Source organism: Pseudomonas sp. MF6747 (genome assembly GCF_963890955.1).
Taxonomy (GTDB): Bacteria; Pseudomonadota; Gammaproteobacteria; order Pseudomonadales; family Pseudomonadaceae; genus Aquipseudomonas.
This window is the reverse complement of the sequence record NZ_CAWPSZ010000034.1, coordinates 226347-282803: the sequence shown is the minus strand read 5'-3', so window position 1 is coordinate 282803 and position 56457 is coordinate 226347. Positions and strand designations below refer to the sequence as shown.

The 56457-nt window shown below is 61.0% G+C and carries 55 protein-coding genes (2 of these 55 running past the window's edge); 27 read left to right on the top strand and 28 right to left on the bottom strand.

Going from position 1 to position 56457, the window contains the following annotated elements:
* Window positions 1–5: the beginning of a LysR family transcriptional regulator gene (locus tag AACW30_RS23480; protein WP_200623548.1), read on the bottom strand. 910 nt of this gene lie to the left of the window's left edge; the window shows 5 of its 915 coding nt (coding positions 1–5); its start codon is at window positions 3–5; its stop codon lies beyond the left edge, outside the window.
* Window positions 6–108: 103 nt separating this feature from the next.
* On the opposite strand from AACW30_RS23480, the gene AACW30_RS23475 reads away from it, so the two are divergent.
* The 3 genes from AACW30_RS23475 (at window position 109) to AACW30_RS23465 (ending at window position 3197) form a co-directional block, all read left to right on the top strand.
* Window positions 109–708: a short chain dehydrogenase gene (locus AACW30_RS23475; RefSeq protein WP_106577111.1), complete on the top strand. Its 600-nt coding sequence runs from the start codon at window positions 109–111 to the stop codon at window positions 706–708.
* A gap of 97 nt (window positions 709–805) precedes the next feature.
* Window positions 806–1477, top strand: a complete 672-nt coding sequence (locus AACW30_RS23470; RefSeq protein WP_106577112.1) for a COG3650 family protein — start codon at window positions 806–808, stop codon at window positions 1475–1477.
* Between the two features lie 106 nt (window positions 1478–1583).
* A complete protein-coding gene (locus tag AACW30_RS23465; protein ID WP_200623546.1) occupies window positions 1584–3197 on the top strand; it encodes an NAD(P)/FAD-dependent oxidoreductase in 1614 nt (537 codons plus the stop codon).
* Window positions 3198–3331: 134 nt separating this feature from the next.
* Here AACW30_RS23465 and AACW30_RS23460 read toward each other — a convergent pair whose 3' ends face one another.
* Entirely contained in the window at window positions 3332–4426 is a 1095-nt protein-coding gene (locus tag AACW30_RS23460; RefSeq protein ID WP_119738816.1) for a PLP-dependent cysteine synthase family protein, read from the bottom strand.
* Window positions 4427–4642: 216 nt separating this feature from the next.
* Here AACW30_RS23460 and nhaA point away from each other — a divergent pair, with 216 nt between their 5' ends.
* Both nhaA and AACW30_RS23450 read left to right on the top strand, forming a co-directional pair.
* Complete coding sequence (nhaA, locus tag AACW30_RS23455; protein WP_119738813.1) at window positions 4643–5818, top strand: Na+/H+ antiporter NhaA; 1176 nt, start codon at window positions 4643–4645, stop codon at window positions 5816–5818.
* Window positions 5819–6014: 196 nt separating this feature from the next.
* Window positions 6015–7637 carry a methyl-accepting chemotaxis protein gene (locus AACW30_RS23450; RefSeq protein ID WP_119738811.1) on the top strand — a complete coding sequence of 541 codons (1623 nt, stop codon included), beginning with the start codon at window positions 6015–6017 and terminating at the stop codon, window positions 7635–7637.
* An 89-nt stretch (window positions 7638–7726) separates the two neighbouring features.
* On the opposite strand, the gene AACW30_RS23445 is transcribed toward AACW30_RS23450, so the two are convergent.
* From AACW30_RS23445 to dinG, 6 genes are all read right to left on the bottom strand, one after another.
* Window positions 7727–8191, bottom strand: a complete 465-nt coding sequence (locus AACW30_RS23445) for an outer membrane lipoprotein (protein WP_003189251.1) — start codon at window positions 8189–8191, stop codon at window positions 7727–7729.
* Window positions 8192–8457: 266 nt separating this feature from the next.
* A complete protein-coding gene (gene pdxH, locus AACW30_RS23440) occupies window positions 8458–9105 on the bottom strand; it encodes a pyridoxamine 5'-phosphate oxidase (protein WP_106577117.1) in 648 nt (215 codons plus the stop codon).
* Between the two features lie 27 nt (window positions 9106–9132).
* Window positions 9133–10293, bottom strand: a complete 1161-nt coding sequence (locus tag AACW30_RS23435) for an OmpA family protein (RefSeq protein ID WP_106577118.1) — start codon at window positions 10291–10293, stop codon at window positions 9133–9135.
* A 143-nt stretch (window positions 10294–10436) separates the two neighbouring features.
* Window positions 10437–11582 (bottom strand): serine hydrolase domain-containing protein, encoded by a 1146-nt coding sequence (locus AACW30_RS23430; RefSeq protein WP_124416630.1) that lies wholly within the window; start codon window positions 11580–11582, stop codon window positions 10437–10439.
* An 82-nt stretch (window positions 11583–11664) separates the two neighbouring features.
* Window positions 11665–13962 (bottom strand): beta-galactosidase, encoded by a 2298-nt coding sequence (locus AACW30_RS23425; RefSeq protein ID WP_169368411.1) that lies wholly within the window; start codon window positions 13960–13962, stop codon window positions 11665–11667.
* Between the two features lie 98 nt (window positions 13963–14060).
* Window positions 14061–16205 (bottom strand): ATP-dependent DNA helicase DinG, encoded by a 2145-nt coding sequence (dinG, locus tag AACW30_RS23420; protein ID WP_119738807.1) that lies wholly within the window; start codon window positions 16203–16205, stop codon window positions 14061–14063.
* A gap of 99 nt (window positions 16206–16304) precedes the next feature.
* Here dinG and AACW30_RS23415 point away from each other — a divergent pair, with 99 nt between their 5' ends.
* A complete protein-coding gene (locus AACW30_RS23415; RefSeq protein ID WP_119738805.1) occupies window positions 16305–16769 on the top strand; it encodes a CopD family protein in 465 nt (154 codons plus the stop codon).
* 102 nt (window positions 16770–16871) lie between these two features.
* Here AACW30_RS23415 and AACW30_RS23410 read toward each other — a convergent pair whose 3' ends face one another.
* The 3 genes from AACW30_RS23410 to AACW30_RS23400 all read right to left on the bottom strand — a co-directional run bounded on the left by AACW30_RS23410 (window position 16872) and on the right by AACW30_RS23400 (window position 18769).
* Window positions 16872–17630, bottom strand: coding sequence for a hypothetical protein (locus AACW30_RS23410; RefSeq protein ID WP_106577123.1), 759 nt, complete (start codon window positions 17628–17630; stop codon window positions 16872–16874).
* Window positions 17623–17913, bottom strand: a complete 291-nt coding sequence (locus tag AACW30_RS23405; RefSeq protein WP_106577124.1) for a DUF1145 domain-containing protein — start codon at window positions 17911–17913, stop codon at window positions 17623–17625. The genes AACW30_RS23410 and AACW30_RS23405 overlap by 8 nt, the downstream gene beginning before the upstream one ends.
* Window positions 17914–18073: 160 nt before the next feature.
* On the bottom strand, window positions 18074–18769 hold the full coding sequence (locus AACW30_RS23400) for an OmpA family protein (RefSeq protein ID WP_119738803.1): 696 nt from the start codon (window positions 18767–18769) through the stop codon (window positions 18074–18076).
* Between the two features lie 190 nt (window positions 18770–18959).
* On the opposite strand from AACW30_RS23400, the gene AACW30_RS23395 reads away from it, so the two are divergent.
* From AACW30_RS23395 to AACW30_RS23380, 4 genes are read left to right on the top strand one after another with little or no spacing between them, the layout of a single operon-like run.
* The gene (locus AACW30_RS23395) at window positions 18960–19457 is read left to right on the top strand and encodes a DUF6231 family protein (protein ID WP_200623545.1); all 498 of its coding nucleotides are present in this window, start codon (window positions 18960–18962) and stop codon (window positions 19455–19457) included.
* Window positions 19458–19459: 2 nt separating this feature from the next.
* Window positions 19460–19930 carry a YchJ family protein gene (locus AACW30_RS23390; RefSeq protein WP_106577127.1) on the top strand — a complete coding sequence of 157 codons (471 nt, stop codon included), beginning with the start codon at window positions 19460–19462 and terminating at the stop codon, window positions 19928–19930.
* A gap of 21 nt (window positions 19931–19951) precedes the next feature.
* Complete coding sequence (locus tag AACW30_RS23385) at window positions 19952–20434, top strand: LEA type 2 family protein (protein ID WP_179678088.1); 483 nt, start codon at window positions 19952–19954, stop codon at window positions 20432–20434.
* Window positions 20431–20640: an SEC-C metal-binding domain-containing protein gene (locus AACW30_RS23380; RefSeq protein WP_065890089.1), complete on the top strand. Its 210-nt coding sequence runs from the start codon at window positions 20431–20433 to the stop codon at window positions 20638–20640. Before AACW30_RS23385 ends, AACW30_RS23380 begins: the two co-directional genes overlap by 4 nt.
* Before the next feature lie 144 nt (window positions 20641–20784).
* Here AACW30_RS23380 and AACW30_RS23375 read toward each other — a convergent pair whose 3' ends face one another.
* Both AACW30_RS23375 and AACW30_RS23370 read right to left on the bottom strand, forming a co-directional pair.
* A complete protein-coding gene (locus AACW30_RS23375; protein ID WP_124416628.1) occupies window positions 20785–22206 on the bottom strand; it encodes an ATP-binding protein in 1422 nt (473 codons plus the stop codon).
* On the bottom strand, window positions 22203–22913 hold the full coding sequence (locus AACW30_RS23370) for a response regulator (RefSeq protein ID WP_124416627.1): 711 nt from the start codon (window positions 22911–22913) through the stop codon (window positions 22203–22205). The genes AACW30_RS23375 and AACW30_RS23370 overlap by 4 nt, the downstream gene beginning before the upstream one ends.
* A gap of 197 nt (window positions 22914–23110) precedes the next feature.
* Here AACW30_RS23370 and AACW30_RS23365 point away from each other — a divergent pair, with 197 nt between their 5' ends.
* From AACW30_RS23365 to pdeM, 15 genes are all read left to right on the top strand, one after another.
* Window positions 23111–25495 carry a TonB-dependent receptor gene (locus AACW30_RS23365; RefSeq protein ID WP_200623543.1) on the top strand — a complete coding sequence of 795 codons (2385 nt, stop codon included), beginning with the start codon at window positions 23111–23113 and terminating at the stop codon, window positions 25493–25495.
* A 25-nt stretch (window positions 25496–25520) separates the two neighbouring features.
* A complete protein-coding gene (locus AACW30_RS23360) occupies window positions 25521–26636 on the top strand; it encodes an ABC transporter substrate-binding protein (protein WP_200623541.1) in 1116 nt (371 codons plus the stop codon).
* 156 nt (window positions 26637–26792) lie between these two features.
* Entirely contained in the window at window positions 26793–27851 is a 1059-nt protein-coding gene (locus AACW30_RS23355; protein WP_200623539.1) for a FecCD family ABC transporter permease, read from the top strand.
* Window positions 27848–28633: an ABC transporter ATP-binding protein gene (locus AACW30_RS23350; RefSeq protein WP_169368403.1), complete on the top strand. Its 786-nt coding sequence runs from the start codon at window positions 27848–27850 to the stop codon at window positions 28631–28633. Before AACW30_RS23355 ends, AACW30_RS23350 begins: the two co-directional genes overlap by 4 nt.
* Window positions 28634–28726: 93 nt before the next feature.
* Window positions 28727–29371, top strand: a complete 645-nt coding sequence (locus tag AACW30_RS23345; protein WP_169368401.1) for a glutathione S-transferase N-terminal domain-containing protein — start codon at window positions 28727–28729, stop codon at window positions 29369–29371.
* A gap of 209 nt (window positions 29372–29580) precedes the next feature.
* Window positions 29581–32022 carry a penicillin acylase family protein gene (locus tag AACW30_RS23340; RefSeq protein WP_124416623.1) on the top strand — a complete coding sequence of 814 codons (2442 nt, stop codon included), beginning with the start codon at window positions 29581–29583 and terminating at the stop codon, window positions 32020–32022.
* A gap of 201 nt (window positions 32023–32223) precedes the next feature.
* Window positions 32224–33228 (top strand): ligase-associated DNA damage response exonuclease, encoded by a 1005-nt coding sequence (locus tag AACW30_RS23335; protein WP_106577137.1) that lies wholly within the window; start codon window positions 32224–32226, stop codon window positions 33226–33228.
* Window positions 33225–34859: an ATP-dependent DNA ligase gene (locus AACW30_RS23330; protein ID WP_200623538.1), complete on the top strand. Its 1635-nt coding sequence runs from the start codon at window positions 33225–33227 to the stop codon at window positions 34857–34859. The genes AACW30_RS23335 and AACW30_RS23330 overlap by 4 nt, the downstream gene beginning before the upstream one ends.
* Before the next feature lie 312 nt (window positions 34860–35171).
* Window positions 35172–35951: a transporter substrate-binding domain-containing protein gene (locus AACW30_RS23325; protein WP_106577139.1), complete on the top strand. Its 780-nt coding sequence runs from the start codon at window positions 35172–35174 to the stop codon at window positions 35949–35951.
* 59 nt (window positions 35952–36010) lie between these two features.
* The gene (locus tag AACW30_RS23320; protein WP_106577140.1) at window positions 36011–36739 is read left to right on the top strand and encodes an ABC transporter permease; all 729 of its coding nucleotides are present in this window, start codon (window positions 36011–36013) and stop codon (window positions 36737–36739) included.
* A complete protein-coding gene (locus tag AACW30_RS23315; protein WP_106577141.1) occupies window positions 36736–37446 on the top strand; it encodes an ABC transporter permease in 711 nt (236 codons plus the stop codon). The genes AACW30_RS23320 and AACW30_RS23315 overlap by 4 nt, the downstream gene beginning before the upstream one ends.
* A gap of 9 nt (window positions 37447–37455) precedes the next feature.
* Window positions 37456–38574 (top strand): succinylglutamate desuccinylase/aspartoacylase family protein, encoded by a 1119-nt coding sequence (locus AACW30_RS23310; protein WP_169368394.1) that lies wholly within the window; start codon window positions 37456–37458, stop codon window positions 38572–38574.
* A 13-nt stretch (window positions 38575–38587) separates the two neighbouring features.
* Window positions 38588–39352 carry an ABC transporter ATP-binding protein gene (locus AACW30_RS23305; protein ID WP_106577143.1) on the top strand — a complete coding sequence of 255 codons (765 nt, stop codon included), beginning with the start codon at window positions 38588–38590 and terminating at the stop codon, window positions 39350–39352.
* Window positions 39353–39409: 57 nt separating this feature from the next.
* Window positions 39410–41890 carry a ligase-associated DNA damage response DEXH box helicase gene (locus tag AACW30_RS23300; RefSeq protein ID WP_200623537.1) on the top strand — a complete coding sequence of 827 codons (2481 nt, stop codon included), beginning with the start codon at window positions 39410–39412 and terminating at the stop codon, window positions 41888–41890.
* Complete coding sequence (pdeM, locus tag AACW30_RS23295; protein WP_119738777.1) at window positions 41890–42540, top strand: ligase-associated DNA damage response endonuclease PdeM; 651 nt, start codon at window positions 41890–41892, stop codon at window positions 42538–42540. The genes AACW30_RS23300 and pdeM overlap by 1 nt, the downstream gene beginning before the upstream one ends.
* Before the next feature lie 30 nt (window positions 42541–42570).
* On the opposite strand, the gene AACW30_RS23290 is transcribed toward pdeM, so the two are convergent.
* Window positions 42571–42771 (bottom strand): hypothetical protein, encoded by a 201-nt coding sequence (locus AACW30_RS23290; RefSeq protein ID WP_106577146.1) that lies wholly within the window; start codon window positions 42769–42771, stop codon window positions 42571–42573.
* Window positions 42772–42878: 107 nt separating this feature from the next.
* Window positions 42879–43445 (bottom strand): dCTP deaminase, encoded by a 567-nt coding sequence (gene dcd, locus AACW30_RS23285; RefSeq protein WP_106577147.1) that lies wholly within the window; start codon window positions 43443–43445, stop codon window positions 42879–42881.
* A 389-nt stretch (window positions 43446–43834) separates the two neighbouring features.
* On the opposite strand from dcd, the gene AACW30_RS23280 reads away from it, so the two are divergent.
* Window positions 43835–44044 carry a cold-shock protein gene (locus tag AACW30_RS23280; protein WP_002554837.1) on the top strand — a complete coding sequence of 70 codons (210 nt, stop codon included), beginning with the start codon at window positions 43835–43837 and terminating at the stop codon, window positions 44042–44044.
* 231 nt (window positions 44045–44275) lie between these two features.
* On the opposite strand, the gene rpoS is transcribed toward AACW30_RS23280, so the two are convergent.
* The 8 genes from rpoS to AACW30_RS23240 form a co-directional block, all read right to left on the bottom strand.
* Entirely contained in the window at window positions 44276–45286 is a 1011-nt protein-coding gene (gene rpoS / locus AACW30_RS23275; RefSeq protein WP_016974430.1) for an RNA polymerase sigma factor RpoS, read from the bottom strand.
* 106 nt (window positions 45287–45392) lie between these two features.
* Window positions 45393–46229: a peptidoglycan DD-metalloendopeptidase family protein gene (locus AACW30_RS23270; protein ID WP_106577148.1), complete on the bottom strand. Its 837-nt coding sequence runs from the start codon at window positions 46227–46229 to the stop codon at window positions 45393–45395.
* A gap of 209 nt (window positions 46230–46438) precedes the next feature.
* A complete protein-coding gene (locus AACW30_RS23265) occupies window positions 46439–47074 on the bottom strand; it encodes a protein-L-isoaspartate(D-aspartate) O-methyltransferase (RefSeq protein WP_169850588.1) in 636 nt (211 codons plus the stop codon).
* Between the two features lie 41 nt (window positions 47075–47115).
* Window positions 47116–47865, bottom strand: coding sequence for a 5'/3'-nucleotidase SurE (gene surE, locus AACW30_RS23260; protein WP_119738771.1), 750 nt, complete (start codon window positions 47863–47865; stop codon window positions 47116–47118).
* Window positions 47853–48911, bottom strand: coding sequence for a tRNA pseudouridine(13) synthase TruD (gene truD, locus AACW30_RS23255; protein WP_106577150.1), 1059 nt, complete (start codon window positions 48909–48911; stop codon window positions 47853–47855). Before truD ends, surE begins: the two co-directional genes overlap by 13 nt.
* Window positions 48908–49381, bottom strand: a complete 474-nt coding sequence (gene ispF, locus AACW30_RS23250; protein ID WP_012722614.1) for a 2-C-methyl-D-erythritol 2,4-cyclodiphosphate synthase — start codon at window positions 49379–49381, stop codon at window positions 48908–48910. The genes truD and ispF overlap by 4 nt, the downstream gene beginning before the upstream one ends.
* A 54-nt stretch (window positions 49382–49435) precedes the next feature.
* Complete coding sequence (fghA, locus tag AACW30_RS23245) at window positions 49436–50281, bottom strand: S-formylglutathione hydrolase (RefSeq protein ID WP_234452497.1); 846 nt, start codon at window positions 50279–50281, stop codon at window positions 49436–49438.
* 89 nt (window positions 50282–50370) lie between these two features.
* Complete coding sequence (locus AACW30_RS23240; RefSeq protein ID WP_106577153.1) at window positions 50371–51483, bottom strand: S-(hydroxymethyl)glutathione dehydrogenase/class III alcohol dehydrogenase; 1113 nt, start codon at window positions 51481–51483, stop codon at window positions 50371–50373.
* Between the two features lie 109 nt (window positions 51484–51592).
* Here AACW30_RS23240 and AACW30_RS23235 point away from each other — a divergent pair, with 109 nt between their 5' ends.
* Window positions 51593–52489: a LysR substrate-binding domain-containing protein gene (locus AACW30_RS23235; protein ID WP_200623536.1), complete on the top strand. Its 897-nt coding sequence runs from the start codon at window positions 51593–51595 to the stop codon at window positions 52487–52489.
* A gap of 111 nt (window positions 52490–52600) precedes the next feature.
* Here AACW30_RS23235 and ispD read toward each other — a convergent pair whose 3' ends face one another.
* The 5 genes from ispD to AACW30_RS23210 all read right to left on the bottom strand — a co-directional run.
* Window positions 52601–53308 (bottom strand): 2-C-methyl-D-erythritol 4-phosphate cytidylyltransferase, encoded by a 708-nt coding sequence (gene ispD / locus AACW30_RS23230; RefSeq protein WP_106577155.1) that lies wholly within the window; start codon window positions 53306–53308, stop codon window positions 52601–52603.
* Window positions 53305–53583: a cell division protein FtsB gene (gene ftsB, locus AACW30_RS23225; RefSeq protein WP_017137157.1), complete on the bottom strand. Its 279-nt coding sequence runs from the start codon at window positions 53581–53583 to the stop codon at window positions 53305–53307. Before ftsB ends, ispD begins: the two co-directional genes overlap by 4 nt.
* 171 nt (window positions 53584–53754) lie before the next feature.
* Window positions 53755–55044: a phosphopyruvate hydratase gene (gene eno / locus AACW30_RS23220; protein ID WP_106577156.1), complete on the bottom strand. Its 1290-nt coding sequence runs from the start codon at window positions 55042–55044 to the stop codon at window positions 53755–53757.
* A gap of 157 nt (window positions 55045–55201) precedes the next feature.
* Entirely contained in the window at window positions 55202–56047 is an 846-nt protein-coding gene (gene kdsA / locus AACW30_RS23215) for a 3-deoxy-8-phosphooctulonate synthase (protein WP_010212442.1), read from the bottom strand.
* 5 nt (window positions 56048–56052) lie between these two features.
* A protein-coding gene (locus tag AACW30_RS23210) for a CTP synthase (RefSeq protein WP_106577157.1) crosses the window boundary here: on the bottom strand, window positions 56053–56457 show its 3' end. It continues 1227 nt past the right edge of the window; only the last 405 of its 1632 coding nucleotides appear in the window; the start codon falls outside the window, past its right edge; its stop codon occupies window positions 56053–56055.

The following is a 56457-nucleotide window of genomic DNA, read 5'->3' as shown; positions in this document are numbered from 1 at the left end:
CTCATGGATTGTTTCCATTTGAAAACCAAAGGTTGCCTATTAGCACGTTTATCCACCCGAAAAGCCACACTAGACTGAACCTTCACTTACCCCTGGAGGAACAGCACGATGAAAATCCTATTGATTGGTGCCAGCGGCACGGTCGGCTCGGCAGTCAAGGCAGAACTGGCTCAGCGTCACGACGTGATCAGCATCGGTCGCACAAGCGGCGACTTTCAGGTGGATATCAGCGACAGCGCGTCGATCCGCAGGCTGTTCGAACAGACCGGCAAGTTCGATGCCCTGATCTGCGCGGCCGGTAGCGTGAATTTCGTAGCACTGGGTGAAATGAGCGAAAGCGATTTCGACCTGGGCCTGCGCGACAAGCTGATGGGCCAGGTCAACCTGCTGTTGATCGGCCGCGAATATGCCAACGACGGCGCCTCGTTCACCTTCACCAGCGGCATCCTCAACCGTGACCCCATCCGTACCGGCGCCTCGGCCGCATTGGTCAATGGCGCCATTGACGCCTTCGTCAAAGCCGCGGCGATCGAATTGCCACGCGGCCTGCGCGTCAACGCCGTGAGCCCGACCGTCCTGCTGGAAGCGATGGGCAGCTACGCCCCGTATTTCCGCGGTTACAAACCGGCTCCGGGTGCCGACGTAGCTCTGGCCTACGCCAAAAGCGTAGAAGGCCTGCAGACCGGCCAGACGTTTATCGTCGGCTGAATCCGGCGTCTGTCAGAATTGCCTGAAGCCGGGCACTGGGGTTGTGGTGCGGCGTCAGCCTGCGTAACGTGGCGGCACTTGTTTGGAGACCCGATAAATGCGCGCCGCCCGTACCCTAGTTCTGTTTGCCCTGCTGCCTCTGTTCACCGCTTGCCAGATGTTCGAGAGCGAGCCGGCAAAGCCGTCTACCGCCGGGTTGACCCGCATGCAGGGTGAATTGACGGCCGTTGACGGCAAGCTGTTGTTCCAGCCTTGCGGTGACAAACGCAACTACGTGGTCAACGACGCCGGCGGCACCAGCATCCTGCAGGAAGCCGCCTCACTGGCTGGGCAACAAGGCGCACTGTTTGCCGACTTGCGCGGCAAGTTCTCCGGGGTTGCCACTGGCACCCAGGGCTCGGTAGAGCTGCAACAGCTTTATCGCATGGAACGTTCGACTTCGGCCTGCAACGACCCGGACTTCAAGCGCATGGTGCTGCGCGCCAATGGCCATAAACCCGCCTGGGCGATGAATGTGACCGCCAAGGGCATGGTGCTGGAGCGCGAAGGCCAGCCACCCTTGGCGGTGCCTTTTGTGGAAGAGCAACTGGGCGACGGCCGTTTCAACCTGATGACCGAAGCCAATAACCAGCACATCGAACTCTGGGTCGCGCCGCAGCGGTGCATCGACAGCGTCAGCGGTAGCCTGCAACACATGACCGCCGAGTTGCGCGTCAACGGCCAAGTGCAGCGTGGTTGCGCGGCATTCGGCGGTTCTCGCGACGACTGATTCGGCCCAACGCTGTTTTAACGTGTCGGAAAACCGCCTTTGGGGCTTATAATCGCCGGTTTGCAAAACAGCCGGCCTTTTTGTCCGCCGCCTACCGGATCCCGTCATGTTACGAATCACCGAACTCAAGCTGCCCATCGACCATCCCGAAGAAGACCTGCGGCCTGCCATCGTGCAGCGCCTGGGCATCGCCAGTGATGACCTGCTCGATTTCACCCTGTTCAAACGCAGCTATGACGCCCGCAAAAAGTCGTCGGAGCTATGCTTCATCTACACCATCGACCTGAACGTGAAAGGCGAAGCCGCCCTGCTGCTCAAGTTCGCCGATGACCGCAACGTCAACCCGGCGCCGGATGTCAGTTACAAGGTGGTGGGTCAGGCGCCGGAAGGCCTGGTCGAACGGCCGATCGTGGTGGGGTTTGGTCCGTGCGGGATCTTCGCCGGGCTGCTGCTCGCGCAAATGGGCTTCAAGCCGATCATCCTCGAGCGCGGCAAAGAAGTGCGCCAGCGCACCAAGGACACCTGGGGCCTGTGGCGCAAAAACGTGCTCAATCCCGAGTCCAACGTGCAGTTTGGTGAAGGCGGCGCCGGGACCTTCTCCGACGGCAAGCTCTACAGCCAGATCAAGGACCCGAAATTCCACGGTCGCAAGGTCCTGCACGAGTTCGTCAAGGCCGGTGCGCCGGAAGAAATCCTCTACGTCAGCAAGCCGCACATCGGCACGTTCCGCCTGACCGGCGTGGTGGAAAACATGCGCCAGCAGATCATCGCCCTGGGCGGTGAAGTGCGTTTCGAACAGCGCGTCACCGATGTGCTGATCGAAGACGGCCAACTGCACGGCGTGGTCATCGACGGTGGCGAGCAACTGCTCTCCAAGCACGTGATCCTGGCCCTGGGCCACAGCGCCCGCGACACCTTCCGCATGCTGCACGGGCGTGGCGTGTACATGGAGGCCAAGCCGTTCTCGGTGGGCTTCAGGATTGAACACCCGCAATCGCTGATCGACGCGGCGCGCCTGGGCAAATACGCCGGGCATCCTAAACTCGGCGCGGCCGACTATAAGCTGGTGCACCACGCCAAAAATGGCCGCTCGGTCTACAGCTTCTGCATGTGCCCGGGCGGCACGGTGGTGGCGGCGACGTCCGAGCCGCACCGCGTGGTAACCAACGGCATGAGCCAGTACTCGCGCAACGAACGCAATGCCAACTCCGGCATCGTCGTCGGCATCACGCCGGAGGTGGACTACCCGGGTGGCCCGCTGGCGGGCATCGAGTTGCAGGAGCGCCTGGAGTCCCACGCCTACATCCTTGGTGGCAGCAACTACGAGGCTCCGGCGCAACTGGTGGGGGATTTCATCGCGGGCAAGCCGTCCACGGCCATTGGCAGCGTGGAACCGTCCTACAAGCCCGGCGTGTCGCTGGGTGACTTGGCCCTGGCCTTGCCGGACTTTGCCATCGAAGCGATTCGTGAAGCGTTGCCGGCGTTCGAGAAGCAGATCAAAGGCTACTCGTTGCACGATGCGGTGCTGACCGGGATCGAGACGCGCACGTCCTCGCCGCTGCGGATTACCCGTAACGAGTCGATGCAGAGCTTGAACGTGAAAGGTTTGTTCCCGGCCGGTGAAGGCGCGGGTTATGCCGGTGGGATTCTGTCGGCGGGCGTTGACGGGATTCGGATTGCCGAGGCGTTGGCGCGGGATATGCTCGGCATAGAGGCCTAAGCACTCTATTACAACCAACCCGATCAAAGGTGGGAGCGGGCTTGCCCGCGATGGCAGAGTCTCAGTCGCCGAACTTATCGACTGAACGCCGGCATCGTAGGCAAGCCCGCCCCCACATTGGTTTTTGCCGGTTTTCAGATGTTTGCGCGCAGGATTGTCTCCGGCAACGGCTCGCCCCGTTCAACACTGGCCGCAACGGCCGCAATCAGCCCGCTCAACTCATACCCTTGCCCGGCGAGCCACGCCTGATCGTAGTAAGTCGTGGCATACCGCTCGCCCCCGTCACACAAAATTGCCACGATCGACCCAGACTCCCCCGCCGCTTGCATCTGCTGCGCCGCCACCAAGGCACCGATCAGGTTGGTCCCGCTGGAACCACCGACCCGCCGCCCAAGACGCTCGGCCAAGTAATGCATGGCCGCCAGTGACAGCGCATCCGGTACCTTGACCATCGCATCAATCACCTTGGGCAAAAACGACGCCTCGACGCGTGGCCGGCCGATCCCTTCGATCCGCGAACCGCAATCCAGGCGCAAGCTGGCGTCGCCCGTCTGGTAATAGTCAAAGAACACCGAGCGTTCGGCGTCGGCACACAGCACGCGGGTGCAATGCTGGCGATAGCGCACGTAACGCCCCAGCGTCGCGGTGGTGCCGCCGGTGCCAGGGCTGGAAATCAACCAGCTCGGCTCGGGGTAATGCTCAAACCGCATCTGTTGGAAGATCGACTCGGCGATATTGTTGTTCGCCCGCCAGTCCGTCGCGCGCTCGGCATAGGTGAATTGGTCCATGAAGTGACCGCCACTTTCCTGCGCCAACCGCTCGGACTCGGCGTAAATCTGCGTCGGATCCTTCACCAGATGGCTCTTGCCGCCGTAGAAGGCGATCTGGGCGATTTTCTCCTGAGACGTGGTGGCTGGCATCACCGCAATGAACGGCAGGCCAAGCAGCCGCGCGAAATACGCTTCCGAAATTGCCGTCGACCCGCTGGAGGCCTCAATTACCGGCGCGCCCGGCTTGAGCCAGCCATTACACAGCGCGTACAGAAACAGTGAACGGGCCAGCCGATGCTTCAGGCTGCCGGTGGGGTGGCTGGACTCGTCCTTGAAGTACAACTCGATACCCGGCAACCCCGGCAACGGCAAAGGGATCAGGTGCGTGTCGGCGCTGCGCTGGAAGTCCGCTTCAATGATGCGAATGGCTTCGCGGGCCCAGGTACGGTGGTCACTCATAAGGTGCGTCTCTAAAGATTTCAGCGCCAATTTTAGGGAGTTTCCTACACTGCACACAGATACAGTGGCGACTCAAATAGACACACAATTGCTAGGCTCTGGCGCAATGCCGACTCTGCCCGCTCCTTATAACAAATAAGAATATAACTTTTGTTTTAACAACTAACGGTACGGGTTAGGGTACCCACCTATTGAACCTGGATTGGAGAGCATCCCTTGCCTCTGCGTAGCACTTTCACCCGTTTCTTCCAGCTGGAAGCCGCCAGCGGTCTGTTGTTGATCGCCGCTGCCGCCTTGGCGCTGATCATCAACAATTCACCCTTGTCACACCTCTACAACGCGTTTCTCGATGTACCGGTGGTGGCACAGATTGGCGCGCTGAAAATCGCCAAGCCTGCCCTGCTGTGGATCAACGATGGCCTGATGGCCTTGTTCTTCCTGCTGATCGGCCTGGAGGTGAAGCGCGAGCTGCTCGACGGCCACCTGTCCAAACCCTCGCAAGTGGTACTGCCGGGGGCCGCAGCCATTGGCGGCATGGTGGTGCCGGCGCTGATCTACTGGGCGATCAACAAGGACTACCCCGCAGCACTCTCCGGCTGGGCGATCCCCATGGCCACCGATATCGCTTTTGCACTGGGCGTGCTGGCCCTGTTGGGCAAGCGCGTACCGGTATCGCTGAAACTGTTCCTGATGACCCTGGCGATCATTGATGACCTCGGCGCAATCATCGTCATCGCCGTGTTCTACTCAGCGGACCTGTCCGGTGCTGCTCTGGCCGGTGCAGGGGCGTGCCTGATTGCCTTGATCGCGATGAACCGGCTGGGCGTGATCAAACTCGGGCCCTACCTGATCATCGGTCTGATCCTGTGGGTGTGTGTGCTCAAGAGTGGCGTGCATGCCACGCTGGCCGGCGTGACCCTGGCCTTCTGCATCCCGCTGCGCACCAAAAATGCCGAGCCCTCGCCCCTGAGGACGTTGGAACACGCCCTGCATCCGTGGGTGGCCTACGCCATCCTGCCGCTGTTTGCCTTCGCCAACGCGGGCGTTTCCCTGGCCGGCGTGAGCCTGGAAAGCTTCACTCACCATGTGCCCATGGGCATCGCCGCCGGCCTGTTGATCGGCAAGACCATCGGCGTGTTCGGCCTCACCTGGCTCGCCATCAAGACCGGCCTTGCCGCGCTGCCCAGCGGCGCGAACTGGGGCCAGGTGTTCGGAGTGGCGATCCTGTGCGGTATCGGCTTTACAATGAGCCTGTTTGTCGGTTCACTGGCGTTTGTGCCGGGTGCCAGCGAATTCGCCGGGGAGGATCGAATGGGTATTCTGACCGGGTCGATCCTGGCCGCGTGTATGGGTTATGCCGTGACCGCGATGGCGAGTCGCAAGAAAGCCTGAGGGTTGCGAAAGCACCCAAAACCCCAATCGGTGAGCCCGATTGGGGTTTTTCTTTTTCTGAAGATGACACTTACCTCAAACGCCTAAAGACTTTGCGCGCGCCGCCGACTAGTGATTGTGGCGCTACCACTGTCCCTGCCAGGGACACCCGCCCGACACAGCTCTCCAACGCGTATTCAGCCCGAGCGAAAATCCCATGTTCCTGAGAAATATAAGAATCGCTGCCAGAGCCTTCATCGGCTTCGCGGCCATTGCGTCGCTGAGTGTGTTTCTCGGTCTGTTCGCCCTCAAACAGATTGGCGAAGTCCAGTCCCAGGCGGCCGACATTCAGAACAACTGGATGCAGCGTGTCAGGATTCTGGCCCTGGCCAACGCCTCGCTCGACCGTTTTCGCTTGGGCGAAATGGCGCACATCCTGTCGTCAAGCGATGCGGACATGCAAACCTATGAAGACAAATCCGCCGGCCGCCTGAAAAGCGTCAAGGAACAGCTGGCCCAATATGCCGCGCTGCTACGCACACCCGAGGAAAAATCGCGCCTGGATGTGTTCAACCAAAGCCTGGATGCCTACGCGAAGAACCATACCGAAATGCTCAAGCGCTCGCGCTCGGGCGACAAAGCCGGCGCCCGCGACTTTCTCAACAGCATTCGAGAAAGCTACGAGCAGATGACCAAGAACTTCGACCAGTTGATCGACCTCGCCAACAAAGGCGCCGAACAGGCCGGCCAAACCTCCGTAGGCGCTTACCAGCATGCCGTGAGCGGCATCACAATCGTCATTTTGCTGGTCAGTGCCGGCACAGTGCTGGTGGCCTGGTTACTGACCCGCAGCATTACCGGCCCCATCATTGAAGCGGTGCAGGTGGCCGAAACCATCGCCAAAGGCGACCTCACCCAGCCCATAAACCCTACGGGCAATGACGAAGCCACGCGCTTGCTCCGGGCACAGGAAACCATGCGTAACAACCTGGTGCAGACCCTGCGGCAAATCACCGGCTCATCCAGCCAACTGGCCGCTGCGGCCGAAGAGTTGAATGCCGTCACCGCCGAGGGCAGCCGCGACCTGCAACAGCAACATGGCGAAATCGAGCAGGCAGCCACGGCCGTCACTCAGATGACCACCGCGATTGAGGAGGTCGCGCGAAACGCGGCATCAACCTCCGACCTGTCCCAGGAATCACGCAGCATTGCGCTGAAGGGCCAACAGCGCATGGTCGAGGCACTGAATTCGATCCAGGCGCTGACCCGTGGGGTCGAGGTCAGCTCAGGGCAAGTGGGCGGCCTCGCCGAGCAGGCCAAAGGCATCGGCAAAGTGCTCGATGTGATCCGCACCATTGCCGAGCAAACCAACCTGCTGGCGCTTAACGCGGCCATCGAAGCCGCGCGTGCCGGTGAGGCCGGACGTGGTTTCGCCGTGGTCGCCGACGAGGTTCGTGCACTGGCCCATCGCACCGCCCAATCGACCCAGGAAATCGAGCAGATGATCGGCAGCATTCAGGCCAACACGGCCAGCACCGTCAACACCATGCTCGACAGCAGCGCCATGACTCAGCAAACTTTGGGGCTGGCCGAGCTGGCGCAACAAGCGCTGGCAGACATTCTGGCCGCCAACGATGAAATCAATGACCGCAACCTGGTGATCACCACGGCGGCGGCGGAACAAGCCGACGTTGCTCGAGCAGTCGATCGCAACTTGCTGAACATTCAGCAGCTGTCGATTCAGTCGGCAGAGGGCTCGACCCAAACGACTGCAGCCTCGCAATCCCTCGCCAGCCTGGCCCACGAGTTGAACACGATGGTCAAGCACTTCCAGGTTTGAAGTCACGCAGCGTGCGCGGCACACCGCGCCTGCAATAAAAAACCCCAACCGATCACTCGGTTGGGGTTTTTTATTGCCAGGACCGGCGTTTAACGAGTAACGCGGCTGGTACCGTCAACGGTCATGATGCGTACACGGTCGCCGATGCGGAAGATTTCATTTTCCTGCACGGCTTGTACGTAGGCACGCATGCTGCCGTCGTCTTCGCGAACGGTGATTTCCACGCCTTGGGTGCGGGTCAGGCCTTCTTCAGTGGCCGAGCCCAGAAGGCCGCCGGCTACGGCGCCGATCACGGCGGTCACAATGCTGCCACGGCCGCCGCCGATGGCGCTGCCGCCAACGCCGCCGATGACTGCGCCAGCAGCGCCGCCGATTGGGGTCTTGGTGCCTTCGATTTTCACTGGACGCAGGGATTCAATGGTGCCCATGCGAACGGTCTGTACACGACGCGCCTCGTCACGAGAGTACGAGTCGCCGGTCAGACTCGAGGCGCAGCCACCCAACAGCAACGACAGGGTGGTAAAGCAGGCAACTAGTAAAACGGACTTACGCATAGCATCAACTCCAAAGGACAGGTATTCATTAGACGCTGCGGCTTGGCGCCTGTCACGGCGAGCACCGCAGAAAATTGCTTTCATTCAGCCTTAGTACAGACTGCCAGCACCAGAAAAATAGACGAACGGTTGCACTCAACTGTTCCGAAGAATGTCATGAACGCGTTCATCATTATTGTAGTCGCGCAGCAGCACACGCCGAAGACATATGGATAAAGACTTCGCCGTGGCGGGCAACATTCGAACGAGGTGACGAAAGGTGAAACTCAGGGCGCCAGGCGCTCACGAGTCCACTCGCCGGCTTGCAGGCGGTAGTTGAGGCGATCATGCAGGCGACTGGCGCGACCCTGCCAGAACTCGATGCGCTCGGGCAGCAGGCGATACCCGCCCCAATGCTCAGGGCAATCGGGTTGGATGTCGCTGAAACGCTGCTCGGTGGCCTTGAGCAAATCTTGCAGCTCTTCGCGATCACGGATGACCCGGCTCTGCGGCGACGCCCAGGCCCCAAGACGGCTTCCCAATGGGCGGACCTGAAAGTAAGCATCCGACTCTTCAGGCGTGACCTTGACCACCCGCCCTTCGATGCGCACCTGGCGCTCCAGGGTGGGCCAGAAGAAGGTCATGGCTGCAAACGGCTGTGCCGCAAGCTGTTCGCCCTTGGCACTCTGATAATTGGTGAAGAAGGTAAAACCCTGTGTATCCAGGCCTTTGAGCAACAGGATACGACAGTGCGGACGACCGTCCTGGTCGACCGTGGCCAGAGTCATGGCATTGGCTTCCACCGGTGGCTGCTCGGTTTTCACCGCATCGGCAAACCACTGGTGGAACAATGCAAACGGCTCGCCCGGGGCCTGGGCCTCGCTCAAACCGTCCCGTGTGTAGTCACGGCGCATATCGGCCAATGCCTGGGTCATGCGGCTTTATCCTTCTGGTTCAACAGATCAGTTTTTCGCCTGGTCGTTTGTCGCTGGGGCGTCGGCCTTGGGTGCGGCTTTTTTCGCGGCCGGCTTGGCAGCAGCTTTTTTCGCAACAGGCTTGGCAGCGGCTTTCTTGACCGGAGCCTTTTTCGCCGGAGCGGCTTTTTTCGCAGCAGGCGCCGGTACGGGAGCGGGTGCAGTCTGCACGGCAACCATTTCCGCAACCGGTGGCTTGCCCGAGTTGTACTTGCTCAACAACGCCAACATCGTTGTACGCTGAGTGAACATGATTTCCATGCGACGGTTCAGCGCACGCCCCTGATTGCTATCGTTGGCAGCCCGCGGCATAAGGTCGCCCATGCCACGCATCATCAGGCGATCCTGCTTCAAGCCGCTGAGGCTGAAAATCGAAGCGATGGACTGCGCGCGCTCGCGGGTCAATGCCTGGCTCACTGGCTCGGCACCATTGGTGTCGACGTGGCCTAAGACCAACACAGCGGTCTTCGGATCGCCTTCAACCGCCTTGGCCACGCGAGTGAACGGGCCCAACGTAACTGGCAGCAGCATCGCCGGGCGTTTCGGGTTGTAAGAGCCATCAACCGGGGCGATCACGACCAATACGTTTTCGCGACGCTCCAATTGCAGGTTGCTGTCCTTGATGGCCGCACGCAGGCGCGGCTCATAGTCGTCCAGCCAGGCTTGAGTGATTTTCGGGTCAGGCATCGGCACGTTGGTCACGTCGACCTTGGCCAATGGTTTTGGCTTGCTTTCGAAAGGCCACCACCATTTGGTATCGGTGTCGGTCTTGGCCACCGCCGGGGTCGTCGGGTCTGCCGCCTTGAGGTCGGCTTTCAGATCGGCTTTGGCATCAGCCGCTTTTTCATCGGCGCTTTTAGAAGCGAACGGCCACCAGCTGGAGCCGGTCTCAGCCTTGGCTACGGGCGCAGGGGCGGCAGCAGCGGCAGGCGCTGGAGCAGCGGCGGCGGCAACCGGGGCTGCGGGCTTGGCGCCAGCGGCGGGTTTTGCATCCGGCACGGCGTCGGTTTTGGTTACTGCGTCCTTGGTAGCAGCCTTGTCTGATCCAAATGACCACCAATGCCCACCCTCGGCATCATTTTGTGGAGTTTGTGCGCAACCCGTAATTGTGAGGCACAGCGCGAGTGCCAAGGACTTGTTCGATAACATGAGATATCCACAAAATGAGAAAAAACCGGAGGGTCTGGTTGACCCGTTAAACAGACGCTTACAGAACATTGAAGTTACAAAATTTCGTTCAGCGCCTTCTTATAGTTGCCTTTGTAACAAAAAAACGTGAAACAGCAAGCTCTTTACAGACAACCGGCCAATATTCCGACCAACTTCTGTGCACGCGGGTCCATAAGTACATAAGGCCCCAGTGTATTAGTCACGAAACCAAATGCTACATCATGTTCCGGATCGGCAAAACCAACCGAACCACCCGCCCCCGGATGCCCAAACGCACGTGGGCCAAGGCCGAACGTCGCATTGGGCAAGTGCGGTTGATCCAACATGCAGCCCAAGCCAAAACGCGTTTGGGTCAATAAAGTTTTATCCGGTCCGATACTGTGTTCGCGGGTCAATTGTTCGAGCATGTCCGCCTCGAGCAAACTACCGTCCAACAATCCGCTATAAAAGCCCGCCAGGCTACGCGCATTACCGTGTCCATTTGCCGCTGGCTGCTGCATGCGCCGCCATTGAGGCTTATTAGTGCTTGTCAGAATAGACGGTGGGTTGGCAAATGCACGCGTAGTCATGGCCGCAGGTTCGCGCATCATAACTTGCAGTAATCGTTGAGCGGCTTCATCGCCCATATTGCCTTTGCTGCGCGCTATATGCGCAACACGGTAAAACTCTTCGTCCGCCAGGCCAACATGAAAGTCCAGCCCCAATGGCCGCGCAACCCGCGCCACAATTGATTCACCGGGCCCACGCCCGTCGGCGCGACGCAACAATTCACCGACCAGCCACCCATACGTGATGGCCTCGTAGCCGTGGCCTTGGCCCGGCGTCCACCATGGGGCTTCGGCCGCCAGGGTGTCGACCATCAGTTGCCAGTCATAGAGGGCTTCGGCGGGGAGCATTTCGCGAATCGCCGGCAACCCGGCCTGGTGGCAGAGCAGCTGGCGCAGGGTGATGGCTTCCTTACCGGCCGCGGCAAACTCGGGCCAGTAATTGGCGACAGGGGCGTCGAGTTGCAACTTGCCCTCGGCCACCAATTGCAGGGCCGTCACGGCGGTGAAGGTCTTGGTGCAGGAAAACAGGTTGACGAGGGTGTCGCTGTGCCAGGCCTCGGCACCGTCCTTGTCGGCGGTGCCTGCCCACAGGTCGACGACGGTTTCGCCGCCGATCTGGATACACAGCCCGGCACCACGCTCCTGCGGGTCATCAAACAATGCGGCGAATGCCTCACGTACCGCTTCGAACTGGAGCTCGTAATGACCCTGAATCTGCACCTAAGCCGCCTCGGAAAACACCGTAATAAGTGGCCGACATTGTTCCAGTCATTGGCGGTTTTGTGAACCCGTCAAATATGAATCAATGGCCATTTCCAGAGTGACCGCCAGCATGCCCGGCGCCCTGCCCCGCGCCTCTGCCGTCGTGCCCCGACTTGCCGGCTTCACTCTCACGCACCCCGCTGGCAGCTTTGGCTTTTTCGGCTTCCTTGCCCAGTTGGTCGACGGCCGCCAGGTTGCTTTTGCGCACGCTGTCGACAAAGCCCTGGAACGGCACATCCGTGATGCCCACAAGGCCAAAGTGGCCGTTTTCACCGTCCAGCAGACGCCCCGTCACCGGTTGATCCAGGTACTGGAACCAGTGCACGCCGACGATCGACGGCTCAGCCATGGCCTGCTTGAGGAAGTTGCTGTACGCCACGCCACGGTCTTCCTCCTTGGCCAGCTGAGTCACGCCGCCCCAGAACGGACCGCGATCCGCCGAGCCAAAGTTGAACTCGGTGATCAGCACCGGCTTATCCAACGCGCGCAGGGCGGCGAAGTCGTAGCCGTCCTGAGGCTTGAGGGTGTACATGTTGAAGCTCAGCACATCGCAATACTGGGCGCAGGACGCCACGGCTTCCGGGGTGCTGACGGCGTAGCGGCCACCCAGCAGCAGCTGGTTGGGCGCGTGCCACTTCAACGAATCGGAGATGGTCTTGAAATAGGCATCGGCGAAGGTCTTCTGGAAGTATTTGAAGTCGGCTTCGATTTCCGGGTGCTCAGGGCTTGGCATCGGCGGCTCGAAACCCGGGTCTTCCATCAGCTCCCAGCCTGACAGGTGAATGCCCCAGGCTTTGGAGAGGCCTTCTTCATTACGGTATTTGTCACGCAGTTGCTTGAGGAACGCACGTTTGGCCGGCACATCGGTGGTCATGCGCAAGGTCCCGTACGCCAGGGCGTAACGCGACTTTGGATCATCGCCAGGGCCGGCCCAGGCCAGCTCGTTGTCGGCAAAAAAGCCGATCAGCCACGGGTCGTCGCGGTGATCGCGGGCCGCGATCGCCACGGCGCGCTCGGTGGCCATGGCGAAACGCGGATCGAACGGGTCGGGCATGCCGCCCCACCAGTCCGTGCCGGTGCTGATGCTGGCGTAGTCACCGACAATCGACAGCGGCAAGGTGTAGGGCACGCGGTCGGCGCTGGCCAAATCCTCGTCGCTCCAGTTGCCCACGGTGTTGAAACCCCAGGCTTGCAGGCGGTCCAGCGTGTGGGTGACCCAGCGCTTGTGGTCGAAACCTTGCGTGTCATAGGTGCGCTGCAGGTTGGCGCCATAGAAGTCGTACCAGCGCCCCACATTGAAGCCCCGGCCCTGGTCAGCGCCGTTGCCGCCGCGGTTATCCGCACGGCCGTAATACTTGTCGAACGGCTCGCCGGACTTGGGCAGCGCGGCAAACATCCATTCGCGGCCGGCCACGTAGGTTTGATTATCGTCCGGCGCAACCGTATTGACCCCCAGGGAGTAGAACGGATGGCCTTCCGGCGTCACCAGGTACCAGCGCCCATCGCGCTTCTCGGTGCGGAAAAAGCCGCTTGCTTCAAACGTCGGGCCTTTGTTCCAGCCGCCATATTGGTCCAGGGCAGACTTGTCGCGCTCAGCCAGCCAGCCCTTGAGCTGTTGCTGCTCCTTGGCCGCTGCGGCTTTGAGTTGTTCGTCGCTGCTGACTTTTTCCGGCCAACGCGCACGCGTGGACTGACCATACGCATCCACCAGCGCGCTGTAGGCGGCCTTCAGCACCGGCTCGCTGTCCTGCACGCCAAAGCGTTCCAGCAGGATGCTTTGGGCTGCGTTGGGCTTGATCATCGACAGAGTGACCGACGCCACCTGGCTACGATCGATTGCCCCGGCGCTGCTGGCCAACAGCACACGCTGGCCTTCCACGGTAATCGGCATCGGCGGCCCGGCCTTCATGCCCTGGCTCAGCGGCGAGTTGGCCTGCAGCGGAATCAGCAGGGTTTGAGCGGGGCCGGCCGGCAGGTCGATGCGGCTGACCAGCGTCTGGCCGTCGGTGCTCTGCACCTTGACGTAGAGGGTCAGAGCCCAGTCCATGGCGCTTTGGATACGCAGGCTCATGGCGCCGGACTGCGACCAGTCCCACACGCCGGTCTGCGGGCTGAGCACCAGGCTCGGTTCGGCCGCCGGGTTGAAGGTGATGCGGCGCAGCACCTCGCCCTCAGCGGTTTGTTCGGCGTTGTATTGCGGCAGGCTCGCGTCCTGGGTCGCGACCTTGACCACATCGGCAGGCCGGACGAAGTTGAACAGCGTTTGTTGCCCGGCAGGCGCGGCCATCAAGGGCGCGGCAAACAACAAGGCAAACAGAGCGGGCAGCGTGCGAATCATACGAACAAGGTTCTCCCAAACGGCCGGTGAATGGCCTGATGACATAAAGCGTTGGCAGTGAGATAGACCACGAAGTGGGCGAATTCGCCCACAGTGGCTTAAGAAATTTCGCGCCTGAAGGGCGGCAAAGCATTGAGGATAGCCTTGCCATAGCGCTGCGTGACCAAACGGCGGTCGAGCAAGGTGATGGTGCCTCGGTCTTCCTCGGTACGCAGCAAGCGCCCGCAGGCCTGGACCAGCTTCAAGGAAGCATCCGGCACCGAGATTTCCATGAACGGGTTACCGCCACGGGCCTCGATCCATTCGGCCAAGGCCGCCTCGACCGGGTCATCCGGTACCGAGAACGGGATCTTGGCGATCACCACGTGTTCACAGTAGGCGCCGGGCAAGTCCACACCTTCGGCGAAACTGGCCAGGCCGAACAACACGCTGGAATCACCGCCATCAACACGCGCTTTGTGCTTGTTCAGGGTTTCCTGTTTGGACAGGTTGCCCTGGATGAACACCTGCTTGCGCCAGTCGCGGTCGAGGCCGTCGAACACGTCCTGCATCTGTTTACGCGAGGAGAACAGCACCAGGGTGCCGCGTGAACCTTCCACCAGGTCCGGCAAGTCGCGGATGATCGCGGCCGTGTGCGCGGCCGCGTCGCGAGGGTCGGCCTTGAGGTCCGGCACTCGCAGCACACCGGCATCGGCATGGTGAAACGGGCTCGGCACCACGGCGGTGACCGCCTTTTTCGGCAGGCCGGCACGCATGCGGAAGCGGTCGAAAGTGCCCAGCGCGGTCAGCGTGGCCGAGGTCACCAGGCAGCCGTAGGCCACATTCCACAGGTTGCGGCGCAGCATTTCGGCGGCCAGGATCGGGCTGGCATTGACCTCGATATCAAACAGCGCACCGCTTTCGGACAAGGTCAGCCAGCGCGCCATGGGCGGGTTGTCTTCCGGGTCTTCGACGGTAAAGGCGGTCCACAGCTCCCAATTGCCCTGGGCGCGCGACAGCAGGCTGCCGAACAGGGGGTACCATTCCTCGGCCTGGTTGCTGGCGATACCGATGTTGACCTCGCCATCCATGCCTTCCTTGAGCAGGTCGGTCAGGCGGGTGAACAAGTCGGTCAGCCGTGAGAAGCCTTTTTTCAGCTCGATACCCATTTCACGCATGTGCTCGGGGATCAATCCGCCGACAAACCGGTGACGCGGCCGTTCGCGGCCTTCGACGTCTTCGCCGGGTTTGAAGTCGGCGACCTGCTCGCAGGCGCTGAACATGAATTGCTGCTGGGTCTTGATCTCGCGCGCCAGCTCCGGCACCTGCTCGATCAGCTTGCCCAGATCGCCGGGCAACGGGTGCTGGGCGAGCAATTTGGTCAGGTTCTTGGCGGTGGTTTCGAGCCAGTCGGCGGTGGAACGCAAACGGGTGTAGTGGGCGAAATGGCCGATGGCCTTATCGGGCAAGTGGTGCCCTTCGTCGAATACGTAAAGAGTGTCGCGCGGGTCCGGCAACACAGCGCCGCCGCCCAGGGCCAGGTCAGCCAGGACCATGTCGTGGTTGGTGACAATTACGTCGACCTTGCCCATGCCCTCGCGGGCCTTATAGAAGGCGCACTGGCCGAAGTTGGGGCAATGCCGGTTGGTGCACTGGCTGTGGTCGGTGGTCAGGCGCGCCCAGTCGGCGTCTTCCAGGGCGGTGGGCCAGCTGTCACGGTCGCCGTCCCATTTGTTGCCGGCAAGTTTCTCGATCATGCTGGTAAACAGCTTCTGGCTGACTTCATCAACCTCGATCTTGAAGCCTTCCTCTTCGAACAGCGAAGCCGTGGCGGTCTGGGCGTGACCTTCCTGCAGCAATACGTCGAGCTTGGACAGGCACATGTAGCGGCCACGGCCCTTGGCCAGGGCGAAGGTGAAATTCAGGCCGCTGTTGCGCATCAAGTCGGGCAGGTCTTTGTAGACGATCTGCTCTTGCAGGGCGACGGTGGCGGTGGCAATCACCAGGCGCTTGCCGGCGGCCTTGGCGGTAGGGATTGCGGCCAGGCTATAGGCCACGGTCTTGCCGGTACCGGTGCCGGCCTCGACGGCCACGACCGCGGGGTCGCCACTGCGCCGACCTTCGTCGTCGGTGTCGATATCCCCGAGGACTTTGGCCACTTCGGCGATCATCAGGCGTTGGCCGTAGCGCGGTTTCAAGCTCTTGGCTTCGAGAAAACGCGAATAGGCGCCCTGGATCGTGGTTTTGAGTTCAGTGCTGATCATGGATAGTCGGGCGCAAAAAACGCTGGATAAATTTTCAGTGGTTCGGATCGGCCGCTATCATACCCCGCTAATTAATCCCGCGCAGAACGGAGTACCACAATGACCGCGTTTAGCCTCGCTTACACCCTGCATGTATTGGCCGCCCTGGTGTGGGTCGGCGGTATGTTTTTCGCCTGGATGATCCTGCGCCCCGCCGCCATGGCGGCACTTGAGGGCCCTGCCCGGCTCAAGCTGTGGGCGAATGTGTTTCAACGTTTTTTCGTATGGGTCTGGGTGGCGGTGCTGGTTTTGCCGATCAGCGGCATCGGTCTGTTGCAACTGCGCTTCAGTGGGTTTGAGACCGCACCGCGCTATGTGCAGGTGATGATGGGCTTGTATCTAGTGATGACCGCGCTGTTCATCCGTATCCAGGCATTGAAGTTCCCGGAACTGCGCACGGCGGTGGCGGCTGAGGATTGGCCTGCAGGTGCGGCTGCGCTGGGGCAGATTCGCAAGCTGGTGGGGATTAACCTGATTATCGGGTTGGTGGTGGTGGCGATTGCTTCGGCGCGGCCGATGTTCTGAGGCTGGCCTTCATGGCCCCTTCGCGAGCAAGCCCGCTCCCACATTTGGAATGCATGTCAATGTGAGAGCGGGCTTGCTCGCGAAGGCGTCAGAACAATCGACTCAAAGCCGCTGAATAGTCACAGCGCCCGCAGGCCCAGCCGGCCCCGGTTGCCCTTCCAGCCCTGGCCGGCCCTTCTGGCCACCATCGGCGCGGTACACCAGACAGCCCTTGGATTGCCCGCCTTTGCCCGGCTTACCGGCCGTGCCGGCCAAACCGCCCGCACCGCCATCCACCCAGACCTTGATCTGCTCGGCCGGGAAGCTCTGCGGCAGCTCCACGCGTACGGTCGCGCCCGCTGCGCCTGGCAGGCCATCGCCGCCATTGTCGCCATTGGCGCCGCGCCCGGCTGAACCCCAGGTGCAGCCCGGGTCCACGCCATTGGCGCCATCCAGGCCGGCATACCCTTGGGCGCCGGCGCCGCCACGGGCGTCCACCGACAGTTCATCGGCGGTCAGCGCGTTGATGCGCAGGACCAAGTCACGCCCCGACTTGGCAGCTCGTTCGTGGGTACCGGGAGCACCGCGCGAGGTGATCTGGCTGCCATGTTCCAGTTGCGCGTTACGCACCTGCAACTGCAGCGCGGTATTGCCGGGGGCGATAGCGATACGGGCTTCTCGGCCCAAATGCAGCTCATCCACCGTCACTTGGCTGATGGTCGCCGGAATCAACAACGTGCCGTAATCCGCCACATCCAGGCGTTCGAGCTGCAAAACGTTGGTGCTGCTGGGCAGGCGCATCAGCGAGTTGGTTTCAACACTGACGCTCTGCGCCAGGGCAATGGGGCTGACCAACAGGGCCAACAGAAAAACCTTACGCATGATTGGCCTCCTTGTTTGTTTCAATAACGGCAGGCGCCGACAGGCCCCGCACATGGAACATCCCCACCAGCAGAATCTGCAGGCGGTCACGCCAGGGGTGGGCACGGTGTTTCAGGCTGCTGTTGAACAACAGCAATTCCAATAGATGAGTCAGCAACAACAGACTGCCGGCCAGACTGACCAACAGGTGAAACGGATTGGCGAGCGGCCGGAATAAATTGACCACCACCACAACCCAGAACAGTAACGTCAGAAACTTTCCCAGCCCCCAAAACACCTTCATCCTGCATGCCCCTGCCTATTATTCTTTGGGCGCACAGTACCGACTTCTGCAGGCGATTTGCCAGTGAAGGATGAAAAAACTTGATAAAGGCACGGTTTGCCTGCGGTTTCGGCGAGGATCGCCAGCAATGCCCCTGGGGTTCCCACAGGGGCAAGGGCCGTCAGCGGTTGATTTTGATTTCCACACGACGGTTCAAGGCTCGACCGTCAGCGGTTTTGTTATCGGCCACCGGCTGACTTTCGCCCGCGCCCACCACCGATACAAAGTTGCTGCGCGGCACGCCCGCACTCACCAGGTAATCGGTTACCGAGTGCGCGCGTTTTTCCGAGAGTTTCTGGTTGTAGGCGTCTTTGCCGACGCTGTCGGTATGCCCGCTGACCCGTAGCTGGGCGCTCGGGGCTTCGCGTTTGAGGCGCGTGGCGATGGTGTCGAGCTTGGTTTTGTCCGCCGCCGTCAGCCTGGCCGAGTCGAACTCAAAGTGCACATCGCGGATCACGATGGTTTCTTCCTTGACCACGACCACCTCTTCCACCACGGCCGCCACCGCTACAGGTGGGCAGCCATTGACATCAACCTGCACGCCCTTAGGCGTGCCCGGGCACTTGTCGCGGCTGTCCGGCACGCCATCGCCATCTTCGTCGCCATCACCGTGCACCCAGCAATAGGCGCCAGCCATGCCGCCGATCAGCAGCGCGCCATAACCTGCGTACGCCGAACTTTCAGTGGCGCCAATCGCTGCGCCGGTCACACCACCGACGGCTGCACAGGTGGGCCAATCGGTTTTTTGCAAACCTGCGCAACCTGTCAATACTCCGGTTAGCAGAACCAAGGGTAGAGCTGTCCGCATGATGCTCATCTGATTTCTCCTGAGGGGATCGGCGGGGGCCGACGGGTGGAGTAAAGACCGCTCTTTTCATCTGCGCCACTGCGCCGCACCCCCGTATTTATTGGAGATCGCCCTCTATGCAGGACTTTTGCACGCCGCCCGCTCTAGGCCCGCACGCTCAGCCGCGCTAGTCTCTAGGGTCCTGATGTGAGGATCTCTGATGATCGCTGGTATTTCTTCCCGTACGCCACAGCAAGCCCTGGCCGCCTTGCTGGATTTGCACCAGCCCAAACGCCTGTTGTTGTTGGGTGCCAGCCAGTTCCCGGCGCTGGATGCCTTTCAGGCCGAACACCCGGACACCCAAGTGGCGATCGCGGCGCCCGGGCCGTCACCGGCAGAACTTGCGGCGCAGCGTTTTGACCTGGCGTTGGTGGTCGATTGCCTGGAGCACCTGTCAAAACCGCAAGGCCTGACGCTGCTCGGCGGCATTCGCAACCTCAATGCCAGTCGCATTGCGGTGCTGGCAGACCTGAACGCCTGCGGCTGGAAAGAAACCGATTTCTTCTCCCTGGCGCTGCAGGCCGGCGAGCGTTTCCAGCGTGATGATCAGGTTTTGACGCTGTTTACCTATGATCTGCTTGACTATAAACAGGTGCCGGACTGGCTCAACGCCCGCTTCTGGGCCAACCCGGAAAACTTCGGAAAGTATTGGTGGTAACCATGAGTACATCCATTTGCCCGTGCGGCAGCGGCAATCTGCTGGATGCGTGCTGCGGCCATTATCACGCCGGTCACCCGGCGCCCTGTGCCAGCGCATTGATGCGTTCGCGCTATAGCGCCTACGTGCTGGGGTTGGTGGACTACCTGGTAGCCACTACTTTGCCCGCGCAACAAGCCGGACTGGACCGCGCCGCCATCGGCGCCTGGAGTGCCCAGAGCACCTGGCTGGGCCTGGAAGTGGAAAGCTCCGAAGTGTTTGGCGGCCAGCCGGAGCATGCGTTCGTGACGTTCACTGCTCGCTGGCACGACAGCACCGGAGAACACAGCCACCGTGAACAGTCCTCTTTCGTACAGAATGAGGGGCGCTGGTACTTCATCGACCCGACAGTGGAGGTGAAGGCCGGGCGCAATGATGTATGTTTGTGCGGCAGTGGGCAGAAATTCAAGAAGTGCTGCTCCAGCTACCTCTAATCAACTGACAGGGAAAACGCCATGCTTCGGATGTACAGCTTGATGCTGGCGTTGACCCTGAGCCTCACCGGGTGCGCGTCCTGGTTCGAGGACAGCTCGCCCCCGCCTCATGTCTCCCTGGTGAAGGTTGAAGTGGTGCGCGCCAAATTGCTCGAGCAGCGCTTCAAGCTGTACTTTCGCGTGGATAACCGCGACGACGCCGACCTCACGGTGCGCGGCCTGATCTACAAAGTCAGCCTGGGCGATTTCGTGCTGACCGAAGGCGAGTCCAACGAATGGCTGACCGTACCACCGCGCGGCCATGCTTTTTTCCGGGTGAAGGTGCGGACCAACCTCTGGCCGCAGATACGCGATGTGGTACAGATGCTTAAAAACCCGAGCAAACCCGTGCCCTATCGCCTGGAAGGCGAGCTGAAAACCGGATTATTCATCGGTAATGACGTGCAGGTGAACCACAATGGCGAGATAATCCCCGGCGATTTTATTCCGGAGCGACATCGATGACTCAGCAACCCCATGTCCATGGTCCTGACTGCAACCACGATCACGATCACCATGATCATCATGATCACGACCACGGCCATGTCCACGGCCCGAACTGCGGCCACGCTCACCAGGAGCCGGTGCGCAACGCCCTTAAAGACGTCGGCCGCAACGATCCTTGCCCATGCGGCAGCGAGAAGAAATTCAAGAAGTGCCACGGGGCCTGATGCCCTGACCCCGCAGGAGCCGGCTCGCCGTGGCAAGCTGGCTTGCTGTGGCGAGCCGGCTTGCCGTGGCGAGCGGGCTTGCCCCGCGTTGGGGTGCGCAGCAGCCCCAATAAGATCAACGCGTTTCCTCAACAAAGCGCAATGTCAGGTTTTGGGGCTGCTCCGCACCCCAGCGCGGGGCAAGCCCGCTCGCCACAACAGCAACACCACCTCCAGGCCCCCGCCCTCCCGGTTACTCAAACTCAACCGCCCCTCATGCGCCCGCGCAATCGTATGCGCAATACTCAACCCCAACCCATACCCGCCGGTTTCGGCATTGCGTGAACCTTCCACCCGGTAAAACGGCTCCATCACCTGCTCCAGCTGTTCCTGGGGAATCCCCGGTCCGCGGTCACTGATGACAATCTGCAAGCTGTCCGCCTGATCCTCGACCCGCACCACCACCTCGCTGCCATAACGCACCGCGTTTTCCAGCAAGTTCTGCACACAGCGCTTGAGACTGCGCGCATACCCCGGCAACGGTTGCTTGGCGCGGCCCACGATGGTCACGCTTTCGCCCACGTCTTCCAGGTCCGCCTGCAGGCTTTGCAGCAAGGCATTGATGTCGATGTTCTGTCGCGTCTCGTTGATCTCACCGCTGCTGACAAAGTCCAGGGTGCTGGCCACCATGTGTTCCATTTCTTCCAGGTCGCTGCGAAAGCGCTCCTGGGTGCGCGTGTCTTCGAGCATTTCCGTGCGCAGGCGCAGGCGTGTGATCGGCGAGCGCAGGTCGTGGGAAATTGCCGCGAGAAAGCGCGTGCGCTCGGCGATATTGGCGATCAGCCGTTGCTGCATCGCATTAAACGCCTGGGCGGCGCGGCGCACTTCAGTCGGGCCATCCACCGGTAACGGTGGGCGCTGGATGTCCCGACCCAGCGCCTCGGCGGCCTTGGCCAGGGCATTCAGCGGGCGGATGGCCAGGCGCACCGCCACCAGGGCGATGACCACCAGCACCAGCACTCGCAGCAAATAGATGCGCATCACGTAATCGAACAACAGGTCCAGCGGTGAGGTACTGGTCCAGCCCTGCTCTTCACTGGCGTCCACGCGCAACCAGCGCCCATCGGGCAGGCGCAGGTCGATCAGAAACTGCCCGACCACCGGCCTTGAGCTGAGCAAGGTTGAAAGCCCGGCGGTCTGCCCTTCGCCATCGACCAGCGACAGGCGTAAAAGGCTCAGGGTTTGCGCGTAGCCGGTTTTTTGCGCCAACACCTGCTTGATCAGGCGTTCGGTGGGCCGGTCGCTGTCGGTGAGCGTGCTGGGCGTGCTGCTGGCCTGGTCGCTCAAGGTCAGCCGAAAGTGCGGCGTATCAAGCAGCTGGATCAACTGGTGGGCCTGCTGCGGGTCGCTGTGCATCAGGCGCACCACGTCGGCCAAACGCGTGGCGATCAGCCGTGCGGGGATTTCCAGCACCTGACCATGACGCCGGTCGTACCAGATGCTGCTGGTCAGCGCCTGGGCCGCGAGCATGCCGCTGACCAGAATCAGCACCAGGCGCCCGAACAGCGAACGCGGCAGCAGTCTCACGACCCCAGCACCACGTCATCGGCGGTGAGCATGTAACCCTCGTTGCGCACGGTCTTGATCAGCCCCGCCGGCAGCTGCGAGCGCAGGCGGCTGACGCACACGTCAATGGAGCGGTCGAACGGCGTGCTGTCCTTGTCGAACACATGGTTGAGCAGAAAGTCGCGGCTCAACGGGCGATTGGGGTGCTGCAACAACAGGCGCAACACGCGGTAATCCGAATTGCCGAGGCTGACCACCACGCCTTCGGGGCTGAGCAGCTGCCGCGCCCGTGTGTCGAGTTGCCAGTCGGCGAACCGAATGCTCGGCGCCTCATCCAGGCGCGCACGGTCCGGAAAACTCTGTACCCGGCGTAACACCACCTTGATGCGCACCAGCAATTCACGCGGGTCGAAGGGTTTGGGCAAGTAGTCGTCGGCGCCGATTTCCAGGCCGACGATGCGGTCGATCAACGAGCCCTTGGCCGTGAGCATCACCACCGGCGTGTTGGAGCTGACCCGTAGCTCGCGGCACAGGCTCAGGCCGTCTTCGCCGGGCAGCATCAGGTCGAGCACGATCAGGTCGATCACATTCAGCGCCAGACGGCGGCGCATTTCCTTGCCGTCGGCGGCGGTAGACACCTGAAAGCCCGCGTCACTCAAGTAGTCGCAGAGCAGTTGGCGGATTTGCGGGTCGTCATCAACGATCAACAGGTGGTCAAGCTTTGCCATGGGCAGTCAATCCGAAAACTCAAAACGCAGGAGATAGCCGAAAGCTCAGCCAGTGGTACGCGCAAATGTAATGGAATGTTGTGGGAAACCATAATCACGCATCAGCGATACAAAGCCGGGGTATGGCAGGCTGAATCGCTCTTTAGACTACCGAACCTAAATGAGAGTAATTGTAATTTAGACTCGGATCACTGCCCATGTCACTGCCCACCCCGCACCGTCACACGCTGCATACCACTCTGGCACCGATGTTCGGCTTTCTTGCTGCCGGCAGCGTCGCGCCAACGGCCTGGGCCGATGCGCCCACCGCCGCGCCTGACGATTCGGTGGTGAGCCTGCCGCAAATCAAGGTCGACGGCGAAGAAACCACGTCCGCCTTCAAAGTCGACCGGGTGACCTCGGCGAAAATCAGCCAGCCGCTGCTCGACGCGCCACAAAGCGTGACCATCGTGCCGCAGCAAGTGCTTAAAGAGCAGAACGCGCAAACCCTGCAGGAAGTGTTGCGCAACGTGCCGGGCATCACCTTCATGTCCGGTGAGGGCAACCTGGGCTGGGGCGATCTGTTTTCGATTCGCGGCTTTTCGTCCGAGCAAAGCCTGACCGTCGACGGCGTGCGCGACGCCGGCATGTCCACGCGCACCGACACCTTCAACCTGCAACAGGCCGAAGTGTTCAAGGGCACCGGTTCCATTGAGTCCGGGGTTTCGGCGGTGGGCGGCAGCGTCAACCTGGTGAGTAAAGAAGCGCACTTGGGTGACGCCAACAAAGTCTCCGCCGGGATCGGCACCGACAGCTACCGACGCCTCACCGCCGACATCAACAAACAGCTGACCGACACCACCGCCGTACGCATCAACCTGATGAAGCACTACAACCAGGTAGCCGACCGCGACGACGTGGACTACGACCGCTGGGGCATTGCCACCTCCTTCGGCTTCGGCCTGGGCACCGACACGCGGTTCTTCGTCGACACCTTCTATCAAAAAGACACCAACACCCCGGACGGCGGCGTGCCGATCCAGCGTGGCACCGACGGCCATCGCATGCCGGGTGTGAAACGTTCCAACGGGTACGGCGATTCGAGCCTGTATACGCAGCAAAACGAAACCACCGCGCTGACCGCACGCTTCGAGCATGACTTTGACTGGAACGAGGCCAACCTGCGCAACCAGACGCGTTGGGAGCGCAGCGATAACTTCGCGGTGCTGTCCCCGGCGCGTTTTTTCGCCGCCGACGCCGATGGCAAAAAAACCTGTACCGGCACGCGCTGTGCGACGTTGGGCTACACGGGTGTAGGCCCGCTCAGCCAAGTGCCGGGCAGCACGGTAAATGCCTACACCGACTACGTGAACAACAGCAACACCGGCTACGGCATTCTGCGTGGCAGCGATTTCGGGCTGTCCAAGCGCTACACCATCCTGGATAACCAAACCGACTTCAGCTTCACGTTCAACACTGCCAGCCTGCAACACGCGGTGGTCAGCGGCCTGGAGTTCTACCACGAGACCTACGGCGGCCTGAAACGCAACGCCGAAGTGCCGGCCGGCGACATGTTCTTCAACATGAACGACCCCAGCCACAGCTTCGCCAGCACTTACGTGACCAAAGGCGAAGGCGACCCGCGCTCGGTGATCGACAACGCCGGCATTTACCTGGGCGACACCGTCACCCTCAACGAACACTGGCAAGTGCTCGGCTCGTTGCGCTACGACAACTGGCGCGCGCAAACCACACAGCGCGGCCAGGCCACCATCAGCAGCACCGACGGCGCCGTCAGCGGTCGTATCGGCGCGGTGTACAAGCCGTTGCCAAACGCCAGCATCTACGTGTCCTACAGCGAGGCGGCGCAACCGTCGGCGCTGGGCGCGTCCACCAACAACCAGATCTACGGCGCGTCCACCACCAGCAACTACAGCCCGGCCAAGTCGAAAACCTACGAGATGGGCACCAAGTGGGACATTGCCCACGACAGGCTCAATGTTACGGCGGCGATCTTCCGCACCGAACTGGACAACGCCTGGGAATACCAGGACGGCGAATCCGCCCCGGTGCGCGCCCTGCCCGCCAAACGCGTGGACGGCGTCGAACTCGGCCTGCAAGGCAACATCACCCCGCGCTGGACCGCCTACACCGGCTTTTCGGCGCTCAAAAGCACGCAGACCAAAGGCATCAACAAGGGCGCGGAAGCCAAGAACGTCCCCGACCTGACCGCCAACCTGTGGACCACCTACGCCGTCACCGACGCCCTGAGCCTCAGCTACGGCGAGCAATACGTGGGCCGTCGTCGCTACAGCGACAACAAGTATGTCGGCGGTTTGAACAACAACAGCAGCTACGCCAATGGCCCGTCCGGCGTCGATGCGATCTACACCCGCGACCACGAAAAAGCCCCCGGTTACTGGCTGAGTAACGTGGCGGCGCAATACAAGGTCAACAAGGACACCACGGTCAACCTCAACCTCAACAACGTGTTCAACACGTTTTATTACAGCCAGGTCGGCGCATCCCTCGACGGCTTCCAGCTCTACGGCATCCCAGGCGCAGGCCGCACCCTCACCGCCAGTGTCGATTATGAATTCTGATTTTCCCTCACCAGGAGTCCTGTCCATGTTCAAACCCCGCAACGTGCTCAAGCTCGGCGTGCTGTTCGCCGCGCTGGTACTCGGCCATGCCGAAACCGCCGCCGCCCATGAAGTTACCGACGTGCTGGGCCGCAAGGTCGAGGTAAAGGACGACGTTAAACGTGTGGTGCTCGGAGAAGGCCGCTTGATTTCGGCATTTGCCCTGCTCGACAAGGACGCGCCGTTCCAGCGCATCGTTGGCTGGCAGAACGACTTGAAGCTGCTGGACCCGCACACCTACAACGCTTATGTGGCGAAGTTTCCCTCGGTGAAAGACATCCCGTTGATCGGGCAGGCGTCGGAGCAAAGCGTCAGCGCCGAGGAAATTCTCTCGCTCAAACCCGACCTGGCGGTGTTCAGCATTTCGGGCCACGGCCCGACCGAACACAGCGCGGTGGCAGACGTGCTGGCCAAGGCGGGCATCCCGGTGGTGTTTGTCGACTTTCGCATCAACCCGGTCCAGGGCACTCACACCAGCATGAACGCGCTGGGCCAGGCCTTGGGTCGTGAAAGCCAGGCCAACGCCTTCCTGGCGTTCTATGACCAGCACATCAAGGTCATCACCGATGCCGTCGCCACCTTGACCGCTGGCCCACGCCCCAGCGTGTTCCTCGAATTGCTGGCCGGTGCCTGGCAGGCGCCGGGGCACACCACCGGCAAAAGCGGCATGGGTGAAGTGATCAAGCTGGTCGGCGGGCGCAATATCGCCGCCGACGCGGTGCCGGGTGCGCTGGGCGATATCAGCGTCGAGTACGCACTGAAAGCCGATCCGGACGTGTACGTGGCCACCGGCAACCACAAGCCGGGCTTGATCCTGGGCGCAGGCGTGAGCACTGACGAAGCACGTGAGGCGTTTGATCGCGTATTGGCGCGGCCGGAATTCGCCCATCTTCGGGCCATCCGCGAGGGCAATGCCCATGGCCTGTGGCATGACTTCTACAACTCGCCGTACAACTTGCTGGCAATTGAAGCGCTGGCCAAGTGGGTTCACCCGGTGTTGTTCGCCAAGCTCGATCCGCAGACGACTAGGGAGCAAATCAACCAACAGTTCCTGGGCATGCCGTTGCAGGGTGCTTATTGGGTTGACGCCAAAACCAAGTAACACCTATCGCCCTGTTGGAATGCAGTCAGTGTGGGAGCTGGCTTGCCTGCAATAGCAAAGTGTCAGTCACTGAATCAGTCGACTGATACACCGCTATTGCAGGCAAGCCAGCGCCCACATTTGGATTTTCATCGTTTGTTAATGTGTGTGAGCCCAATGACCACTCAAACCCTTGACCTCGCCACTGCCACTCACGGCTACCGCCGCTTGCTGGCACGCCGCGCCTGGCTGCTCGCGCTGTTGGGCACGGCGCTGGTCTGCGCGATGCTGGTGGACCTGGCCAGTGGCCCTTCGGGCATGGGCCTGCTGGCGTTGCTCGACGGCATCCTGCACCCCTCGCACCTGAGCGCCACCGACCAGGTGATCATCTGGAACGTGCGCCTGCCCTATGCACTGATGGCGGTGCTGGTCGGCTGCGCGCTGTCGCTGGCCGGCGCTGAGATGCAGGCGATTTTGAACAACCCGCTGGCCAGTCCATTTACCTTGGGCGTGTCGTCGGCGGCGGCGTTGGGCGCATCACTGGTCATCGTATTTCCGGTGACCACATTGTGGGTGTCGGCCAACACGGCAATTTCCCTCTCGGCCTTTATCTTCGCGGCGGCCTCGGTATTTTTGCTGCAAGCCATGTCGCGCCTACGCGGCGCGGGCGTGGAAAGCCTGGTGTTGTTCGGCATCGCGCTCGTGTTCAGTTGCAATGCGGTCGTGGCCTTGCTGCAACTGGTCGCCACTGAAGATGTCTTGCAGCAACTGGTGTTCTGGACCTTGGGCAGCGTGACCCGGGCCAACTGGGACAAGCTCGGCATCCTCGCACTGGTCGTGGCGGTGGTGATGCCGTTTTCTTTCGCCGCCGCACCGCGCCTGACCCTGCTGCGCATGGGCGAAGACCGCGCGCAAAGCTTTGGCGTGGACGTGAAGCGCCTGCGGTTTTTTTCATTGCTGCGTATCAGCCTGTTGTCAGCCACCGCCGTGGCGTTTGTAGGCACCATCGGTTTTATCGGCCTGGTCGGTCCGCATATCGCGCGGATTCTGGTGGGTGAAGACCAACGCTTCCTGCTGCCCGCCAGCGCCTTGACCGGCGCGTTGCTGCTGGCGCTGTCGTCGATTGCCAGCAAGCTGATCATGCCGGGCGTGATCGTGCCGGTCGGCATCGTCACCGCGCTGGTGGGCGTGCCGATTTTCGTGGTGCTGGTGTTCAAGCGCGGGAGGCAGCTATGAACCTGGGCTTATCGGTGCACAACGCCAACGTCAGTTATGGCCGGCGGCACATCGTGCATGACCTGAGCTTGCCTACCCTGCCCCACGGCAGCCTGACTGCGCTGATCGGCCCGAATGGCGCGGGCAAATCCACCTTGCTGCGCGCTGTGGCCGGGTTGGAAAAGATGCAAGGCGTGGTAAGGCTCGGCGACCTGGACCTGTCGGCCATGTCCGTGGCCGAGCGTGCGCGCCGCGTCACGTACATGCCGCAAAACCTGCCGCCGGGCCTGAGCCTCAGCGTGATGGAAAGCGTGATCGCCGCACTGCGCGTGGCCCATGTGGAAGGCATTCCCTTGTCCAGCGAGGCCTGTTTGCGTGAAGCGTTTGAGGCGTTGCAGCGCATCGGCATCGCACACCTGGCCGATCAACTACTAAGCACCTTGTCCGGTGGCCAACGCCAATTGGTCAGCCTCGCCCAACTCATCGCACGCCGCCCACAGGTGATGTTGCTCGACGAACCCACCAGCGCCCTCGACCTCAATTACCAGTTGAAGGTCATGGACTGCGTGCGAGGGCTGGTACGCGAACACAACCTGATCGCCGTGGTAGTGCTGCATGACATCAACCTCGCCGCACGGTTTGCCGACCACATTGCCGTGCTGCGCCAGGGCCGCTTGTACGCCAGTGGCGTGGCGGACGAGGTGCTTGACCCGGCGCTGTTTGCCGACGTTTACGGCGTGCGGGTGCGCATTGAACGGTGCTCGCAGCAGTCGTTGCAGGTGCTGGTCGATGGGGCTGTGTAAAATGCTTCTAAGGTTAGACGCAAATGTTTGATTGAATTATTGCCCTTCGATCATCACCTATACCTGCAGGCATTCGCTCATTTGGAGAGCTTCATGATCGACCTGTATTACTGGACTACCCCTAACGGTCACAAAGTTTCACTGTTCCTGGAAGAAGCCGGTTTGCCCTACAAGGTGCACCCGATCAACATCGGCCAGGGCGACCAGTTCAAACCAGACTTCCTGAAGATTGCTCCCAACAACCGTATCCCGGCCATCGTCGACCAAAGCCCGAGCGACGGCGGCGCACCGATTTCACTGTTTGAATCCGGCGCCATCTTGCTGTACCTCGCAGAAAAAACCGGCCAGTTCCTGCCCAAAGACCTGCGCGGTCGCCAGGAGGCATTGCAGTGGCTGTTCTGGCAAATGGGCGGGCTGGGGCCAATGGCCGGGCAAAACCATCATTTCAGCCAGTTCGCACCGGAAAAAATCCCTTACGCGATCAAGCGCTACGTCGATGAAACCGCGCGCCTGTATGGCGTGCTGGACCGGCGCCTGGCGGATCGCCCGTTCGTGGCAGGCGATGACTACAGCATTGCCGATATGGCGATCTACCCGTGGATTGTTTCCCACAAGTGGCAGAGCCAGCGACTGGAGGACTTCCCCCATGTGCAGCGATGGTTCAACAGCATCAAGGAACGGCCAGCGACGGTTCGGGCGTATGAGCTGGTGCAGAAAGTGAACCCACCCAAAGCCTGATCTGAAGTCTTACTCGGTCAAAATGTGGGAGCGGGCTTGCTCGCGAATGCGGTGGTTCAGTCAGACCTTCGTTGACTGACACACCGCATTCGCGAGCAAGCCCGCTCCCACAGTTGATTTGCGCAAGACTCAAACTCCTGCTTGCGTCGTTTCGCCGCGCTCACTAACGTAGCGCCTTTAATGACGCTACCCCCCGCAGGAGCTTTGCCATGGCCTCGCCAGCCCTCTCACATTTTCTTCCCCGGTTCGGCGTTGCCGCGGCAGTGGCCAGTGCATTAAGCCTGGCCGGTTGCCAGCTCCAGAGCACCCAGGACACCCTGCCACCCGTTGCCGGCGTGCAGCCGATCAAAGGCCTGGCCCAGAATGTCTCGGTACGCCGCAATGCCCAAGGCATGCCGCTGATCGAAAGCAACACCTTCCATGACGCGCTGTTCAGCCTCGGTTACGTGCACGCCAGCGACCGCATCACCCAGATGGTCACATTGCGCCTGCTGGCCCAGGGCCGTCTGGCGGAAATGTCCGGGCCAGAAGTGCTGGATGTCGACCGCTTCATGCGCGCGGTCAACCTGAAAAAAAGCGCCGGCGAGCTGTACAACGCTTCGTCGCCGCGCCTCAAGCGCTTCTTTGAAGTGTATGCGCGGGGCGTCAACGCCTACCTGTTCCGCTACCGCGACAAGCTACCGCCGGACCTCGCCCAGACCGGCTACAAGCCCGAGTACTGGAAACCGGAAGATTCGGCGCTGTTGTTCTGCCTGTTGAATTTCAGCGAATCGAGCAACCTGCAAGAAGAGCTCTCCTCGTTGGTGCTGGCGCAGAAAGTCGGCGTCGACAAGCTCGCCTGGCTCACGCCAAGTGCGCCGGATGAGCCAATCCCGGCGGACGAGGCCGACAAGCTCAAGGGCGTGAACCTGGGCCAGATCACCGGCCTTGCGGGCCTGGAAAGTGTCGGCCAGCAGTTGAGCAGCCTCAACGCCCTGGCGGTCACCACCTCCAGCAACTGGGCCATCGGCCCACAACGCAGCCGCAGCGGCAAAAGCCTGCTGGCCAGCGACCTTGCCGCCCAGCCGCAAGCGCCGTCGCCGTGGAACTACGTGCAGATCCGTGCGCCCAAATACCAGGCAGTCGGCGCCTCGATTGCCGGTCTGCCGACCCTGTTGTCGGGCTTCAACGGCAAAGTCGCGTGGAGCATGAGCGCGGTCAAGGGCGACACCCAGGACCTGTTCCTGGAAAAGGTCAAACGCCAAGGCAACGCGTTGTACTACGAGAACAACGGCAAATGGCTGCCGGCCACCGTGCGCAACGAAACCTACTTCGCCAAAGGCCAGCGGCCACTGCGTGAAGTGGTCTACGAAACTCGCCACGGCGCCCTGCTCAACAGCAGCCAGGCGCTGACCAGCGGTTTCGGCCTGGCCCTGCAAACCGCCGACTTCAAGGACGACAAGAGCCTGGACGCGTTTTTCGACCTGTCCCGTGCGCAAAACGCCGGCAAGGCGTCGGACGCGACCAGGGAAATCCGCGCCATCGCCCTGAACATGATCTTCGCCGACGCCAGCAACATCGGCTGGCAAGTCACCGGCCGCTTCCCCAACCGCCGCGAAGGCCAGGGCTTGCTGCCGTCGCCGGGCTGGGACGCGCGCTTTGACTGGGACGGTTACGCCGACGCGATGCTGCACCCCTACGATCAGGACCCGGCCCAAGGCTGGATCGGCACCGCCAACCAGCGCACCGCGCCACGCGGCTATGGCATGCAGCTGTCCAACTCCTGGGATGCACCGGAGCGCAGCGAACGCCTGGCGCAGCTGGCCAACGCCGGCAAGCATGACAGCCGCAGCATGATCGCCATGCAGTACGACCAGACCACCCTCTTTGCCGCCAAACTCAAGACCATGTTCCAGGCGCCAGGCATGGCCCAACCGCTGAAACAGGCGATTGATGCATTACCGGCGGCTGACGCGGCCAAGGCACGCGAGGCGCTGAATCGCCTGATGGCGTTTGATGGCCGGCTGGCGCCAACGTCTGCCGACGCGGCGATCTACGAGCTGTTCCTGCAGGAAAGCACCAAGCAGATCTTCCTCGACGAACTCGGCCCGGAAAACAGCGCCAGCTGGAAAGCCTTTATCAGCAACGCCAACCTGTCCTACTCCGCCAGCGCCGACCACCTGCTGGGCCGCGAAGACAGCCCGTTCTGGGACGACGTGCGCACGGCGCAAAAAGAAGACAAACCGGCGATCCTGGCCCGCAGCCTGGCCGCCGCGATCACGGCCGGCGACAGCCAATTGGGCGGCGACCACAAGGCCTGGCAGTGGGGCAAGCTGCACACCACCACGTGGAAAAACACCAACGGCCAGGTGATTCGCGGGCCGTTCGCCAGCGGCGGCGACCACAACACCCTGAACCCGGCGCCCTACCGCTGGGGCCAGGACTTCACCACCACCCAGGTGCCGGCGCTGCGCATGATTGTCGACTTCGGCCAGATCGAACCGATGATGGGCCAGGGCGGCATTGGCCAGTCCGGCAACCCGGCCAGCCCGAATTATGCGAACGGCATCGACCCGTCGCTCAAGGCGCAATACCTGAGCTTCCCGATGCAGCCGCAGAACTTTGACAAGGTGTACGGCAAGACCCGGTTGACCCTGACGCCTGGCAAGTAACCCGGTTTCTCACTGAAGAAACCGGATCAAAAATGTGGGAGCGGGCTTGCTCGCGAAGGCGGTCGATCAGTCACTCAATAGTTGGCTGAACCACCGCCTTCGCGAGCAAGCCCGCTCCCACATTGACCTTATGCATTCCGATAGAACTTCTCGCCCCACCGTCCCCTCATACCTGATAAGCCCATCGCCCCCGGCACGCCCATGGACCTTGTCATCGCCCGGCCCGAAGGCCTCTACTGCCCCGCCGGAGATTTTTATATCGACCCATGGCGGCCGGTGGAGCGCTCGGTCATCACCCACGCCCACGGCGACCACGCCCGCACCGGCAACCAGCACTACCTGGCCGCCGCGCCCGGTGAAGGCATCTTGCGCTCGCGCCTGGGCCAGGACATCAACCTGCAAACCCTGGCCTATGGCGAACAACTCGTGCACCACGGTGTGACCCTGAGTTTTCACCCTGCCGGGCACGTGCTGGGTTCAGCCCAGGTGCGGCTGGAATACCAGGGCGAAGTCTGGGTCGCCTCCGGCGACTACAAAGTCGAGCCCGACGGCACCTGCGCGCCCTTCGAACCGGTGCGTTGCCACACCTTTATTACCGAATCCACGTTCGGCCTGCCGATCTACCGCTGGCAGCCTCAGGCGCAGATCTTCGCCGGGATCAATGACTGGTGGCAGGCCAACATCGCCGCCGGCAAGGCCAGCGTGTTGTTCTGTTATTCGTTCGGCAAGGCCCAGCGCATCCTGCATGGCATCGACGCCAGCATTGGCCCGATCCTCAGCCATGGCGCGGTCGAGCCCTTGAACCGGGTGTACCGCGAAGCCGGCATCTACATCCCCGAAACCCTTTATGCCGGCGACTTCAAAAAGACCGACCCGTTGCTGCGCCAAGCGCTGATCATCGCCCCGCCGTCCGCAGGCGGAAGCAGTTGGATCAAGCGTTTCGGCGACTACAGCGACGCGTTCGCCAGCGGCTGGATGCGCCTGCGCGGTACGCGGCGGCGCCGCGGGGTGGACCGCGGCTTTGTGCTCTCGGACCACGCCGATTGGCCGGGGCTGTTGTGGGCCATCGAGCAAACCGGCGCCGAGCGGGTGATGGTCACCCACGGTTCTGTCGGCGTTCTGGTGCGTCACCTGCGGGAAAAAGGCCTGGATGCCCAGGGTTTCACTACCGAATACGGCGATGACGAAGAGGAGGCCAGCGCATGAAAGCCTTCGCCGAGTTGTACGCCAACCTCGACGCCACCACGTCCAGCAATGCCAAGCTCGCCGCGTTGCAGGCGTATTTTCGCCAAGCCCCGCCCGACGATGCAGCGTGGGCGGTGTACTTCCTGTCCGGCGGGCGACCTCGGCAACTGGTGCCCACCCGTTTACTGCGCGACATGGCCACCCAAGCCTCGGGCATCGAGCCATGGCTGTTCGAAGAGAGCTACCAATCGGTCGGCGATTTGGCCGAGACCATTTCCCTGCTGTTACCCGAATCCACCTACACCTCGCAAGATGGCCTGGCGGTGTGGCTCGAAGAAAAGCTGCTGCCCCTGCGTGGTTTGCCGCCTCTGGAACTCGCCGAACGCCTGCCCGCGCTGTGGGCCCAACTGGATCAGCCGAGCCTGATGGTCTGCATCAAGTTGATCACCGGCAGCTTTCGCGTCGGCGTGTCCAAACTGCTGGTCACCCGCGCCCTCGCCGCGATGGCCGACCTCGACAGCAAGCGCGTGGCGCAACGCCTGGTGGGCTACACCGACCTGTCCAATCGCCCTACGCCTGAAGGCTACCTCAAGCTGATCGCTGCCGAATCGTCCGACGAACACGCGCAACGCGGCGGGCAACCGTATCCGTTTTTTCTGGCCCATGGGTTGTCGCAGCCGGTGGAGCAGTTCGACGCCCTGCTCGGCTCCCCCGCCGACTGGCAGGTGGAATGGAAGTGGGACGGCATTCGCGCGCAGCTGGTCAAGCGTGAAGGCCGGCTGTGGGTCTGGTCGCGGGGCGAGGAGCTGGTCACCGAGCGTTTTCCCGAACTGCACAGCCTAGTCAGCGGCTTGCCGGATGGCACGGTGATCGACGGCGAAATCGTGGTGTGGAAGGACGCGGTGCAACCTTTCGCCCTGCTGCAACAGCGGATCGGCCGCAAGACCCTGAGCAAAAAGGTGCTTGAGGATGCTCCGGTCGCCGTCCTCGCCTACGACCTGCTGGAGTTTGAGGGCGACGATTGGCGCAATCACACCCAGGCCGAACGCCGCACCCAACTCGAGCAGGTGATTGCTCAGTGCAACCAGCCTGTGCTGCTGCCATCGCCTTCGCTGACGGGGACCTCTTGGGCAGACCTTGCGCACCAACGCGAGGCGTCGCGCCAGTTGGGCGTGGAAGGCATGATGCTCAAGGCCAAGGACGGGCTGTACGGCGTGGGCCGCACCAAGGACATGGGCGTGTGGTGGAAATGGAAAGTCGACCCGTTCAGCGTCGACGCGGTGTTGATCTACGCCCAACGTGGCCATGGTCGTCGCGCCAGCCTGTACAGCGACTACACCTTTGCAGTGTGGGATGGCCCGCCCGGCACCGAACGCACGCTGGTACCGTTTGCCAAAGCCTATTCCGGCCTGACCGACGAGGAAATGCGCAAGGTCGACGCGATTGTGCGCAAAACCACGGTGGAGAAATTCGGGCCGGTCAGCAGCGTGACGCCGAGCATGGTGTTTGAGCTGGGCTTTGAGGGCATTGCCCTGTCCAAGCGCCACAAGAGCGGGATTGCGGTGCGGTTTCCCAGAATGTTGCGGTGGCGCCAGGATAAGGCGGTGGACGAGGCGGACAACCTGGCCACGCTGCAGGACCTGCTGACCTGAACTAGGTCCTCCTGTGGGAGCGGGCTTGCTCGCGAATACGGTAGGCCAGTGACAGAGGAATTGACTGACCCGCCGCATTCGCGAGCAAGCCCGCACCAACGTTTTAATTCGCGTCAAGATCCAAAATGGTGCACTGAAAAATCAATGCCCATTTTCGGGCATCTCCTACACTCTCAACTCCCTTATCCCACCTTTTAAAACAGTCATTCGGAACTATGGTGCAGAAATTGCTACTTGTGATCCGTCTGACACCGTTCAGTAACAGTCCTAAACGCGCCACAAGCGCTTATCTTGGTTTCCAGGGATTACATAATGAAAAAAGCATTGCTGACCCTTTCTGCACTGGCTCTGTGCATGGCTGCTGGTGTTGCCACAGCCAAGGAATACAAGGAATTGCGTTTTGGTGTCGATCCTTCCTACGCGCCGTTCGAATCCAAGGCCGCTGACGGCAGCCTGGTAGGCTTCGATATCGACCTGGGCAATGCGATCTGCGCCGAGCTGAAGGTCAAGTGCAAGTGGGTTGAAAGTGACTTCGACGGCATGATTCCGGGCCTCAACGCCAACAAGTTCGACGGCGTGATTTCCTCGATGACCGTGACCGAAGCCCGTGAAAAGGCGATCGACTTCTCTAACGAGCTGTTCTCCGGCCCGACGTCCCTGGTGTTCAAAAAGGGCGCGAACTTCTCCACGCCTGAGTCCCTCAAGGGCAAAACCGTGGGCTACGAGCAAGGCACCATCCAGGAAGCCTACGCCAAGGCGGTGCTGGACAAAGCCGGTGTGACCACCAAGGCCTACGCCAACCAGGACCAGGTGTATGCGGACCTGACGTCCGGTCGTCTCGACGCCTCGGTGCAAGACATGCTGCAAGCCGAACTGGGCTTTTTGAAGTCGCCGGCAGGCGCTGACTACGAAGTCAGCAAGGCCATCGACGACCCATTGCTGCCATCCAAAACGGCGGTCGGTATCAAAAAAGGTAACAAAGACCTCAAGGCCTTGCTCGATAAAGGTATCAAAGCGTTACACGATGATGGCACCTACGCCACCATCCAGAAGAAACACTTCGGCGATCTGAACCTGTACAGCGGTAAATAACACCCTGGCGCCCACCTGTTTCAGGTGGGCGCTTTTTTATCGCCATAGGTCCTGAATTCATGTTTGAAGATCTTTTACAAACCCTGGGGCTGAGTGCCTTCAGTTTGAAGGGGTTCGGCCCGCTGTTGCTGCAAGGTACGTGGATGACGGTGAAACTGTCGGTCGCCTCCCTGGCCGTCAGCGTCCTGCTCGGCTTGCTCGGCGCCAGCGCTAAACTGTCCAGCGTCAGCCTGATCCGCGTCCCCGCCCAGCTCTACACCACCTTGATTCGCGGCGTGCCCGACCTGGTGCTGATGTTGCTGATTTTCTACAGCCTGCAAATCTGGCTGACCGGTTTTACCGACTTTATGGAATGGGACTACATCGAGATCGACCCATTCAGCGCCGGGGTTATCACCCTGGGCTTCATCTACGGTGCCTACTTCACCGAGACCTTTCGCGGTGCGATCCTCGCCGTGCCGCGGGGCCAGCTGGAAGCGGCGACCGCCTACGGGCTCACGCGCGGGCAGCGGTTTCGCTTCGTGACCTTCCCGCAGATGATGCGCTTTGCCCTGCCAGGCATCGGCAACAACTGGATGGTGATGCTCAAGGCCACGGCGCTGGTGTCGATCATCGGCCTGGCGGACCTGGTCAAGGCGGCTCAAGACGCCGGCAAGAGCACCTACCAACTGTTTTACTTCCTGGTCATCGCCGCGTTGATCTACCTGCTGATCACCAGCGCGTCCAATGTCGTCCTGCGCTGGCTTGAGCGCCGCTACTCCGCTGGGTCCCGGGAGGCCGTGCGATGATCGAACTTCTGCAGCAATACTGGCGGCCCTTCCTTTATAGCGACGGCCAGCACATCACCGGGCTGGCAATGACCCTGTGGCTGCTCAGCGCGGCGCTGGTGATTGGCTTTGTGGTGTCGATCCCGCTGTCCATCGCCCGCGTGTCGCGCAAACGCTACATCCGCTGGCCGGTGCAGTTTTACACGTACCTGTTTCGTGGCACGCCGCTCTATATCCAGCTGCTGATCTGCTACACCGGGATCTACAGCATTGCGGCCGTACGGGCGCAACCGGTGCTGGATGCGTTCTTTCGGGATGCGATGAACTGCACCATCCTCGCCTTCGCCCTGAACACCTGCGCCTACACCACCGAGATTTTCGCCGGGGCAATCCGTAGCATGGCGCATGGTGAAGTCGAGGCGGCCAAGGCTTACGGCCTCACAGGCTGGAAGCTGTATGCCTACGTCATCATGCCGTCGGCCCTACGCCGCTCGCTGCCGTACTACAGCAACGAAGTGATCCTGATGCTGCACTCGACCACCGTGGCGTTCACCGCGACGGTGCCGGACATTCTCAAGGTGGCCCGGGACGCCAACTCGGCCACGTACATGACCTTTCAATCATTCGGCATCGCTGCGCTGATCTACCTGACCGTGACCTTTGCGCTGGTCGGGCTGTTTCGTCTGGCGGAGCGCCGCTGGCTGGCCTTTCTCGGGCCGAGTCATTAAGGAGTTGTCATGCGTCATCAGGTACATGATCTGATCGCGCCGGTGCCAGGCACGGCGCGGCAGATTCACAGTTTCCACTTCGGCCCGGAACAGGCTGAAGGCAAGGTCTACATCCAGTCATCGCTGCATGCCGACGAACTGCCGGGCATGCTGGTGGCCTGGCACCTCAAGGCCCGCCTGGCCGAGTTGGCGGCGGCCGGCAGGCTGCGCAGCGAAATCGTGTTGGTGCCGATTGCCAACCCGGTGGGCCTGGAGCAAGTGTTGATGGATATTCCGCTGGGCCGCTACGAGCTGGAAAGCGGACAGAATTTCAACCGCCGGTTTGTCGACCTCAGTGAAGAGGTCGGTAACCAGGTCGAGTATTTGCTGGGAGATGACGCGCAGCACAACGCCCGATTGATCCGTGCCGCGCTGTCCACTGCCCTCGCCCGGCAAGCGGCCGACACCCAGTTGCAATCCCAACGCCTGGTGCTGCAACGACTGGCCTGCGAGGCCGACATGGTGCTCGACCTGCATTGCGACTTCGAAGCCGTGGCGCACCTGTACACCACGCCCGAGGCCTGGCCGCAGGTGGAGCCGCTGGCACGCTACATCGGCTCGGAAGCCAATTTGCTTGCCACCGACTCCGGCGGGCAGTCCTTCGATGAGTGTTTCACCCTGGTGTGGTGGCAGTTGCAGCAACGCTTCGGCGAGCGCTTCCCGATTCCCATGGGCAGCTTTTCGGTGACCGTCGAGCTGCGCGGCCAGGGCGACGTCAACCATGGCCTGGCCCGCCTCGACTGCCAGGCGATCATCGATTATCTGATCCACTTCGGCGCGATTGAAGGCACCGCCGCTCCATTGCCTGCCTTGCCCTACCCGGCCACCCCACTGGCGGGCGTCGAGCCTGTGACCACGCCAGTTGGCGGTTTGCTGGTATTTAGCGCCCTGCCCGGTGAATACCTGGAAGCCGGGCAATTGATCGCCGAAATCATCGACCCCCTTACTGACCGCGTAACGCCCGTGCACTGTAAAAACGCCGGCCTGCTTTACGCCCGTTCGCTGCGGCGCATGGCCACTGCCGGCATGGTGATCAGCCATGTCGCAGGTCATGAAGCCTACCGCAGCGGCTACCTACTTTCGCCTTGAGGATGCACGCCCCATGTACAAATTGACCGTTGAAGGCCTGCATAAAAGCTATGGCGACAATGAAGTGCTCAAAGGTGTCTCGCTCAAGGCCAAGACCGGTGATGTGATCAGTTTGATCGGCGCCAGCGGTTCGGGCAAAAGCACCTTTTTGCGCTGCATCAACTTTCTGGAAACCCCCAACGACGGCGCGATGACCCTCGACGGCCAGCAAATCCGAATGGTCAGTGACCGCCACGGCATGCGCGTGGCCGACGACGCCGAGCTGCAACGCCTGCGCACGCGGCTGGCGATGGTGTTCCAGCATTTCAACCTGTGGAGCCACATGAGCGTGCTGGAAAACATCACCATGGCCCCGCGCCGGGTGCTGGGTTGCAGCAAGAAGGACGCCGAAGACCGCGCCCGTCGCTACCTGGACAAGGTGGGCTTGCCGGCGCGCGTGGCCGATCAATACCCGGCGTTCCTGTCGGGTGGCCAACAGCAACGCGTGGCCATCGCCCGCGCCCTGGCCATGGAGCCGGAGGTGATGCTGTTCGACGAGCCGACCTCGGCCCTCGACCCGGAGCTGGTCGGTGAAGTATTGAAGGTGATCCAGGGGCTGGCCGAGGAAGGCCGCACCATGATCATGGTCACCCACGAGATGAGCTTTGCGCGCAAGGTGTCGAGCCAGGTGTTGTTCCTGCACAAGGGCCTGGTGGAAGAGCAAGGTGCGCCTGCGGATGTGCTGGGCAATCCGAAGAGCGAGCGCCTGCAGCAGTTTTTGAGCGGCAATTTGAAGTAAACCTTTGCGGCGCCTGGAGGGTCTCTGAATGAGAGCCTCCAGAGCGTCAGCCCACCCATGGCAAAACCCCTCGACTTCGCAAAACACTGGTTTGCCGCCAAGGGCTGGAAACCGTTCGCCTTTCAGAAAGAGGTATGGGCGGCGGTCAAGCAGGGTCGGTCAGGCTTGCTGCATGCCAGCACCGGCGCGGGTAAAACCTATGCACTGTGGTTTGCCGCCCTCAATCGCTTCGCCATCACTCGCCCGCCCGCCACCGGCAAACGCAAACCGCCGGCTGAGCCGCTGACCGTGCTGTGGATTACACCCATGCGCGCATTGGCCGCCGACACTGCACGCGCCCTTGAAGCGCCACTGGAGGTCTTGCAGATTCCGTGGAGCATCGGCCTGCGCACCGGCGATACCAGCAGCAGCGAACGCGCCCGCCAAACCCGCCGCCAGCCCACCGCGCTGGTTACCACGCCGGAAAGTCTTACGTTGATGCTGGCGCGTGCCGACAGTGAATCGAGCCTGGCGCACCTGCGCATGGTCATCGTGGATGAATGGCATGAATTGATCGGCAACAAGCGTGGTGTGCAGCTGCAACTGGCGCTGGCGCGCTTGCGGCGGTGGCATCCGGAACTGATGGTGTGGGGAATTTCGGCGACGTTGGGTAATCAGGCTCACGCACTGGAGGTTTTGGTCCCACAAGGTGGCGGGATCAACGTGCAGGGGCAAACGGCCAAAACGCTGCAGGTCGATACCTTGTTGCCGCCCACCACTGAGCGCTTTCCCTGGGCCGGGCATATTGGTTTGAAGATGTTGCCGCAAGTCGTCGCCGAAGTTGATTCCAGCAGCAGTTGCCTGGTGTTTACCAACACACGGGCGCAGTCGGAGATCTGGTACCAGGCGTTGCTCGAGGCGCGCCCGGATTGGGCGGGAGTGATCGCGCTGCACCATGGCTCACTCTCGCGCGAAACGCGCGACTGGGTGGAGCGAGCCTTGAAAGACGGCCAGCTCAAGGCGGTGGTGTGCACCTCCAGCCTGGACCTGGGGGTGGATTTTCTGCCGGTGGAGCGCGTGCTGCAAATCGGCTCGGCCAAAGGCGTGGCGCGCCTGATGCAGCGCGCCGGACGCTCCGGCCACGCGCCAGGGCGGCCGTCCCGGGTGACGCTGGTGCCGACCCACAGCCTGGAACTGGTGGAAGCGGCGGCCGCCCAAGACGCGATCGCCCAACGGCGCATCGAAGCCCGTGAATCGCCTTACAAGCCGCTGGACGTGCTCGTACAGCATTTGGTGAGCATGGCGCTGGGCGGAGGCTTTACGCCGGATGCGCTGCTGGCGGAAGTGCGCGGTGCCTGGGCTTACCGTGACCTCACGCAAGCCGACTGGGCCTGGGCGCTGGGGTTTGTGCGCCATGGCGGATTGTCGCTGACGGCTTACCCGGATTACCGCCGCGTGGAGCCCGACGAGCACGGCGTGTGGCGAGTGCCGGATGCACGCCTGGCGCGGCGCCATCGCATGAGCGTAGGCACCATCGTCAGTGACGCGAGTATCCAGCTGAAATTCTGGAGCAAGGGCGGCGGCGGCAAGAACCTGGGCAGTGTCGAGGAAGGCTTTATCGCACGGCTCAAACCCGGTGATGGTTTCCTGTTTGCCGGGCGTTTGCTGGAGCTGGTGCGCGTGGAAAACATGACGGCTTACGTGCGTCGCAGCACCGCGAAAAAAGCCGCCGTGCCGCGCTGGAATGGCGGGCGCATGCCGCTTTCCAACGAACTGGCGCAGGCGGTGGTCGAACGGTTTGATGCGGCGGCGCACGGGCATTTCGACGGCCCGGAAATGCAGGCGGTGCAACCCTTGCTGCAAACCCAGTTGCGCTGGTCGGGCCTGCCGACTCGCACGCATTTGCTGGCCGAAGCCCTGAAGTCGCGGGAAGGATGGCACGTGTTTCTTTACCCCTTCGCCGGACGCCAAGTGCATCTGGGCCTGGCCAGCCTGCTGGCGTGGCGGGTCAGCCAACAGCAGCCGGTGACCTTTTCAATCGCGGTGAATGATTACGGGCTGGAGCTGTTGAGTGCCACGCCGGTGGATTGGCCATTACTGCTGAACGAAGCGTTATTGAGTCCGCAAAATTTGCTGACCGACGTCATAGCCAGCTTGAATGCCGGGGAATTGGCCCTTAGACGTTTTCGCGAGATCGCGCGCATCGCCGGGCTGGTGTTCGCGGGTTACCCCGGGGCGCCAAAAAGCACGCGGCAGGTTCAGGCCTCCAGCGGGTTGTTTTTTGAAGTGTTCAAGCAATATGACCCGCAGAACCTGCTGCTGACCCAGGCCGGGGAAGAAGTCCTGCGTGACGAGTTGGATATTCGTCGGCTGGAACAGACATTGCGCCATCTGGCCGCGCTGAAACTGGACTTGCACCTGATCGAACGGCCTACACCGCTGGCCTTCCCACTGCTGGTTGAGCGGATGCGCGAGAGCATGAGTTCGGAGAAACTCTCGGAGCGCATTGCACGGATGGTCAAAGACCTGGAAAAAGTCGCTGATAACGGGAAACGCTGATGCATTGTTCGGTAATGCTTGAGGGAGAAGAGCTGTGGTTGCTGGCGGAAAAGGCCGTGTACTGGCCCTCGCGTCGGTGTTTGCTGATTGCCGACGTGCATTTTGGCAAGGCCTCCGCCTACCGCAGCCTTGGGCAACCCGTGCCCCAAGGCACCACGACTGAAAACCTGCAACGCCTGGACCGGCTGTTATCGGCCTTGCCGTGCGAGCAGGTGATCTTTCTCGGTGACTTCCTGCATGGCCCCGGCTCTCACGCCAGCGGCACCCTGAGCGCCTTGAGAGCGTGGCGTGAGCACAATCGCGACCTTGGCCTGACGCTGATTCGTGGCAATCACGACAAACGCGCAGGCGACCCACCGGCCGACTTGGGCATCGAGGTGGTGCCGGAGCCTTTGCTGATGGGGCCGTTCGCCCTGCAACACGAACCAGACGCGCATGCCAGCCACCATGTGCTGGCGGGGCATGTGCACCCGGTCTATCGACTGCGCGGCAGGGGCCGACAGAGCTTGCGCCTGCCGTGCTTTCAGTTCGGGTCGCGGATCAGCCTGTTGCCGGCGTTCGGCGCCTTTACCGGGGGTTATTCAGTGGAGCAGCGCGACGATCAGCAGATCTTTGTAATCGGCGATGAGGACGTATGGCCGGTGTGCTGAACAACCGGCCATGTCTATTGCCCTGAACGATCAGGCGACAGGCGCGGGTGGCGGCTCATCCGGCAGCGTCGGTTCACCAGGCTCGGTGGGCGGTTGCGGCCAATCTTGATCAGGTTGACCAGGGATGCCGCCTGCATACGCAGGGTCGGCCATCAGGGACCAGGCCAGAACACCAATCTGGTTGGGTTCAAGCCGGGCGAGTTCGGCGCTGATTCGCGGGTCGATCTTCATAAAGTACTCCTCAAGCGTGGCTCGGCGCGTTTTGCACGCACCGAGGCAGTACACCCAATAGAGTCACTTCCCGCAGACTAATTCCCTTAACGTGTAAGACCTTTCGATCAAGCGCGTGGGAGTGTGACGCCACGCTGGCCCTGATACTTGCCGGCGCGGTCCTTGTAGGACACTTCACAGGCCTCGTCGGACTGCAGGAACAGCATCTGTGCCACGCCTTCATTGGCGTAGATCTTCGCCGGCAACGTGGTGGTGTTGGAGAACTCCAGGGTCACGTGACCTTCCCACTCGGGCTCAAGCGGCGTCACGTTGACGATGATGCCGCAGCGCGCGTAGGTGCTTTTGCCCAAGCAAATGGTCAGCACGTCACGCGGGATGCGGAAAAACTCCACGGTGCGCGCCAGGGCGAAGGAATTGGGCGGGATGATGCACACGTCGCTCTTGACGTCGACGAAGCTCTTTTCGTCGAAATTCTTCGGGTCGACGATCGCCGAGTTGATATTGGTGAACACCTTGAATTCGTCGGCGCAACGCACGTCGTAGCCATAGCTGGAAACACCGTACGAAATCACCGGAGCGTCGCCTGCGCCACGGATCTGGCGTTCAACGAACGGTTCGATCATGCCGTGCTCTTGCGCCATGCGGCGAATCCACTTGTCCGATTTGATGCTCATGGCGGGTGTCCTGAATAGCGAGGTGGAAAAATTCTGTTGGGCATCTTACCGGGGCCGGCTTCGGGGTTCAAAGGGCGCGGGGCTTTTCTTGATGAATGCACCGGCTGCTGCAAGCCGCAGCCAACGGGGCCGGGGCTTATAGTGCGGTCCCTTGTGACTGTAAATACCACCGCCAGTCACGAAAATAGAGAAACCTTCGGAAATACCATTGGCACGTTCCGGAAAAAGGGTTAAGGTGGCGCCACTGTGCTGCTTGTGTCACTGAGAATCTCTACACGATATGTTGAATTTCGATCCAACCATCTCCAAGAATTTTTCCTGCTCTTTGCACTCAGTCTCGGCCAGGGCTTTTCCTGAGTCGCAGTTAACTTTGTCCAAGGAGATACACCATGTCTAATCGCCAAACTGGTACCGTTAAGTGGTTCAACGATGAAAAAGGCTTCGGCTTCATCACTCCACAATCCGGTGACGACCTGTTCGTTCACTTCAAAGCTATCCAATCCGACGGCTTCAAAAGCCTGAAAGAAGGCCAACAGGTTTCTTTCATCGCTACCCGCGGTCAGAAAGGCATGCAAGCTGAAGAAGTTCAAGTTATCTAACTTGTACTGACTTAGTCGAAAAAACCCCGCCCTCAAAAGCGGGGTTTTTTTATGCCTGGGATTTGGCGCAACGCCACCGGAATCCCGGACAAAAAAATGTGGGAGCCTACTTATGTGGGAGCTGGCTTGCCTGCGATGCTAACGCCTCGGTGTATCAGTTACACCGAGACGATGCTATCGCTGGCAAGCCGGCTCCCACACAAGCCTGCTCCCACAGTTCATACAGCGTTGTTACTGGAACAACGACTCACTCGACAAGCCATTCTTCTCAAGGATCTCACGCAAGCGCTTGAGGCCCTCTACCTGGATCTGCCGCACCCGCTCACGGGTCAAACCGATCTCCAGGCCTACGTCCTCCAGGGTACTGCTCTCATGGCCGCGCAGGCCGAAGCGGCGAATCACCACTTCACGCTGCTTGTCCGTGAGCTCAGACAACCACTGGTCAATGCTTTGGGAAAGATCATCGTCCTGCAACAGTTCGCAAGGATCCGTCGGACGATCATCCGTCAGGGTGTCCAGCAGGGTTTTATCCGAATCCGGACCCAGCGAGACATCGACCGAAGACACGCGCTCGTTCAGGCCGAGCATGCGCTTAACCTCGCCTACCGGCTTTTCCAGCAGGTTGGCGATTTCTTCAGGCGAAGGTTCATGATCGAGTTTTTGTGTCAGCTCACGCGCCGCCCGCAGGTAGACGTTGAGCTCCTTGACCACATGGATCGGCAACCGGATCGTACGGGTTTGATTCATGATCGCCCGTTCGATGGTCTGACGAATCCACCAGGTGGCATAGGTCGAAAAGCGGAAGCCCCGCTCAGGGTCGAACTTCTCCACCGCCCGGATCAAGCCCAGGTTGCCCTCCTCGATCAGGTCCAGCAGCGACAGCCCACGATTGACGTAGCGTCGGGCGATTTTCACCACCAGGCGCAAGTTACTTTCAATCATGCGTTTGCGCCCAGCCGGATCGCCTTTTTGCGACAAGCGCGCAAAATGGACTTCTTCTTCGGGAGTGAGCAGAGGGGAAAAGCCGATTTCATTGAGGTACAGCTGCGTTGCGTCGAGCGCCCGCGTGTAGTCAATGTACTTGTGTTGCTTTAACGCGGTGGAGTTCTTGGATTTGGTGCGAACTGAAGGTGTAGCAGACCCTTCATCATTCGACATCGATTCCTTTTCGGTGAGTATCTCCATTTCAAGGAGAACCTCATCGTCGATGTCAAACTCCGGCGCTTCTTTACTGAGAGCCATTGTTATAGTCCTTTGGTGAGTTCGACCTCAAGCTCAAGCGACGCCTCTATCCTTGGCAACGCTGGAGCCTGTTCCTTCTACGTGAGGGAACAGGCTGTGCAACACATCAACGACGGGGTAGGAATTGCAGCGGATCTACAGGTTTCCCTTGGCGGCGAATCTCAAAGTGCAGTTTCACCCGGTCTGTACCAGTTGACCCCATTTCGGCAATTGTCTGTCCGACTTTGACTTGCTGCCCCTCCCGAACCAACAGCCTGCGGTTGTGACCGTAAGCACTGACGTAGGTATCGCTGTGTTTGATGATGACCAGTTCGCCGTAGCCCCGCAAACCACTCCCGGCGTACACCACTGTCCCATCAGACGCAGCTAAAACAGGCTGTCCCAAATCCCCGGCGATATCAATGCCTTTATTCAAACTACCGTTTGAAGAGAATTTTCCAATCAACACCCCGTTTGAAGGCCATCCCCAACCGGTCGGAGCAGGCCCTGCAGGCGGCAGAGGCGCAGGCGCTGGTTTGCTCGCAACCGTAGGCGCGGCGGTGCCTGCAGGCCGGGTGATGATCGTGGTTTTGCTCGAAGACGACGGCGAAGATCCGGAATTTGTCACAACTGTCGTAGGCGTTGAACCGGTGCGTCCATCGAAACGAATGGTCTGACCTGGATGTATCGTGTATGGCACAGGAATATTGTTACGAGCTGCGAGCGCCTTGTAATCCCAACCGTAACGGAAGGCGATCGAGAACATCGTGTCCCCCTTTCGCACTACATACTGACCGGTGGTGACCGTCGGTTTTTGCGGCACTGCATTATTGCGGTCAACCACCCGCGCACCGCTGGATGGCGTGCTCGAACAGGCCGCCAATAAGGAACTCAAGACAAGGCCAAGCACCAGTCGCTGAAAGCTTGTTTTACTCATACGCTGCGCAGGACCTGTGAGACTCACCCGCCGCTCCCTTTGTGGTGGCTGAACATGAACGCCTGTATCAGGCTTGAAATATGACGCAAGTATAACTGGGCATTGGATTTTTACCGGCACACGACTGAAACGAAAAATTCATCATGTTTAAACCCGGTTTCCCGTCATGTTGACTCTATGAGCCCCGCTGTAAGACACATCCCCACCCACAGAATTCACTGTTTGCGAATAAATGATCAGGCCAGCGGGCCATTGAGCAAGGGTACAAAGCGCACGGCGCCCAGTACATGCCGGGAAAAGCCTTCGTCTTCCCGGATAATGAGCATCAATTGTTGCACTTCGCCGGAACCCACCGGGATAACCAATCGCCCGCCAGGTGCCAGTTGATCCAGCAAGGCCTGCGGTACATCGGTTGCAACGGCGGTAACGATGATGCCGTTATACGGCGCCAGCGCCGGCCAGCCTTCCCAGCCATCGCCCCAGCGAAACACCACGTTACGCAGGTTGAGTTCCACCAGGCGCTCCTTGGCGCGGTCCTGCAGGACCTTGATGCGCTCCACCGAGAACACCCGCTCCACCAATTGCGACAGCACGGCGGTCTGGTAACCCGAACCGGTGCCGATCTCCAGCACTTTGTCCAACGGCCCCGCCGCCAGCAACAGCTCACTCATGCGCGCGACCATATAAGGCTGCGAAATGGTCTGGTTGTGGCCGATGGGCAACGCGGTGTCTTCATAGGCCCGATGCGCCAGGGCTTCGTCGACAAACAGGTGGCGTGGTGTGCGCCGGATGACTTCCAGCACCTGGGCATTCGACAGCCCTTCTTCGTACAGGCGCTGGATCAAACGCTCGCGCGTACGCTGCGAGGTCATCCCGATGCCACGGCGCAGCAGGTCGTCTTGTTCACGCGCCATCAACGCAGCCCCTCGAGCCAGCCATCGAGACTACTGAAGGCATCACTGAAGGTGCGATCAAGCTGCAACGGGGTAATCGATACATAACCTTGCATCACCGCATGAAAGTCTGTGCCCGGGCCACCGTCCTCGGCGTCGCCGGCTGCCGCAATCCAATAACCTTCCTTGCCGCGCGGATCGACCACTTTCAGAGGCGCCGCCGCACGGGCGCGATGGCCCAGGCGCGTCAGTTGGATGCCGCGAATATGGTCGAGGGGCAAATTAGGGATGTTGACGTTGAGTACTGTGCGCGGCGGCAGGTCCAGTGATCCGTGGGCCTCCACCAGCTTGCGGGCGAAATACGCCGCCGTCGCCAGGTTGTCCAACTGCCGCGAGGCAAAGGAAAAGGCGAACGAGGTGCGGCCCAGGAAACGCCCTTCAAGCGCCGCCGCCACCGTACCCGAATACAGCACGTCATCGCCCAGGTTGGCACCCAGGTTGATGCCCGACACCACCAGGTCCGGCTCCTGCTCCAACAAGCTGTTGATCGCCAGGTGCACGCAGTCGGTGGGGGTACCGTTCACGCTGATAAAGCCATTGGCCAGAACCTGCGGGTGCAGCGGACGGTCGAGCGTCAGCGAACTGCTGGCGCCGCTCTTGTCCTGGTCCGGGGCAACCACCACACACTCGGCGTAATCTTCCAGCGCAGCATAAAGCGCGGCAAGGCCGGGTGCGGTGGCACCGTCATCGTTAGATATCAGAATACGCATGGGCTGTCCGTCTGCCCCACCGGCACCAGATCAACAAGCTCGCGCACCAAGACAGTGGCGAAGCATCCGGCCGGCAGGACGAATTCCAGTTGCAGAATGTCCAGCGAGGGATAATGCCACGTCAACCCGCCAATGGGCAGTCGCAGAATGCGACGCTCCTGGCTCATGCCGGCATTGACCAGCCAATCGCGCAGGTCGGCTTCACCGTCGGCGATTGCCTGTTCCAGCGCGAAGGTCGCCCCCGACGCCGGCGAATTGCCTTCGCCCCACTGCGGCCCTGTCGGGTGCAGGTCCAGAATCGCCAGGCGCGGGTCGCTGCATTCAGCCTCCCCCGCCGGGAAAAAACTGCGGCTGTCAGTAAACGCCAACAAATCGCCGACCTGGGCGCGCTGCCAGGACCCGTCTGCCACACGTGCTGCCAGGACTTTATTGAAGAGAAAACTACGCGCGGTAGACAGCAGCCGCGAGCGCACATTGCGCTGCTCCGGCAGGGCCTTGCGGGCCGCCCATTCACGCGCGTCCGCCACGTTGCCGCCGTTGTGGCCGAAGCGCTGGGCACCGAAGTAATTGGGGATGCCGTGCTGGGCAATCTGCTGCAAACGCGCGTCGATGGCGGCGGTGTCGCCAGCCAATTGGGTCAGGCGCAGGGTAAAGCCGTTGGCCGAATGCGCACCCCGCTGCAGCTTGCGTTTATGACGGACGATCTTGAGGATTTTAAGGGTGTCGTTCTGCGCACCGCTCATGTCCGGGTCGGCCTTGCCCGGCAGTTGCACGCTGAACCACTGGCGCGTCAACGCCTGGCGATCCTTGAGCCCGGCATAGCTGACGGTGCGCAGCGGCACGCCGGCGGCCTTGGCAATGCGCCGCGCGGCTTCTTCAGTATTCAAACCGCGTTTTTCGACCCACAGCCACAGGTGCTCGCCGTCGCCGGTCAGCGGAATATCCAGCACTTCGTCTACCTGGAAATCTTCAGCCGTCGCTTTTAATACGGCGCTGCCCAAAGCCTCGCCGTAGGCCCGCGGGCCCAACAGTTGCAAGTCATTCATGCGCGCAGCAACAAGGCAACGGAGTGCACCGCGATGCCCTCTTCCCGTCCGGTAAACCCGAGTTTTTCGGTGGTGGTGGCTTTCACGTTGACTTGATCCAATTCAATTTGCAGATCCGCGGCAATCAGTGCGCGCATCGATTCGATATGCGGGGCCATTTTCGGCGCCTGGGCGACGATGGTGTTGTCGACATTCCCGACCTTCCAGCCCTTGGCGTGGATCAGGCCAACCACATGGCGCAGCAAGACGCGGCTGTCCGCACCCTTGAAGGTTGGGTCGGTGTCTGGAAAGTGCTTGCCGATATCGCCCAACGCCGCTGCGCCGAGCAGGGCATCGCTCAAGGCGTGCAATACAACGTCGCCGTCGGAATGAGCGAGCAACCCATGGTGGTGTGCAATGCGCACGCCGCCCAAGGTGATGAAATCGCCTTCAGCGAAACGGTGCACATCGTAGCCGTGGCCAATACGCATAAAAAAACGCCCCGATTTAATTCAGGGCGTGATTCTACCTACTTTTGCCTCACATTAACCGAGCAAAGCACGCCCATGATGTCGCAAATGATCTTCGATGAAGCTGGCGATAAAGAAGTAGCTGTGGTCGTAGCCGGGTTGCAGGCGCAGTTCGAGCGGATGGTTGGCCGCCTTGGCCGCTTGCTGCAGGGCTTCGGGCTTGAGTTGCACGGCGAGGAAATCGTCGCGGTCGCCCTGATCCACCAGCAATGGCAGCTTTTGCGTGGCCTCGCTGATCAGCGCGCAGGCGTCCCATTCACGCCATTTAGAGCGTTCATCACCCAAATAACGCGAGAAGGCCTTCTGGCCCCATGGGCAATCCATCGGGTTATTGATCGGCGAAAATGCCGACACTGATTGGTAGCGCCCAGGGTTGCGCAAGGCACACACCAAAGCACCGTGGCCGCCCATGGAGTGGCCGCTGATGCCGCGCTTTGCCGATGCAGGGAAATGCGCTTCAACCAACGCAGGCAATTCCTGCACCACGTAGTCATGCATCCGATAGTGCTTGGCCCAAGGTTCCTGCGTGGCATTCAGGTAGAAGCCGGCCCCCAGGCCAAAATCCCAGGCGTCGTCAGGGTCGCCCGGCACACCGGGCCCACGCGGGCTGGTGTCCGGCGCAACGATGATCAACCCCAGCTCGGCGGCCACACGCTGAGCACCAGCCTTTTGCATGAAGTTTTCGTCGGTGCAGGTCAAGCCGGACAGCCAGTACACCACCGGCAGTTTGCCGCCCTGCTCCGCCTGTGGCGGCAGGTAGACGGCAAAGGTCATGTCGCACCCGAGCACGTGGGAGCTGTGTTTGTAGCGTTTATGCCAGCCGCCAAAACTCTTTTGGCAGGAGATGTTTTCGAGGGTCATGGGAATGCTCCCAGCGGCGAGCGGCAAACTTCAGGCTGCAGGCAGACATACACCTTTTTGCAGCCTAGAGCGTGCAACTTGCAGCTGCTTTAAAAGTGAATGACGGTACGAATGCTCTTGCCTTCATGCATCAGGTCAAACGCTTTGTTGATGTCTTCCAGGCCCATGGTGTGGGTGATAAAGGTGTCCAGCGGGATTTCGCCGGATTGGGCCATTTCCACGTAGCTTGGCAATTCGGAACGGCCACGCACGCCGCCAAACGCCGAACCGCGCCAGACGCGCCCGGTCACCAGCTGGAATGGGCGGGTGGCGATTTCCTGGCCTGCACCGGCTACACCAATGATCACCGACTCGCCCCAACCCTTGTGGCAGCACTCCAGGGCCGCGCGCATCAGTTGCACATTGCCGATGCACTCGAAGGAAAAGTCCACGCCGCCGTCGGTCAAGTCGACGATCACGTCCTGGATGGGGCGGTCGTAGTCTTTCGGGTTGATGCAGTCGGTGGCGCCCAATTGCCTGGCGATTTCAAACTTGGCCGGGTTGATGTCGATGGCAATGATGCGACCGGCCTTGGCTTTCACTGCGCCGATGATGGCCGACAGGCCAATGCCGCCGAGGCCGAAGATAGCCACGGTATCGCCCGGCTTGACCTTGGCAGTGTTGATCACCGCGCCGATGCCGGTGGTAACGCCGCAGCCGAGCAGGCAGACCTTTTCCAACGGCGCTTCTTTAGGGATTTTTGCCACGGAAATTTCCGGCAGCACGGTGTACTCGGAGAACGTCGAGGTACCCATGTAGTGGAAAATCGGCTGGCCCTTGTAGGAGAAACGTGTGGTGCCATCCGGCATCAGGCCTTTGCCCTGCGTGGACCGAATGGCCTGGCACAGGTTGGTCTTGCCCGACAGGCAGAATTTGCACTTGCCGCATTCCGGCGTGTACAGCGGGATCACGTGGTCGCCGACGGCCACCGAAGTCACGCCCTCGCCGATTGCTTCAACCACCGCGCCACCTTCATGGCCGAGGATCGACGGAAAGATCCCTTCCGGGTCGGCGCCCGACAAGGTGTACGCGTCGGTATGGCACACGCCGGACGCGACCACCCGCAGCAGCACCTCGCCGGCCTTGGGCATGGCGACATCGACTTCGACGATCTCTAGGGGCTTCTTCGCTTCGAAGGCTACAGCGGCGCGGGACTTGATCATCCGGGTTTCTCCAGGAAATTAAAAACTGAAGCGCTGAGTGTAAAACATGGCCCAGTGATTAATAATCCGAGCGAAAGCAAAACTTTATTGCTGTACAGGGATAATCAACATGCTGGAAAACCGCTGGGAAGGCATCGACGAATTTGTTGCGGTGGCTGAGTGCAGCCAATTCACAGCGGCGGCCGAGCGACTTGGCGTGTCGTCATCGCACATCAGCCGGCAGGTGGCGCGCCTGGAAGAACGGCTGCAAACCCGGTTGCTCTATCGCAGCACGCGCAAGGTCACGCTGACCGAAGCCGGCCAGACCTTCCTGCAACACTGCCAACGCTTGCAGGACGGTCGCGAAGAAGCATTGCGCGCCGTCGGCGACCTCGCCAGCGAACCCAAGGGCATGTTGCGCATGACCTGCGCGGTGGCTTACGGCGAGCGTTTTATTGTGCCACTGGTCACACGATTCATGGGGCTCTACCCGCAATTGCGCGTGGATACCGAGTTGAGCAATCGCCAGCTGGACCTGGTGCATGAAGGCCTCGACCTGGCGATCCGCCTGGGCCGCCTGCAAGACTCGCGCATGGTCGCCAGTCGCCTGGCCCCGCGGCGCATGTACCTGTGCGCATCACCTTCCTACCTGGCGCGGTATGGTCGGCCACACAGTCTGTCGGAATTAAGTCGGCATAACTGCCTGATCGGCAGCTCGGATATTTGGCAACTGGCCCAGGATGGGCGCGAATTTTCCCAACGGGTGCAGGGAAACTGGCGCTGCAACAGTGGGCAGGCGGTGCTGGATGCGGCGTTGCAAGGGGTCGGGCTGTGCCAGTTGCCGGACTATTACGTGCTGGAGCATCTGCATACGGGCGCGCTGGTGTCGTTACTGGAGGCGCATCAGCCACCGAACACGGCGGTGTGGGCGTTGTATCCACAGCAGCGGCATTTATCGCCGAAGGTCAGAAAGCTGGTGGATTTCTTGAAGGAGGGGTTGGCCGAGCGGCCGGAGTACAGCGAGTAATTTGGGGCGCCTGCCTGGGTCTCATCGCGGGCTAGCCCGGCTCCCACTGGGAGTCGCATTTCAACCGTGGGAGCTGGCTTGCCTGCGATGAAGTCAACGCGGTTTAACTGACTACCTGCGGTTCGCCCACCGCAGCCGCAACCACTCCAGGTCTTCGGGCCGGGTCACCTTGATATTGTCCGAACGCCCTTCAATCAGGCGCGGCGCCTGGCCGGACCATTCCATCGCCGAGGCTTCGTCGGTGATGACGGCATCAGCCACCAAGCTATCAGCCAACGCTCGATGCAATGCACCGAGGCGAAACATCTGCGGCGTGTAGGCTTGCCAGATCAGGCTGCGGTCGACGGTTTCAACCACACGTGCGTGCTTGTCGACGCGCTTGAGCGTGTCGCGAGCGGGCACGGCCAGCAGCCCGCCGACAGGATCATCCGACAGTTCCAACAATAGGTTATCGAGGTCATCACGGCTGAGGTTAGGCCGCGCGGCGTCATGCACCAGCACCCAATCATCATCGCTGGCACCCAGCGCATTGAGTTGCAGCAACGCATTGAGTACCGAACCCGAGCGCTCGTCACCGCCGTCCGCACGCACGATGCGTGGGTCATTGGCGCAAGGCAGGTTCGGCCAATAAGGATCATCGACAGCCAAACTGACTACCAGCCCCTTGAGCCCTGGATGGTCGAGAAAACAGCCGAGGCTGTGTTCGAGAATTGTGCGCCCGCCCAATTGCAAGTATTGCTTGGGGCGGTCCGCAGCCATACGGGCACCAACGCCCGCGGCAGGAATCACGGCCCAGAAGGCCGGTAAAACGCTACTCATTGGGCCAGCTGATAGAGGGTTTCGCCCTCTTTCACCATGCCCAGCTCATGACGAGCCCGTTCTTCAACGGTCTCCGTACCTTTTTTCAGCTCAAGCACTTCAGCATCGAGGACACGATTGCGCTCCAGCAGACGTTCGTTCTCGGCGTGCTGGTCGGCAATTTGCTGGGTCAACTCTTTCACCTGCGCAAAGCTGCCATTACCCACCCATAGGCGGTACTGCAGGCCAGCCAGCAACAAGAGCAAGACGAGGAACAACCAATTGGGACTGCGCATCGAAATCCGGGTATCCAGTAAAAAAAGACAGCCATGCAAAACTTTTGAAGCAACTGATAGCACGAAGCCTGGATGAACCAGGCTTGTGCTTGTTAGCCATGAGATTAGCGTCGAAATTCACGCTGTCGTGATTTTTCCGACGTAATCCGCAGACCTTTTACCATTTAACAATCAGCCGCGAAACTCGCTGCGACCGTTGTACTTGGCTTTACCTGCCAATTGCTCTTCGATACGCAGCAATTGGTTGTACTTGGAAACGCGGTCGGAACGGCACAGGGAACCGGTCTTGATCTGCCCAGCCGAGGTGCCCACGGCCAGGTCGGCAATGGTCGAGTCTTCGGTTTCGCCGGAGCGGTGGGAGATCACGGCGGTGTAGCCCGCAGCCTTGGCCATCTGGATGGCTTCCAGGGTTTCGGTCAGGGTGCCGATCTGGTTGAACTTGATCAGGATCGAGTTGGCAATCTTCTTGTCGATGCCTTCTTTCAGGATCTTGGTGTTGGTCACGAACAGGTCGTCGCCGACCAGTTGGATTTTTTCGCCGATCTTGTCGGTGAGGACTTTCCAGCCAGCCCAGTCGGACTCGTCCAGGCCGTCTTCGATGGAGATGATCGGGTAGCGTTCGGTCAAGCCTTTGAGGTAGTCGGCAAAACCTTCGGAGGTGAACACGTGGCCTTCGCCGGACAGGTTGTATTTACCGTCCTCGTAGAACTCGCTGGCCGCGCAGTCCAGGGCCAGGGTCACGTCGGTGCCCAGTTTGTAGCCCGCATTGGCCACGGCTTCGGAGATCACTTTCAGTGCATCTTCGTTGGACGCCAGGTTCGGCGCGAAACCACCTTCGTCACCCACGGCAGTGCTCAGGCCACGGGCCTTCAGGACAGCTTTGAGGTGGTGGAAAATCTCGGTGCCCATGCGCAGGCCTTCGGAGAAGGTCTTGGCGCCAACCGGCTGCACCATGAATTCCTGGATGTCGACGTTGTTATCAGCGTGCTCGCCACCGTTGATGATGTTCATCATCGGCACCGGCATCGAGTAAACACCCGGGGTGCCGTTCAGGTTGGCGATGTGTGCGTACAGCGGCAAGTCCTGGTCCTGTGCGGCAGCCTTGGCAGCGGCCAGGGACACGGCGAGGATGGCGTTGGCGCCCAGGCTGCCTTTGTTTTCGGTGCCGTCGAGCTTGATCATCGCGTGGTCCAGGGCTTTCTGGTCCAGCGGGTCCTTGCCCAGCAACAGGTCACGGATCGGGCCGTTGATGTTGGCTACAGCCTTGAGTACACCCTTGCCCAGGTAACGGCTCTTGTCGCCATCACGCAGTTCCAGTGCTTCGCGGGAACCTGTGGAAGCACCGGACGGCGCGCAGGCGCTGCCGATGATGCCGTTATCGAGGAGCACGTCGGCTTCGACGGTAGGGTTGCCACGGGAGTCGAGAACTTCACGACCTTTGATGTCGACGATTTTTGCCATTGTTGTAAACACTCCAAAGTTGACGAAAACGACGCAGCTGAAGGAAATCTTTTGACCGACCGCAAGGGTGGAACAACGGGGCAGGCTTGCAGGCGACAAGGCTCAGGCCCGCAGGCCTGAGCGTAAAGCGAGGGAAAGTCTACCGGAGAAATGGCGCTTACGCGGTCTCTACCGTCGGAAAACTCTTGACCAGTTCGTCCAACTGCTTGAGCTGGGCCAGGAATGGCTCCAGCTTATCCAGGCGCAGGGCGCATGGGCCGTCGCATTTGGCGTTGTCCGGGTCCGGATGGGCTTCCAGGAACAGGCCCGCCAGCGACTGGCTGATGCCCGCCTTGGCCAGGTCCAGCACCTGGGCACGGCGCCCACCAGCGGAATCGGCGCGACCACCGGGCATTTGCAACGCGTGGGTCACGTCGAAGAACACCGGGTATTCGAACTGTTTCATGATGCCGAAACCGAGCATGTCCACCACGAGGTTGTTGTAGCCGAAGCTCGAACCACGCTCGCAGAGAATCAACTGGTCGTTACCCGCTTCCACGCACTTGTTCAGGATGTGTTTCATTTCCTGGGGCGCGAGGAACTGGGCTTTCTTGATATTGATCACAGCACCGGTCTTGGCCATGGCGACCACGAGGTCGGTCTGGCGCGACAGGAAGGCCGGCAACTGGATGATGTCGCACACCTCGGCGACCACGGCCGCTTGTTCCGGCTCGTGGACGTCGGTGATGATCGGCACGCCGAAGGCTTGCTTGATGTCCTGGAAGATCCGCATGCCTTCTTCAAGGCCCGGGCCGCGATAGGAGGTCACGGACGAACGGTTGGCCTTGTCGAAGCTGGCCTTGAACACGTAAGGGATACCGAGTTTCTCGGTCACCTTCACGTACTCTTCACAGACCTGCATCGCCATGTCGCGGCTTTCCAGCACGTTCATGCCGCCGAACAGCACCATGGGCTTGTCGTTGGCAATCTCGATGTCGCCTACGCGAATGATCTTCTGGGCCATCAGGTTCACGCCTTCTTCTGATGTTGCGTCAGTGCTGCTTTAACGAAACCGCTGAACAACGGGTGACCGTCGCGCGGGGTCGAGGTGAACTCAGGGTGGAACTGGCAGGCCACGAACCACGGATGATCCGGCGCCTCGACCACTTCAACCAACTTGCCATCGCCGGAGCGACCGGAGATTTTCAGGCCGGCTTCTTTGATCTGCGGCAGCAGGTTGTTGTTCACTTCGTAGCGGTGACGGTGACGCTCGACGATCACGTCCTTGCCATAGCAATCGTGAACCAGCGAGCCCGGCTCCAGCAGGCAGTCTTGCGCGCCAAGGCGCATGGTGCCGCCCAGGTCGGAGCTTTCGGTACGGGTTTCAACGGCGCCGGTGGCATCTTCCCATTCGGTGATCAGGCCCACGACCGG

What these genes read in the sequence shown, in the direction of transcription:
- AACW30_RS23475 (WP_106577111.1), top strand. Translation starts at nt 109, where the DNA reads ATGAAAATCCTATTGATTGGTGCCAGCGGCACGGTCGGCTCGGCAGTC.
- AACW30_RS23470 (WP_106577112.1), top strand. Translation starts at nt 806, where the DNA reads ATGCGCGCCGCCCGTACCCTAGTTCTGTTTGCCCTGCTGCCTCTGTTC.
- AACW30_RS23465 (WP_200623546.1), top strand. Translation starts at nt 1,584, where the DNA reads ATGTTACGAATCACCGAACTCAAGCTGCCCATCGACCATCCCGAAGAA.
- AACW30_RS23460 (WP_119738816.1), bottom strand. Translation starts at nt 4,426, where the DNA reads ATGAGTGACCACCGTACCTGGGCCCGCGAAGCCATTCGCATCATTGAA.
- AACW30_RS23450 (WP_119738811.1), top strand. Translation starts at nt 6,015, where the DNA reads ATGTTCCTGAGAAATATAAGAATCGCTGCCAGAGCCTTCATCGGCTTC.
- AACW30_RS23445 (WP_003189251.1), bottom strand. Translation starts at nt 8,191, where the DNA reads ATGCGTAAGTCCGTTTTACTAGTTGCCTGCTTTACCACCCTGTCGTTG.
- pdxH (WP_106577117.1), bottom strand. Translation starts at nt 9,105, where the DNA reads ATGACCCAGGCATTGGCCGATATGCGCCGTGACTACACACGGGACGGT.
- AACW30_RS23435 (WP_106577118.1), bottom strand. Translation starts at nt 10,293, where the DNA reads ATGTTATCGAACAAGTCCTTGGCACTCGCGCTGTGCCTCACAATTACG.
- AACW30_RS23425 (WP_169368411.1), bottom strand. Translation starts at nt 13,962, where the DNA reads ATGATTCGCACGCTGCCCGCTCTGTTTGCCTTGTTGTTTGCCGCGCCC.
- dinG (WP_119738807.1), bottom strand. Translation starts at nt 16,205, where the DNA reads ATGATCAGCACTGAACTCAAAACCACGATCCAGGGCGCCTATTCGCGT.
- AACW30_RS23415 (WP_119738805.1), top strand. Translation starts at nt 16,305, where the DNA reads ATGACCGCGTTTAGCCTCGCTTACACCCTGCATGTATTGGCCGCCCTG.
- AACW30_RS23410 (WP_106577123.1), bottom strand. Translation starts at nt 17,630, where the DNA reads ATGCGTAAGGTTTTTCTGTTGGCCCTGTTGGTCAGCCCCATTGCCCTG.
- AACW30_RS23405 (WP_106577124.1), bottom strand. Translation starts at nt 17,913, where the DNA reads ATGAAGGTGTTTTGGGGGCTGGGAAAGTTTCTGACGTTACTGTTCTGG.
- AACW30_RS23400 (WP_119738803.1), bottom strand. Translation starts at nt 18,769, where the DNA reads ATGAGCATCATGCGGACAGCTCTACCCTTGGTTCTGCTAACCGGAGTA.
- AACW30_RS23395 (WP_200623545.1), top strand. Translation starts at nt 18,960, where the DNA reads ATGATCGCTGGTATTTCTTCCCGTACGCCACAGCAAGCCCTGGCCGCC.
- AACW30_RS23390 (WP_106577127.1), top strand. Translation starts at nt 19,460, where the DNA reads ATGAGTACATCCATTTGCCCGTGCGGCAGCGGCAATCTGCTGGATGCG.
- AACW30_RS23385 (WP_179678088.1), top strand. Translation starts at nt 19,952, where the DNA reads ATGCTTCGGATGTACAGCTTGATGCTGGCGTTGACCCTGAGCCTCACC.
- AACW30_RS23380 (WP_065890089.1), top strand. Translation starts at nt 20,431, where the DNA reads ATGACTCAGCAACCCCATGTCCATGGTCCTGACTGCAACCACGATCAC.
- AACW30_RS23370 (WP_124416627.1), bottom strand. Translation starts at nt 22,913, where the DNA reads ATGGCAAAGCTTGACCACCTGTTGATCGTTGATGACGACCCGCAAATC.
- AACW30_RS23365 (WP_200623543.1), top strand. Translation starts at nt 23,111, where the DNA reads ATGTCACTGCCCACCCCGCACCGTCACACGCTGCATACCACTCTGGCA.
- AACW30_RS23360 (WP_200623541.1), top strand. Translation starts at nt 25,521, where the DNA reads ATGTTCAAACCCCGCAACGTGCTCAAGCTCGGCGTGCTGTTCGCCGCG.
- AACW30_RS23355 (WP_200623539.1), top strand. Translation starts at nt 26,793, where the DNA reads ATGACCACTCAAACCCTTGACCTCGCCACTGCCACTCACGGCTACCGC.
- AACW30_RS23350 (WP_169368403.1), top strand. Translation starts at nt 27,848, where the DNA reads ATGAACCTGGGCTTATCGGTGCACAACGCCAACGTCAGTTATGGCCGG.
- AACW30_RS23345 (WP_169368401.1), top strand. Translation starts at nt 28,727, where the DNA reads ATGATCGACCTGTATTACTGGACTACCCCTAACGGTCACAAAGTTTCA.
- AACW30_RS23340 (WP_124416623.1), top strand. Translation starts at nt 29,581, where the DNA reads ATGGCCTCGCCAGCCCTCTCACATTTTCTTCCCCGGTTCGGCGTTGCC.
- AACW30_RS23335 (WP_106577137.1), top strand. Translation starts at nt 32,224, where the DNA reads ATGGACCTTGTCATCGCCCGGCCCGAAGGCCTCTACTGCCCCGCCGGA.
- AACW30_RS23330 (WP_200623538.1), top strand. Translation starts at nt 33,225, where the DNA reads ATGAAAGCCTTCGCCGAGTTGTACGCCAACCTCGACGCCACCACGTCC.
- AACW30_RS23325 (WP_106577139.1), top strand. Translation starts at nt 35,172, where the DNA reads ATGAAAAAAGCATTGCTGACCCTTTCTGCACTGGCTCTGTGCATGGCT.
- AACW30_RS23320 (WP_106577140.1), top strand. Translation starts at nt 36,011, where the DNA reads ATGTTTGAAGATCTTTTACAAACCCTGGGGCTGAGTGCCTTCAGTTTG.
- AACW30_RS23315 (WP_106577141.1), top strand. Translation starts at nt 36,736, where the DNA reads ATGATCGAACTTCTGCAGCAATACTGGCGGCCCTTCCTTTATAGCGAC.
- AACW30_RS23310 (WP_169368394.1), top strand. Translation starts at nt 37,456, where the DNA reads ATGCGTCATCAGGTACATGATCTGATCGCGCCGGTGCCAGGCACGGCG.
- AACW30_RS23305 (WP_106577143.1), top strand. Translation starts at nt 38,588, where the DNA reads ATGTACAAATTGACCGTTGAAGGCCTGCATAAAAGCTATGGCGACAAT.
- AACW30_RS23300 (WP_200623537.1), top strand. Translation starts at nt 39,410, where the DNA reads ATGGCAAAACCCCTCGACTTCGCAAAACACTGGTTTGCCGCCAAGGGC.
- pdeM (WP_119738777.1), top strand. Translation starts at nt 41,890, where the DNA reads ATGCATTGTTCGGTAATGCTTGAGGGAGAAGAGCTGTGGTTGCTGGCG.
- AACW30_RS23290 (WP_106577146.1), bottom strand. Translation starts at nt 42,771, where the DNA reads ATGAAGATCGACCCGCGAATCAGCGCCGAACTCGCCCGGCTTGAACCC.
- dcd (WP_106577147.1), bottom strand. Translation starts at nt 43,445, where the DNA reads ATGAGCATCAAATCGGACAAGTGGATTCGCCGCATGGCGCAAGAGCAC.
- AACW30_RS23280 (WP_002554837.1), top strand. Translation starts at nt 43,835, where the DNA reads ATGTCTAATCGCCAAACTGGTACCGTTAAGTGGTTCAACGATGAAAAA.
- rpoS (WP_016974430.1), bottom strand. Translation starts at nt 45,286, where the DNA reads ATGGCTCTCAGTAAAGAAGCGCCGGAGTTTGACATCGACGATGAGGTT.
- AACW30_RS23265 (WP_169850588.1), bottom strand. Translation starts at nt 47,074, where the DNA reads ATGACCTCGCAGCGTACGCGCGAGCGTTTGATCCAGCGCCTGTACGAA.
- surE (WP_119738771.1), bottom strand. Translation starts at nt 47,865, where the DNA reads ATGCGTATTCTGATATCTAACGATGACGGTGCCACCGCACCCGGCCTT.
- truD (WP_106577150.1), bottom strand. Translation starts at nt 48,911, where the DNA reads ATGAATGACTTGCAACTGTTGGGCCCGCGGGCCTACGGCGAGGCTTTG.
- ispF (WP_012722614.1), bottom strand. Translation starts at nt 49,381, where the DNA reads ATGCGTATTGGCCACGGCTACGATGTGCACCGTTTCGCTGAAGGCGAT.
- fghA (WP_234452497.1), bottom strand. Translation starts at nt 50,281, where the DNA reads ATGACCCTCGAAAACATCTCCTGCCAAAAGAGTTTTGGCGGCTGGCAT.
- AACW30_RS23240 (WP_106577153.1), bottom strand. Translation starts at nt 51,483, where the DNA reads ATGATCAAGTCCCGCGCCGCTGTAGCCTTCGAAGCGAAGAAGCCCCTA.
- AACW30_RS23235 (WP_200623536.1), top strand. Translation starts at nt 51,593, where the DNA reads ATGCTGGAAAACCGCTGGGAAGGCATCGACGAATTTGTTGCGGTGGCT.
- ispD (WP_106577155.1), bottom strand. Translation starts at nt 53,308, where the DNA reads ATGAGTAGCGTTTTACCGGCCTTCTGGGCCGTGATTCCTGCCGCGGGC.
- ftsB (WP_017137157.1), bottom strand. Translation starts at nt 53,583, where the DNA reads ATGCGCAGTCCCAATTGGTTGTTCCTCGTCTTGCTCTTGTTGCTGGCT.
- eno (WP_106577156.1), bottom strand. Translation starts at nt 55,044, where the DNA reads ATGGCAAAAATCGTCGACATCAAAGGTCGTGAAGTTCTCGACTCCCGT.
- kdsA (WP_010212442.1), bottom strand. Translation starts at nt 56,047, where the DNA reads ATGGCCCAGAAGATCATTCGCGTAGGCGACATCGAGATTGCCAACGAC.